The organism is Enterobacter pseudoroggenkampii (assembly GCF_026420145.1).
Lineage (GTDB): Bacteria > Pseudomonadota > Gammaproteobacteria > Enterobacterales > Enterobacteriaceae > Enterobacter > Enterobacter pseudoroggenkampii.
This window is the reverse complement of sequence record NZ_JAPMLV010000005.1, coordinates 171,777-227,451: the sequence shown is the minus strand read 5'-3', so window position 1 is coordinate 227,451 and position 55,675 is coordinate 171,777. Positions and strand designations below refer to the sequence as shown.

Here is a 55,675-nt window from a genome sequence, read left to right as displayed (position 1 = left end):
GTGGTCATGTGCAAAGTGAGCGTAGCCGAGAAACTCGAAAATTTGGAGCTATGGAGACGCGCTGCAACGCGCTGGCTTGAGGTGATGTATTTGCCAGACCAGACCGATAAAACGCGCGCAGCGGCAGCGGTACGCCGCAATAACTGCCAGAGAATGCTTAACAGCATAAAGCATGATTAAAATACCCCAAACGTATAAGAAGTGCGGAGAGCCGGCACCGGGTGATCGAGCGGGGTATTGCTATCGAGGGAGGCTACGTGCTGGCAGACCCAGGGGGCGAGAGAATTGGCACTAAAAACAATATAGGGCGGATTAACCGCCCCCTTTTTTTTACGCTGTTACACGCTCGTTCCATGCGTCTGAATATTGGACGTTCCCATCGCAATACTTCCAGGTGATCCGCTCATAGCGCAGCTGTACGCCCTCATTATGATTATGCATCTGTAAACCTGGCTCTTTGCAGTTATGCATAACTGGGTTAATGCTGACTACCCGCACATTCTCAAGCAGCATGTTGAAATACTCGACCTCTTGCCCCGCGTCGTTGATTCTGTACCACTTAATTTCAACGCTTTTAAGCGTCTGGCCGGTTGCTACCGCTTTATAGAGATACGGGCTGGAGCTATCAAATTCTTTCTCGATCATAAGCGGCGCATGTAAGCGTGTACCCGTGATTTTGCCCGTGTTGCTATCGGTTGGAACAAGCAAGCCGTGACTAAAAGAGAGAATTTCTACGCTACTTTCACGATCCTGAACATCTACAGACCCCCTGATCAGGTTGCCGCCATCGTCTTTAAGCCACATGTAAGCTGGAATAGCCATTTTTAAAACTCCATTTTATGAGGGTAAACCCTCATTAAACGGCTAAAACCGGATCGCAGGTGATACAAATTGTGTTATCGGTATGAGTGATTAAAACGCGTTAATTATTGATATTAATAATAAAAATGATTGATTGATCTCAAGCAGTACCGTGCAGCGCCGTTGCTCTTATGTTGCTGGTTTTGCCAGGCAAAAGGGAATAACGATGGCATGTATACCGATTTACCCGCCCCGCGGGCTGGAAATTTTGCGCGAACATTAGGCTCGCGCGGGCGCGTCACGGAGTCCAGGATATGGCTACCCCGCTTACGTATACGTGGTTTTATGAGCGAGTAAGAAACGGCGGGGTGTGGGATTACAAACAACAAAAACGGGCTTACGCTGACTTCGGGAATTTTCATTACGGCGCAGTGGGTTATGCAGCGTGCATACCTGCAAAGATTTTGCTTATTGCCGCCGGCGCGGCGCAGTGGAAAGCCGGCACATCAAGACCAGAGTGGGGGAATTTCACGGGGGCCCCGCCGTTTGGTGATGATCCGATGGACCAATTTTGGATAAAGCAAGGCATAGACTATGTTAAGCAGCACCACTATTAGGGCGTTTAAGGCGTTGCATTGGGTGGCTACAATTACGATGGCCATCGTGATCGCTGGGTACTGTTATTTCCAGCATATACAGCGTTTAACTGTTAGTGATCGGCTTTATGAAGTTCGCCAGCTCACGTCCCGGACCTGGTTATACATTACTGAGTATGACGGCTCGAACATGACCACGGGGGAAGTGTATCGTTATTTTTTAGCGAGCAAGATTGACGGCGATCCGCTGGTGGCTCTCGAAAAACAACATATCGCCCCAACGCTTACAGCGAACACCGCCCGTGTGAAAGTTGACGGTATAGGCAACAATATCTCATTTACTGTTTATGGCACCGTGTACAGCTTTACAACGTCCGCATTTTTTTATGATGCTGAGGGAATAGCGGCCGCGCCGTCAATCGACTTAACGGCCCGCGGCGAGGGCAGGGACAAGGGGAAATTTAGTCGATAGTAAAAATCCCTTGCAGTCGGGTCAATGACCCGATTAGCCGCGTGTAAGTTTTCACGGCGTACCCGTAGCGGTTCATGGATCAAAAGTACATTGTGATTGCCCGCCGGGCACAAATTGGGTTACCGGAAAACGAACGAGACTCGATGCTCGCAGAAAAAATAGAAGGGGAGCTGGCTGTAGTAATCTGCCATCTGCTTACACGTTTTGCAGATCAGGACGAAGCAAGACGGCTATTGTATGAACAGCAGAAATCCGAAGAGGCTCTGGCAATCAAACGTGAAGGTGATTCGCTGGTGGACTTCTGCGGCTACCTGCTGGCGTCGGTGGCTTGCGATGGGATGTTTATCGGCAATGCTGAGATAGTGCCCTTTAGCCCACGAAAGTATCTGTATCACGCCTACCTTGCATACATGCGTGCCAATGGTCTCAACAAGCCCGTATCGCTGATGCGATTCGGAACCGATATGCCTGGTGCAATGGCTGAGTATGGCAAGGCGTATCAGAAGAGAAAGACCAAGCACGGTATTAGGTCAAACGTTATGCTGCACGATGATTCAGACGAATGGATGCCATCCTGTGCAACAACTTCAAAGATTGAAGGGTAGAGTAAAGTTATAGATAAAGTGTTTACCAGCATTCACCATGTAAAAAATCTCATATATTACATTGTGTTAAGAGGTGAACACTTATTTATAAAGTATTCACCAGGTATTCACCTGTTCACCTTTTGATTGTCTTTTGGTCTAAAGGGTGAAGTGTAGGGTGAACACTAGTGAATACTTAAAAGTAAAGTGTACATCGATTAACAGTATGAATTTATTGTATAAATTCGCAATGGTGAAGGGGTGAACACTTAAATGCATATTTTTATATTTTATACGTGGAGCCATGGATATGCCTATAACTGAAACTGAGTGGAAGGAGCACCATCAGAAGTTCGGTACGCAAAGTATCGAAACTATGTCGATAAAAGACTATCGACGTGCTTTGTTGGAGGAGGCTTTTTCTGGGATGAACCACACGGTTTTATCGTTCATACCCTTTCCGGAGAACGGATCGTCGCAAACACTGAGCAACTTGACTCCTAATGGAGCACTTAGAAAGTTACAGAGATTTATTACCAGTACCTACCAGTGGATGAGGAGGGAGATTTCAGTCCTGTAGGGCTTAGGTACAGGCTATACCTTAGCTAATTTTTGTTATATGTTGAGGCAAACAGAACAAGAAAAATTGTTGTAAAAGCACAGCAGGCGGAAAAATGGACAAATTTAAGCAGATGGAACAATTTAACATCGCTTATGTACATGCTCTGGCATCACATGCAGGCTTCAAAATATCCAGGTGTGATGTTGATGATGATAGTGTTGATATTACTATTGAAGGAACTGGATTTACTGACGGAAAAATAAGAAATCCCAAAATCGATCTGCAATTAAAATCCACCTCAAATTTTGATGTTAAAGATGGAAAAATATCTTACGCATTAAAAAAGAAAAATTATATGGATCTTATTGGTGACAACGTTCTTTCACCACGCTATTTAGTATTGCTTCAATTACCAGAAGATGTTTCGGAATGGCTTTTAAATAGTGAAAGAGGAGTGTCGCTTCACAATTGCTGTTATTGGTGTTCGCTTCGAGATTATGAGCCTACTGAAAATACATCTTCTGTCACAATAAAAATGCCTGTCACCCAAGTATTGACATCCTCCTTTCTTAAGGACATGATGAAAGCTGCTAGCAACAGGGAAAGCGTATAATATGAAATTATACAATAAAAAATTTATAGTTACAGAAGACTTTGGGAAATATCTTGTTTCCAAAGGATGGTCTGTATCTTCTGAAATACCTGGACTAGCTAATGTCTGGCATTTAATAAATGATGTCGAATATGAAATTTTACAACCTTTGTCTACAGAGTTAAAAGATTTCGATAATAGGGTTGATGATTTAATAGCAACCCTGTGTGAAAGTGAAAATAAAAAGGAACAGGATATAATTAAAGAAATTGATAATATCAGTAGTGATGTTATCAGTTTAAGAGTAATACATGAAGATGTCTCCAGAGGAGAGATTCCATTTTCAGATGGAGTATTATTATTCAGTAAAACAAAAGAGCTAATGGTTTCTGCAGCTCGGTCAATTGTTAAACCCCAAAAAGGGAAATACACAGGGAAAAACCCAGATGTTGTTGAAAGGTTTTTAGCAAGTTTAAAACTGGGTCAGACCGAGGTTGGTAGTTATGTTCTAAATTTAGTTGCACCAATTTACAGTGATGAGGATAGTCAACAGGATCATTGCCAGGTCCCGTTTTCTCGTTCTGTGACCGAGAGATTGATGAGCAGCGTGTCAAAACTAAATGAAGCCATTGAAAAATATAAACAGACAGGTGATATTAAAATATTTGGCTCCATAGTGACTGACGGGGTTAATGCGACGTTGTGTTCCGCATTAATTGGTCTGAGTGGTGAGAATAAATCCAGAAGTATTGAACTTGGTGTACAACAGTCACCTTGCGCTGAGAGACTTATGTTTCAAGGAGGAAAAGTGATGATTTCTGCTGAGAAAATTAAATATATTGAAGAGGCAGAACGTTTCTATGCGGATGACTATTATATCAAAGATTATCATCTTATCGGTGTTGTCACACGCTTAAATAGAGATGTCAACTCAATCGGCGGAGTGATCACTATTGCAGAACCATCCGAGAGTAATCGGAAAGTTACTGTGGAATTGGATGAGGAGCATTATATACAGGCCATCAAGGCTCACGAGAGTAAATCAGAAAATGTTCATTTAATTGGTAAGTTGTTAGTAACTCCTCGTCGAACAAAACTTATCGATGTTATGGGTTTTCATATTTTATACCAGAAGATTAATTGATTTTGTAAATATTTCATGCTCAAATATACTTATTCATGCCCCCGTATTCTACGGGGCTTTTTTTATATTTTGCATGTATATCTTTAGGAGTGGCACTCAGACGTGAGCCGCCACTGGCCGTTTAACCAAGCTGTGCGAGACAGCCGGAGAGAGTCCGAAAAAGGTTAAACGGCCATCCTCTTTTCTGAGCTGGTTTCACGTCTCAACGTTAATTGTTACGGAAACCACTCCATGAAGAAATTACTCGAATTACGCCAGCAGAAAGCTGCACTTAAAACTCAGATGCGTTCCATGCTGGACAAAGCCGATACCGAAAAGCGCAGCCTGAACGAAGAAGAGGGAAAAAAGTTCGACGAACTCCGCGCCCAGGCAGATTCGCTTGAAGTTGAAATCACCCGCCTTGAAGCCGTTGCCGACGTTCAGCGAAATCTGCCTGGTACTTCCATTGAAGGTGAGCCGGTGAGCAATGACGAACTGCGCCACTACATTATGACGGGGGACATGCGCTCACTCTCCACACTGGTTCCTGCTGAGGGCGGCTATACCGTTATTCCTGAACTGGACAAAGAGATCATGCGCCAGTTGCTGGATGAGAGCGTTATGCGCTCTATTGCCACGGTGAAGACCACCAAAACCAACGAATACCAGAAACTGGTATCTGTGGGCGGTGCGACGGTCAAACGTGGAACCGGGCTGCGCTTCGAACTTACTCCACCGAATACCCAGCTTGGGAATGATGTGCTGGAGCTGGTAGAACGTGGGGATATTTCCGGCATGAGTTTTGGTTTCCGTGCGCTGAAAGAAGCGTGGGATATCGGCCGGTCTCCATACCTGCGCACTGTGACCGCCGCTGAACTGCGGGAAATCACAGTTACGTCTATGCCTGCTTATCCTGAGTCTGGTGTGGAAATCGCGCACCGTTCGCTTTTCTCCCAACATCCTGAACTGCGCCGCGCTGGCGATAACCGTCCCCGCTGGGCTGAATTAGCGGGGCTTTGATATGTGGAATATCTGGCCGTTTGGCCGTAAGTCTGAGCCCTTCGAGCAGCGCAGCATGACCATTGATGAGTTTCTGGCGATGGCAGGGATTCCAAATACCGGTTCAGGCGAGTATGTGTCTGCGGGTACAGCGGAATCTCTGCCGGCGGTGATGAATGCCGTGTCAGTTATCAGTGAAGCGGTGGCAACAATGCCCTGCTATCTCTACCGTGTGCGTAACGATAACGGGCGAGAGGCGCGGGAATGGCTGAGCAATCATCCGGTAGATTTTCTCCTGTTCTTGCTTGGGCGATTGGTAACGTGGTTATGGAATCTGACGCTAATGCCAATATTAAGCCCAACAAAAAGAAGTCCTTAGACCCCGCAGTATCCGCGCTTATGGCGTTCGGTACTTTCCAAGCCGAACATGAGGAGTTCGCTTTTGAAATGAGTCTTTCTCACAAAGAAAGATTGTTAAATCTCAATGGCATATAGCTCGATGTTGATGGTATTTTAAACGTAAAAGAAAGAATGCAATATCGTTGGCCATTCCTACATATGAGATCATTGAGGAAAAAAAATGTCATTTCCAGCCACTGTGTTGAATGTTCTGATTGCATCCCCATCAGATGTTCCTGAAGAAAGAGAAGCCATTACTGAGAGTCTTTACGAGTGGAATGCCCTCAATTCTCATGAAACTGGTTTTGTTTTATTACCAGTTAAATGGGAGTCGCATAGCGCTCCAACTATGGGAGATAGACCTCAGGGTATTATCAACAATCAAGTGGTTAGAAACTGCGACATGTTGATTGGTGCTTTTTGGACTCGATTAGGTTCACCTACTGGAGTTGAAGAAAGTGGCACTGTTGAAGAGATTAAGTGGTTTCTGAGGCAACAAAAACCGGTAATGCTTTATTATTCGAAAAAACAAGTTGACCTCGATGCTATTGATACACAACAACTTGAGAAACTCAAAGAGTTTAAAAAAAGTATTCGAGAGAAGGGGATACAAGAGCAATATACGAATGTCGATGAGCTTAAAATGAAGCTTTCTCGCCAATTAACAATCGTTTTGCGAGAAGTTTCAGTTAACACGGTGGTGGATGTGAAAGCTGTCAAGGCAGCGAAAAGTCACGAAGATAAGAAATTTGATGCTGATAGCTCTTCGCTTGCCGCTTCGATCCCAAAAGCTAAGGCAAAAAAAACTTCTAGCTCTAATGAGATCCGCTTAATCGATTACACCGAAAAGGCGTTTGTAGTGGTAGGGGACACAAATGATTATGCGGAACAACTCAAAGAACTGAGCGGAAAATGGATAGCAGTTCGTTGGGGTGGGAAAGCTTGGATGTTTTCTAAGAAGAGATTAAATGAAGTCTCTGAACTTTTAGATTTAGCGCCAGAAATGTTAAGTGAGGATGAAGCACTCTAAGAATGGGTGGCCCGGCTTTCGCCGGGCCGGGCTTGTTACGCTGCTACTTACGTAAAATATACACAAGAGCGATGCCGACAGGCACGGCAACAAATGGACTTAGACCAATGTTGCTTAGCGTTATCAGAAGGCCACTCAAGGCCACCATACGCTTTGACAGCAGGTCTGAGCCCTTTATAGAGTCAATCATATGACCTCCACAAAAGGTTCCTGCCGTCTCTTGATGAGTTGGGAGCAAGAAATTCAGACCCGTAGCGCTTAGGTTTTCAGTCGCCAAAAGGCTTTTCCAGTAAACATGGCCGCTACGACCCAACTGGCCGGTTAGGCATTTCAGCCAAATCGGTACTCCAGATTACTTACTTAAAGTATCCTATAGGTATCCTGGAGAAATTCTAAAAAACTTAATTAAACATAAGTCATTGATAAATTGGTGGCCCCTGCTGGACTTGAACCAGCGACCAAGCGATTATGAGTCGCCTGCTCTAACCACTGAGCTAAGGGGCCGTGGCGGTGAATTATAAAGTAACTCCCCGCAGCAATCCAGCCATTCACACCTGCCTGCTGTTTTTATAAACAACGCATAATCAATCCTTTATACTTCCCTGACGATGTATCGAGCGGGAGTAAAGATGATCAACGATATTCTGGCCCCGGGCCTGCGGGTGGTGTTCTGCGGAATCAACCCGGGCAAGTCCTCGGCGCACACCGGTTTTCACTTCGCCCATCCGGGGAATCGCTTCTGGAAGGTGATCTACCAGGCCGGGTTTACCGACAGGCTACTCAAGCCCGAAGAGGAGCAGCATCTGCTGGACACGCGCTGCGGGATCACCATGCTGGTCGAGCGGCCTACGGTGCAGGCGAGTGAGGTCAACCTGCATGAGCTGCGCAGCGGCGGGCGGGAGCTGATCAAGAAGATAGAGGATTATCAGCCGGCCGCGCTGGCGATCCTCGGCAAGCAGGCCTACGAGCAGGCGTTTAGCCAGCGCGGGGCTAAGTGGGGTAAGCAGAGCATCATGATTGGCGTGACGCAGGTGTGGGTGCTTCCAAACCCGAGCGGGCTCAACAGGGCGACGCTGGATAAGCTGGTAGAGGCTTATCGGGAGCTGGATGAGGCGCTGATGGTGCGGGGGCTTTAGGGGCCTCTGCGGGCTGATGCCCTCACCCTGGCCCTCTCCCACAGGGAGAGGGAATAAACAAAAAAAAAGCTCCCGATTGGGAGCTTTTTGCTGTTTACCTGGATTAATCGTCCAGGAAGCTACGCAGCACTTCAGAGCGGCTTGGATGACGCAGCTTACGCAGCGCCTTCGCTTCGATCTGACGGATACGTTCGCGGGTAACGTCGAACTGTTTACCCACTTCTTCCAGCGTGTGGTCGGTGTTCATATCAATACCGAAACGCATACGCAGGACTTTCGCTTCACGGGCGGTCAGGCCAGCCAGAACGTCGTGCGTTGCGGCACGCAGGCTCTCGGTGGTGGCAGAGTCCAGCGGCAGCTCGAGGGTGGTATCCTCGATGAAATCACCCAGATGCGAATCTTCATCATCACCGATTGGTGTTTCCATGGAGATTGGCTCTTTGGCGATCTTCAGCACTTTACGGATCTTGTCTTCCGGCATCAGCATGCGCTCGGCCAGCTCTTCCGGCGTCGGCTCGCGGCCCATCTCCTGCAGCATCTGGCGGGAAATACGGTTGAGCTTGTTGATGGTCTCAATCATATGCACCGGAATACGGATGGTGCGCGCCTGATCCGCGATAGAGCGGGTGATCGCCTGACGGATCCACCAGGTTGCGTAGGTGGAGAACTTGTAACCACGACGGTATTCAAACTTATCTACCGCTTTCATCAGACCGATGTTGCCTTCCTGAATCAGATCCAGGAACTGCAGACCACGGTTGGTGTATTTCTTGGCGATAGAGATAACCAGACGCAAGTTCGCTTCAACCATCTCTTTCTTCGCACGGCGGGCTTTCGCTTCACCGATGGACATACGACGGTTGATATCTTTAACCTGCTCGATGGTCAGGCCGGTCTCTTCTTCAATCTGATGCAGTTTCTGCAGGCCGCGATGCACATCGTCCTTCACGTCGTGCAGTTTTTCAGACCATGGCTTGTTCATCGCGATAGCCGCGTTGAACCAGGTTTCGCTGGTTTCGTTGCCGGTGAAGAGGGTGATGAAGTTCTTCTTCGGCATTTTGCACTGCTCAACACACAGCTTCATGATGATGCGTTCCTGGGTACGTACGCGATCCATCATCACGCGCATGCTGTTTACCAGGTAGTCGAACTGTTTTGGCACCAGGCGGAACTGTTTGAATACTTCAGACAGTTTCAGGATCTCTTCCTGTGCGGCAGCATGGCTGCGGCCTTTCGCTTTGATGGTGTCACGCGTCACTTCGTACTGGGTACGCAGCTCGGCAAACTTCTCACGCGCCAGCTCCGGGTCGATGCTGTTGTCATCATCCGCGGTGTCGTCGTCGCTCTCTTCCTCATCTTCGTCTTCGTCATCATCCATCTCTTCCTGAGACAGTTCAGAACCGACGTGAGTGGCGGTAGGCGCCATATCTTCTTCAGCGTTCGGGTCGACAAAACCGGTGATCAGGTCAGACAGGCGCGCTTCTTCCGCTTCAACGCGATCGTACTGCTCCAGCAGATAGGTAATCGCTTCCGGGTACTCGGCAACAGAGCACTGAACCTGGTTGATCCCGTCTTCGATGCGTTTTGCGATGTCAATTTCGCCTTCGCGGGTCAACAGTTCAACGGTACCCATTTCGCGCATGTACATGCGGACCGGGTCAGTGGTACGCCCGATTTCAGATTCCACGCTGGACAGTACCTGTGCAGCAGCTTCTTCCGCATCTTCGTCAGTGTTGTTGGAGGTTTCAGCCAGCAACAGATCATCGGCATCCGGTGCTTCTTCCATCACCTGAATGCCCATGTCATTGATCATTTGGATGATGTCTTCGATTTGATCTGAATCGACGATATCTTCCGGCAGATGGTCATTGACCTCGGCATAGGTCAGATAGCCTTGCTCCTTACCACGTTGGACAAGAAGTTTCAGCTGTGACTGCGGGTTTTGCTCCATAAGACGGTATCCACACTTAATTCGTTTGATTGGTGTCGGCGATGGGGCTGCCAACCTTTAAAGCGAGGGCGTACTTATATTTTTGCCGCTGCCTCTCAGTGCGGCTGCCGGGGGCTTCCCGATCGATATTCGGCACTTAAGCCGTTAAATTTCTTTATTTCTTCGCCAGTTCCTGGTTAATCATCCAGAGCTCCCGGCGTTCTTCGCTGCTTAAACCGTGTGTGCGCTCGCGAGCTATCAACTCTTCCTGGCGCAGCTCAAGCATCGAATCAAACATATGGTTGAGTGAGTCGGTGAACGTTTTTTCTGCAATGTCCTTATCTGCTATATCGTCCCACATCGACAATTTTTCAAGGGTAGCGGCCTCTTTTGTGCCGCGATAATGTTCTAAAAGTTGTCCGGTGGTCAGACCTGGCTGTGATAAACACGTGTTGACCAGTTCTGAAAATAAGCCAAGTCCGGGCAATTTTTCGTGGTTCAAACCCGCCAGCGACGGCACCTGTGGCGCCAGTTCGGGGTTTTGTACCAGTAACCCTATCAGTATACGCATGGTTGTGCGTTTTAGCTGAGGCGCGGGGCGAACCGCGCCGTTTTCAGCCTGTTTAGGCATTAAACGTTCAAGCTGGCTGTCATCCAGAATGCCGAGCTTGTTGCCTAACTCCTGACGCAGATAGATGCGCAGCGTTTCGCCGGGCACCTGGCTGATTAACGGCAGCGCCAGCGTGCTGAGCTGCGCGCGCCCGTCAGGGGTACTCAAATCGACCTGCGGCATCAGGCTGTTAAACAAAAACGTGGAGAGCGGCTGAGCTTGCTCCATCCGCGCTTCAAACGCCGCTTTGCCCTCTTTACGCACCAGCGTATCCGGGTCTTCACCGTCGGGCAGAAACATAAAGCGTAGCTGACGCCCGTCGGTCATATAGGGTAGCGCGGTTTCCAGCGCGCGCCAGGCGGCATCGCGTCCTGCGCGGTCACCGTCGTAACAGCAGATGACGTTGTTGGTCACCCTGAACAGCAGTTGAATATGATCGGCGGTGGTGGACGTTCCTAACGATGCAACCGCGTAGTTGATGTCGTACTGCGCCAGTGCAACGACGTCCATATAGCCTTCGACGACCAGAAGACGCGGAGGTTCCGCGTTATCCTGCTGCGCCTCATAAAGACCGTAAAGCTGGCGGCCTTTATGGAAAATATCGGTTTCCGGGGAGTTGAGGTACTTCGGCAGGGCATCACCCAGCACGCGACCACCAAAACCAATTACCCGGCCTCGCTTGTCGCGGATTGGGAACATCACCCGTTCGCGGAAGCGGTCGTAGCTTCGTCCCTGGTCGTTGGTGACCAGCATGCCTGCATCGATGAGAGACTTACGATCTTCGCTATTGCCGCCAAAACGCTTTAACACGTTGTCCCAGCCGGGCGGGGCGTAGCCAATAGCGAAACGCGCAATGACATCGTCGCTCAGTCCGCGCTTGTTCAGATACTGACGCGCAGGCTCAGCCGCAGAGTGCTTAAGAGACTGTTGGTAAAACGAATTCAGGCCATCCATCAGTTGATACAGCGTTTGCCGTTGATGGCGCTCGATCTGACTTGGCCCACTGCCTGCTTCATACGGCACTTCAAGGTTATGCATCGCCGCCAGCTCTTCGACGGTTTCAACGAACTCGAGCTTGTCGTAGTTCATCAAAAAATCGACGGCATTACCGTGTGCGCCACAGCCGAAGCAATGGTAGAACTGCTTTTCACCGTTTACGGTGAAGGAGGGGGTTTTTTCGTTATGGAACGGACAGCACGCATGGTAGTTCTTGCCCTGCTTTTTCAGCTTTACCCGCGCGTCGATGAGATCGACGATGTCGGTTCTGGCAAGCAGGTCATTGATGAAAACGCGTGGGATTCTTCCGGCCATATGCCCCAAAATTTTAAGCGACTTATAAACGAAAACAAGCCGCGCATTCCTTCCGGAAGCACGGCCTTACGACTATTACTCTGTCTGTCAATTGAGGGCTGAGGCCCTCAACCAATTAGTACAGACGAGTACGGCGTGCGTTTTCGCGAGCCAGTTTCTTCGCGTGACGTTTCACAGCGGAAGCTTTAGCGCGCTTACGTTCGGTCGTTGGTTTTTCATAAAACTCACGACGACGAACTTCAGCCAGAACACCTGCTTTCTCGCATGAACGTTTGAAGCGACGCAGTGCTACGTCGAACGGCTCGTTTTCACGTACTTTAATTACCGGCATGTAACTCTCACCTTTAATAAATTCGGTTTGCCGCTGGCATCAACGCCAGCTTATTTCAAAATGGTGCGGAATTTTACTGCAAATGCTGCTGCTTTGTAAAGCACCGATGCGATTTTGAAAGGGACTTTAATAAGGGTGAGGAGTATACACGAGCCTTCTTCCTGGGGCGAACAAAGTTTTACATCAACCCGCCCAGGCTCTACACTGCGCGGTATTGAAACGAGGTAAAACAAGTCATGCGTGTACTGGGTATTGAAACATCCTGCGATGAAACCGGCATCGCCATTTACGACGACGAAAAAGGGCTTCTGGCCAACCAGCTGTATAGTCAGGTGAAATTGCACGCTGACTACGGCGGCGTCGTGCCTGAACTGGCCTCTCGTGACCACGTGCGTAAAACGGTTCCCCTGATTCAGGCGGCGCTGAAAGAAGCAGGATTAACGGCAAAAGAAATTGATGCAGTGGCGTATACCGCAGGCCCGGGCCTGGTCGGCGCGCTGCTGGTCGGCGCAACGGTTGGCCGTTCGCTGGCCTTCGCGTGGGATGTGCCGGCGATCCCGGTTCACCATATGGAAGGGCACCTTCTGGCACCGATGCTGGAAGATAATCCGCCTGAATTTCCGTTTGTGGCGCTGCTGGTCTCCGGCGGTCACACGCAGCTGATTAGCGTAACGGGCATTGGCAAATACGAGCTGCTGGGCGAGTCGATCGACGATGCCGCCGGTGAAGCGTTCGACAAAACCGCCAAGCTGCTGGGACTCGATTACCCTGGTGGGCCGATGCTGTCGAAAATGGCGTCACAGGGAACGGAAGGGCGCTTTGTCTTCCCGCGCCCGATGACCGATCGTCCGGGGCTGGACTTCAGCTTCTCCGGGCTGAAAACCTTCGCGGCCAACACGATCCGCAATAACGATGATAGCGAGCAGACCCGCGCCGATATCGCCCGCGCGTTTGAAGATGCGGTGGTGGATACGCTGATGATCAAGTGCAAGCGCGCGCTGGATCAGACCGGCTTTAAGCGTCTGGTGATGGCGGGCGGCGTCAGCGCCAACCGCACGCTGCGCGCGAAGCTCGCCGAGATGATGCAAAAGCGTCGCGGAGAAGTGTTCTACGCGCGTCCGGAATTCTGCACCGATAACGGGGCGATGATCGCCTACGCGGGTATGGTGCGCCTGAACGCTGGCGCAACGTCTGACCTGAGCGTGTCCGTGCGTCCGCGCTGGCCGCTGGCGGAACTGCCTGAGGCGTGAGTTTTTTTGTCCGGTGGCGCTGCGCTTACCGAGCCTACGGTTTTGTAGGCCGGGTCAGGCGAAGCCGCCACCCGGCAACAAACCGCACTACACCCGCAGCATCCCTTTCTCTTCCAGAAACGCAATAATCGTCGCTAAACCGTCCCCCGCCTTCAGGTTGGTAAAGGTCCATGGACGCTCGCCGCGCATGCGGTTGGTGTCGCGCTCCATCACCTCCAGCGACGCACCGACGTACGGCGCGAGATCGGTTTTGTTGATCACCAGAAAATCGGATTTGGTGATCCCCGGCCCGCCCTTGCGCGGGATTTTTTCCCCTTCGGCCACGTCGATCACGTAAATAGTCAAATCCGCCAGCTCCGGGCTGAACGTCGCGCTCAGGTTATCCCCGCCGCTTTCAACGAAGATCAGATCCAGATTGCCGAACTTCTCACTGAGCGCTTCCACCGCCGCCAGGTTCATTGAGGCGTCTTCGCGGATGGCGGTATGCGGACAGCCGCCCGTCTCCACGCCCACGATGCGCTCCGGCGCCAGCGCGCCCGCCTCGGTCAGAATGCGCTGATCCTCTTTGGTGTAGATATCGTTGGTTACCACCGCAAGATGGTAGGTATCGCGCATCGCCTTGCAGAGCGCTTCCAGCAGCGCGGTTTTGCCCGATCCTACCGGGCCGCCTACGCCCACGCGCAGGGGATGTTTGTAATCAGCCATATTGACTCCTCAGGAACGGAATAGTCGTGAATATTGGGTTTCGTGGCGCGCGGAGGCGATGGCGGACAGCGGCGTTGCTGCCCCCAGCGCGTCGTCGCGACGTAAAAATGCCTGTTCAAAACCAGCGGCGTAGTGGTCGCTCAGTTCGATAATCAGCTGCTGTGCGGCCTGCTGCCCAAACGGCACCAGCTTGACGCCTGCCATCACCGCGCTCTCAATCCAGCTGTAGCCAAGGCTCAGCGCCAGCTCGCGCACGCTAATGCCCCAGCGTACGCCGAGCCAGGCCATGCCGCAGAGCTGGCTTTGCATAAACAGCGGTAGCCATTCGGGCGGACAGTCAGGTTCCCAGCTCTTAATCAGTCGCGTAAAGGCCGCCCCACGGTTGCGCTCCTCTTCGCGCAGCTCGCGCGTTTCACGGCAGGCGAGAAGGTATGCCGTCCAGCGTTTTGCATTTGTAAGAGAGGATTGCTCACAGGCCTGATAAAGACGGATAAACAGCGGCAGATCGACGCAGAAAAAGCTCTGCTCCATCTGCTGTATTTGCCAGCGTTTAAAGGCGTCGGCGTCCGTGACCCAGCCCGCCTCAACGGCCCACTCCAGCCCCTGCGACCAGGTAAACGACCCGACCGGCAGGCTGCTGCTGGAGAGCTGCATCAGGCGCAGCCTCTGACGGGCGTGCTCCATCAGCTCATCAGCGCCAGCAGGGCGGACACAATCAGCCCGCCGCCAAAGGTTTTACGCAGCCCGTCGTGACGGCGCAGCAGCAATCCTGCGGCGAAACTGGCGCACAGCACCGTGGCGCTGGCGAACATAAACCCGCTGGTGAAGAGCCAGAAGTTATGGCCGGACATCTCCACGCCGTGCGCCCAGCCGTGGAACATCGCCAGGGCAGGCACCGCCAGCAGCAGGCGATTTTCGGTTTTAAACATCATCACGCCGCTGACCGCCAGCGAGGCGATAATCAGCATCTCCATGCCGCTAAAGCCGCCGAGCAGACTGCCCGCAACGGCACCGACAAGCATCATCCCGAGGGTGGCAAACGGCAGCAGGAGCTTGCGGCCGCTCAGCGCCGACAGCACGCCTGCACCGGTCAGCATCAGGAGATGATCGAGCCCGGTCAGCGGATGGAAAAAACCGGCCTGAAAGCTGTCGGCGCCGTAGCCGGGATGCGCGAGCGCGGGAACGGAAAAGGCCAGCAGTAACAGGGGGAGTAACTTGCGCATGATGGATCCTTAATGTGAATGGGTATGAGCGTGGCTATGGCTGTGGGCATCGCTGGCGTACGCGCCCGCTTCCGGTTCAAACGGCAGGCTGGCGTAGGTTACCTCCAGCCCAAACTGGCGCAGCATGTCGTCGAGAACGTGATCGTGGTGATAGCGCAGCTCGCCGGGCATGACCTGCAGCGGCACGTGGCGGTTGCCCAGGTGGTAGCAGGCGCGGGCGAGCAGGAACGGATCGGCGCAGCGCACCACGGAGACCGACTCAGGTGCGGCGATCACTTCGATCACTTCGCTGCCGTCGTCGGTGGTCAGCAGGTCGCCCCCGCGCAGCAGCAGGCCGCGCGGCAGCATCAGCCCGGCTTCGCGGCCGTCGTTAAGCGCCACGCGGGCGCGGCTTTTCACCCGCACGTCAATCGGCAGCGTGACGCTGGCGGTAGTTTGATGCGCATGGTCCAGGCGTTGGGTCAGATAAATCATCATCACTCCTCAAAACAGGAAATAGCGTTGCGCCATCGGCAGAACGTCAGCCGGTTCGCTGGTAATCAGTTCGCCGTCGACGCGCACCTCGTAGGTTTGCGAATCGACGGTGATGTTCGGCTGCAGGCCGTTGTGGATCATGTCCGCCTTTTTCACCGTCCGGCAGCCTTTTACCACCGCGGTGGCGCTTTGCAGGTTGAGCTGCTGCGGGATACCGTTCGCACTGGCCGCCTGCGAGACAAACGTCAGTCGGGTGGCGTGGCGCGCGGCGCCCAGCGCACCAAACATCGGGCGGTAATGCACCGGCTGCGGCGTGGGGATCGAGGCGTTGATATCCCCCATCGGCGCGCAGGCGATCATCCCGCCCTTGACGATGGTGGCGGGTTTGACGCCGAAGAACGCCGGAGACCAGACGACCAGATCCGCCAGCTTGCCCGCCTCAATCGAACCCACTTCATGGGCGATACCGTGGGTCAACGCCGGGTTAATGGTGTACTTGGCGACATAGCGCTTCACGCGGAAGTTATCGTTCTCGCCTGTCTCTTCCGGCAGCGCGCCGCGCTGGACCTTCATGCGGTGCGCGACCTGCCAGGTGCGGATAATCACTTCCCCGACGCGGCCCATGGCCTGAGAGTCTGACGAGGTGAGCGAGAACGCGCCGATATCGTGCAGCACGTCTTCAGCGGCGATGGTCTCCCGGCGAATGCGGGATTCTGCAAACGCCACGTCCTCGGCGATATCCGGGTCGAGGTGATGGCAAACCATCAGCATGTCGAGATGCTCGTCGATGGTATTGACCGTGTAGGGCAGCGTTGGGTTGGTGGAAGAGGGCAGAATATTCGGGTGCGCGCAAGCGGTGATGATATCCGGCGCGTGGCCACCGCCCGCCCCTTCGGTGTGGAAGGTGTGAATGGTGCGCCCGCCAATGGCGGCCAGCGTGTCTTCGACAAACCCGGACTCGTTCAGCGTGTCGCTGTGCAGCGCCACCTGAATGTCCATCTCTTCGGCCACCTCCAGCGAGCAGTTGATCGCCGCAGGCGTCGCGCCCCAGTCTTCGTGGATTTTAAGCCCGATGGCGCCGGCGGCAATCTGCTCGCGCAGGGCATCCGGGCTGGAGCCGTTACCTTTGCCGAGCAGGCCGATATTCACCGGCAGCGTATCGGCAGCCTGCAGCATGCGGGCGATATACCACGGCCCCGGCGTGCAGGTGGTGGCGTTGGTGCCCGCCGCGGGTCCGGTGCCGCCGCCGATCATGGTGGTGACGCCGGAGACCAGCGCCTCTTCCGCCTGCTGCGGGCAGATCCAGTGGATGTGGGTGTCGATCCCGCCAGCGGTGACGATCTTTCCTTCGGCGGCAATCACTTCGGTTGCGGCACCAATCGGGATCGTCACACCGGGCTGAATGTCCGGGTTTCCGGCTTTACCGACGGCAAAGATCCGCCCGTCCTTGACGCCGATATCGGCTTTTACGATCCCCCAGTGATCGACGATCAGCGCGTTGGTCAGCACCAGATCCACGCAGCCGTCTGCGGTCATCTGCCCCTGACCCATGCCGTCGCGGATCACCTTCCCGCCGCCGAATTTAACCTCTTCGCCGTAGACCGTGAGATCGTCTTCCACTTCGATCCACAGCTCGCTGTCGGCCAGCCGCACTTTATCCCCGGTTGTGGGGCCGAACATATCGGCATAGGCCCGGCGTGAAATCTCAGCCATGTTTCACCTCGCCCATCACCTCGCCGCGAAAGCCGACAATGCGCTGCGCGCCGGCGACCTGAACCAGCGTGACTTCCCGCTTCTGGCCGGGCTCGAAGCGCACGGCGGTACCCGCCGGGATGTTCAGCCGGTAGCCTCGGGTCACCTCACGGTCAAACTTCAGCGCCGGGTTGACCTCGTAAAAGTGGTAGTGCGATCCGACCTGGATCGGCCTGTCGCCGTGGTTTTCAACAATCACGGCTTGGGTTTCGCGCCCGACGTTGATCGCAATCGCGCCGGGCTGGATCTGATATTCGCCAGGGATCATCATGCGCTCCTTAGACGATCGGGTTATGGACGGTGACGAGCTTCGATCCGTCCGGGAAGGTGGCTTCGACCTGAATATCCGGGATCATCTCCGGGACGCCCTCCATTACCTGGTCGCGCCTCAGGACGTGGCGGCCTGCCTCCATCAGCGAGGCGACGGTTTCGCCATCGCGCGCGCCTTCCATGATGAAGGCGCTGATCAGCGCGACCGATTCCGGGTAATTGAGCTTTACCCCGCGCGCAAGGCGGCGTTCGGCAACCAGCGCGGCGGTGAACAGCAACAGCTTGTCTTTTTCTCTGGGGGTCAGTTCCATAACGTTTCTCTTATGTCTGCCAGATACGCGGCGAACAGGCGGTTTTGGTGGTGAGAAGCGGGCGAAGCGACTGCCAGACGTCGCGCATCACCCGCTGACAAATCAGGTTATCGTGGGAGAGAAAACGCACCGACAGCAGGCCATCGGTGAGCGTTGCACCTGCATAATTTTCCAGCGGTGCGAGGCGTTCACGCACCGCGTCGAGATGTTCTTCCCGGGCAGGGTAGAACAGCAGCGTGCCAATCCACGGATGCCCGGCGACGGGCGTGAGATCGCCGTCGCTAAGGTGCTGACGCTCAATCAGGCGCGGCTCGTCATCTACCCACACCTCAAGACGGCTCTCCAGCGTGCCGTGGCTGAAGGTTTCGTTTATCACCGGGCGGCCCAGGCAGTACAGCTCCCACGCCAGCAGCGTGCTGGAGGCCTTCAGGTGGAAAACGGAGCGCAGCGCGGCATTCGCGCCGGGAAAAATAATCGTGTCCTGCGGCAGCCACTCCAGGGTGGAATCTTCCTCGAGATAAAAATGCTGGCTCAGACGAGCCTGCGGGCCGCTGCTGCGATAGAACTTGCTGGCGCCGGGCATGGTGATAAGCGCATGGCTTTTGGCGTCCAGCCGAACGGAAATGTCCAGCGTGTCACCGCCCACAATCCCGCCCGGCGGGTGCAGCAGGTAAAGGTGGCAGGTTTCCCCTTCGGGGTAAAACGGACGTTGAACGGTGAGCGGCCCGACGTGGTGGGCGGAGTGCAGGAGGGTTTTCTCAGAAGTGTGACAAAACTGCAGGGCAAGCGATGCCTGCCAGCCTTTGTACGAATTATCAGTGACCTGAGCTGCTAACATGCTGCATCCATTTCCACACCATCGGGATACGTTTCAGTATGCCCTGGCGGAAATGAAGGCTGTCATATGAGTCGCTTATGGATAAAAAAGCCGGCTCTTGTGAGCCGGTTTGCGGGACTAGCGGTAATCCTCCGCATCCACATCATACCCGGACGGCTCCCAGCGGATTGCCAGCAGCGATGCCAGGCCGATAAACGGCGCCAGCGCAATTACCCAGAACACGGCGGTATCCAGCGAGGCGACCAGCAGCGGGAACAGGAACAGCGACAGCGTCGAGCTGCTGCGCATCAGCGTCTGGTTAAGGCCGACGCCAACGCCGCGCAGCGAGGTCGGGTAGCTCAGCGAGGCGAACGTCATGGTATGCGCGCCCGGGCCAAAGCCTTGACCGAACAGGAATAGCGCCAGCATCGCCACGGCGAGAACGCCCACGGTGGCGCCTTCAGGGCGACCAATCAGCGCCAGTCCCAGCAGCGCGACCAGCTGGCAGGCATAACCCGCAAGCGACATCCGCCAGGCGCCGAAGCGCGGTACGTAGCGTACCGCCAGCAGTCCGCCAACGAAGGCAAACAGCAGGTTAAGCGCCAGAGATATCAGGATGGTGGTGAGCATCGACTGGACAAAGAAGCTGGAGATGATCACCGGCAGGCCAAACGCCACGGCGTTATAGGCAAACGAGGAGACGACGGACAGCAGCGTGGCGAGCGTCGTGCGGCGTAAGTAGATGCCGCGGAACAGGTTCAGATAGTTTGACCATTTCGCTTTATTCACGACAGGTGCGGGCTGGCTGAGCGCGTCCTGCGGCACGTGGGCATTGATGTTATACGACTGGCGTAAAATGGACGCCGCCTCTTTCAGGTTGCCCTGATTCGCCGCCCAGACCGGCGATTCGCTCATGTAGCGGCTGCGGATGGCGATAATCACCAGCGCGGGCACCGCGCCAAAGCCGAGAATCAAACGCCACAGCCAGTCGCTGTGGCTTTCCGGCAGCACGGCGTAGAAGAAAAGCACCAGCAGGTAGGAGATGCTGATGGCGGCATACCAGGTGGGGCACCACATCGCGACGCTGGAGGCCTTATTACCGGGCCCTTTCAGCCTGGCGAACTCGCTTAAAAACGCCATCGCTACGGGAAGATCGATCCCGACCCCGAGCCCCATCACAAAGCGGGCGCCCGCGAGCACATATTCGTTCGGGGCCAGCGCACAGGCGATGGCGGCCACCACGAAGAACACCATATCAGCCATAAACACGCGGTAGCGCCCGATTTTATCCGTGAGATAGCCGCCAAGCAGCGCCCCGACAATGGCGCCAAAGGTAATGGCCGAGGCCACCATACCGGTACCGGCGGGCGTCAGGTTAAATTCGCGGGTGATGTCTTTAATGCCGAATGCCAGCGCGCCCAGATCGTAGGCATCAAGGAAAATTCCGCCCAGCGCGATACCGACTACGATACGGGCGTTTGCCCGGCCCTGAGAACCGTCATTAACGAGACGTGATACATCCGATGCACTGCGCACCCACTGGATGTCGCCATCAGGGGGAATACCTGCCGTTGAAAGGGGAGTAGATTCTGTGATTTCAGCCATTTTCTTCTTATGTGGTTGTGTTGTGTCCCTAACAGTTACCACAGGCAGAAGGTGACCAAAATCACATTTGGCTATAAGGCATAACTAACCCTTCGGAGCGTCTTTTTTCTTTCTCTTGAGCTTCGTCCAGATTTTGGTCTCCTGACGACGCCACAGGCGCTGGATATTGTCGTGATGACGCAGCAGGATAAGACAGGAGAGCATCGACACCGGGAAGGTAAACTGGGGTTTGAACCACCAGACGTAGAACGGGGCGATCAGCGCGCTGACGATGGCGCCCAGCGACGAATAGCCGCTCAGCAGAATGGTCAGAAGCCAGGTCCCGGCCATGACGCCGGTTAAGTCCCAGCCGATGGGGGCAATGGCACCAAAGGCGGTCGCCACACCTTTGCCGCCTTTAAAGCCGAAGAATACGGGCCAGATGTGGCCGACGCAGGCAGCAATAGCAATGAGCCCCAGCCAGAACGGCGTGACGCCCAGCGCATACGCGCCCCAGACGGGTAGCATCCCTTTCAGAACATCAAAAATCAAAACCGCTACGGCTGCTCCCTTGCCGCCAATTCGTAGTACGTTGGTCGCCCCCGGATTCCCGGAACCATTTTCACGCGGGTCAGGTAACCCGGCAATGCGGCAGACCAGAATGGCGCTGGAGATTGAGCCGCAAAGATAGGCGAGGAGGATCATTCCAGGCGCGATTGCACTCATAACGCTGTTCCGTTTTGAAAATGTATCTGTATTCTCAGCATCTGTGGATAATACGCATAATTCGCCGGAAGTGGTATCCGGTTTAGCCAAAAAGCAGGCAGGTCGTGATGGATATTGTATTTATAGAGCAACTTTCGGTAATCACCACTATTGGTGTTTACGACTGGGAACAGACCATCGAGCAGAAACTGGTGTTCGATATCGAAATGGGCTGGGATAACCGCAAATCGGCAAAAAGCGATGACGTGAACGACTGTCTGAGCTATGCCGACATCAGTGAAATGGTCATCAACCATGTGGAAGGGCAACGTTTTGCGCTGGTCGAACGGGTGGCTGAAGAAGTCGCAGAATTGCTGCTGAAAAAATTTAACTCACCGTGGGTGCGCATCAAGCTGAGCAAGCCGGGCGCGGTGGCGCGCGCCGCCAACGTTGGCGTCATCATTGAGCGTGGCACAAATCTGAAAGGCAAGAATTAACGTCATAATTGCTAAACCAATTTAGGTTATACCGGTCTCAGGACTGTATCTTATCGGTTGTCCGTATGGGACACCGTTTTTTTATATCTTTTTAGGGGTTTATAGATGAGCGATATGCACTCGCTGCTGGTGGCGGCAATACTGGGTGTGGTCGAAGGATTGACGGAGTTTTTGCCGGTGTCCAGTACGGGCCATATGATTATCGTTGGCCATCTGCTGGGCTTTGAAGGGGATACCGCAAAAACGTTTGAAGTGGTGATCCAGCTGGGTTCGATTCTGGCGGTGGTCGTGATGTTCTGGCGCCGTCTGTTTGGTCTGATCGGCATCCATTTTGGCCGTCCGCCGCAGCACGAAGGGATGAGTAAAGGTCGCCTGTCGCTGATCCATATTCTGCTCGGGATGATCCCTGCGGTGGTGCTGGGCCTGGTTTTCCACGACGCCATCAAATCGCTGTTTAACCCAATTAACGTGATGTACGCGCTGGTGGTGGGGGGCTTCCTGCTGATCGCCGCGGAAGTGCTGAAGCCAAAAACGCCGCGCGCGGAAGGGCTGGACGATATGACGTATCGTCAGGCGTTTATCATTGGCTGCTTCCAGTGTCTGGCGCTGTGGCCGGGCTTCTCGCGTTCAGGCGCTACCATCTCCGGCGGGATGCTGATGGGCGTAAGCCGTTACGCCGCGTCAGAGTTCTCGTTCCTGCTGGCGGTGCCGATGATGATGGGCGCCACCGTACTCGACGTCTATAAGAGCTATCACTTCCTGACGGCAGGCGACATTCCGATGTTCGCCGTTGGCTTCATCACCGCGTTTATCGTGGCGCTGATTGCCATCAAAACCTTCCTGCAGTTGATTAAGCGTATCTCGTTTATTCCGTTCGCGATCTATCGCTTTATCGTCGCGGCTGCGGTGTACGTGGTCTTCTTCTGACCGATGGCCCTCAGTCTTTTGGCTGAGGGCAATGCTTTTCTTTCCAGTCAGACACCGCCTGAATTCGCCGTTTCGTGAGTTCTTCGCGAATTTCCGGTCCTTTGAATCCCGCCTCGACGACGTCCTTCGTGGGCACCGCTTTCGCCACCTCCCAGGCTTTACGCAGTAAACGTCCCTGCGGGTAATCGCACGCTTCAAACCCGGTACGCCCGCGCACGTCAGCTTCGCTGGTCAGCGCGATTTGCTCTACGCGCTGGGGTTTGCGCCAGGCGTCGATATTATCGAAAAGCTTAACGATGGTGGCCGGTTTCAGAATGGGGAAGGTGTGGATCAGATCGTGGAATTCGGCCACCAGCTTCGCCAGATCGCGGATCTCGTTCGGCACGCGCAGACGCTGGCACAGCCCCTCGACCAGCTTCACCCCTGCCGGACCGTGTCCGTGGTGCCGAGGCCAGAATTCTTTTGGCGTTAAGCCTTTGCCGAGATCGTGGCACAGGGTGGAAAAGCGCACGTCCACGTCAGGGCTGAGCATGGCCGCCATGCTCAGGGTCATCAGCGTATGTACGCCGGTATCAATTTCCGGGTGCCATTTTGCCGGGGCAGGTACGCCAAACAGCGCGTCTATTTCCGGGAACAGCACCTTCAGCGCGCCGCAGTCGCGCAGGACCTGGAAAAAGACCTGCGGGTTGCGCGTGGTGAGCGCATTTTCCGTCTCTTTCCAGACGCGCTCTGGCGTCAGGTGTTCCAGCTCGCCCGCCTCGGTCATGGCGGTCATCAGCGCCATTGTCTCATCGGCAATACGGAAACTGAGATGGGCGTAACGCGCGGCAAAGCGCGCCACGCGCAGCACGCGGAGCGGATCTTCAGAAAACGCCGGGGAGACGTGACGTAAAAGACGGTTGCGCAGATCGTCCTGACCGCCATAGGCGTCAACGATCTGCCCGTGCTCGTCCTGCGCCAGCGCGTTGATGGTGAGATCGCGGCGCAGGAGATCTTGCTCCAGCGTCACGTCCGGCGCGGCATAGCAGGTGAAGCCCGTATAGCCCGAGCCCGATTTCCGCTCGGTACGCGCCAGGGCATACTCTTCACGGCTTTTCGGGTGCAGGAACACGGGAAAATCGCGGCCTACCTGCTGGTAGCCCGCGTCGAGCATCTCTTCAGGGGTGGCGCCAACCACCACCCAGTCTTTATCTTTGACCGGCAGACCTAACAACGCATCACGTACCGCACCACCGACCAGATAACTCTTCACGCCCAACTCTCCCGTTTTCTCTTTTCCAGAATGATACGTAAGTCTGGCAGAGAAGACGAATTAGTTCATCCAGCGGTCTTTACGCTTACGGCTTGGGATCAGATGCGGCAGGACCAGACCCAGTACCAGACCCACGCCCAGCACGCCACCGCCATACATAAACCACTGCATGATAATGGTGCGCTGTTTGTCGTCGAGCTGCAGGTTGGCGGCATTCACTTTCTTCTGCGCGACAATCAGCTCGTTTTTCAGTTTCTGGTTCTCTTCTTTCAGGCCGTTAATCACACCGTCGCTTTGCGCCACTTTCTGCTGCATTTCAGCGGTGCGCTGGTTCCAGGTGCCGTCGATGTTGTTCAGCTTGTCGGTCAGGGTCTTCACCTGGTTTTCCAGATCCGGCACGCGCGTGCGCAGGCTTGGCACGGTGCTCAACTCTTTCAGCGGGATCCAGGAAGTACGACCGGTACTGTCGCGAACCTGACCGTAGTTGGTGTCCGCATTGGTTTGTAACAGGGTGACTTCCTCGCCGGCATTTACCGTGCCCACGAGGCGATAATTATCTCCGGGGCCACTGCGTACCCAGGTGTTCAGTTCGTCAGAAACGTAACGCTTTTCTTCAGCGTGCACGGCGGTTGCGGCGCTAAAAGCGAGTAAAGTAAGTCCAATCAGGCGTAATTTAAGCATCATTAGTCGTTATTTTCATAAATAGTGGAACGATAGTAGTGGCAACAGTGTCTCTACGCAAAGCATTCGTCAGCAATCAGAATCATCTGTGTCACGACTCTACACATTTACGCCCGACAAATTGCTCATTGCATGGCAATTTGGCGCAAAATACTATGTACTGACAAACAAATGGCGAGGAAGTTCGCCCTCATTGACGCGTCTGTGACGCACGCAAAAGTACAAGGCTATGGCACAAGAAATCGAATTAAAGTTTATCGTCGAAAAAGACAGCGTTGACGCACTCCGCCAGCATCTGCATACGCTTTCCGGCGAACACCATGCACCGGTACAACTGCTTAATATCTATTACGAAACGCCAGACAACTGGCTGCGCCGCCACGATATGGGGCTGCGTATCCGGGGCGCGGGCGGGCGCTACGAGATGACGATGAAAATTGCCGGCCGCGTGGTCGGCGGCTTGCATCAGCGCCCGGAATACAATATCGACATCAGCAAGCCAGAACTTGAGCTGGAACGTTTCCCGGCGGAGGTCTGGCCGGAAGGCGAACTGCCTTCCACGCTGGCGGAACAGGTACAGCCGCTGTTCAGCACCGATTTCTGGCGCGAAAAATGGCTGGTGACGGAAGGCAAAAGCCGCATCGAAATCGCCCTCGATCTGGGGGACGTGAAGGCGGGTGAGTTCCAGGAACCGATTTGCGAACTGGAGCTTGAGCTGCTGGAAGGTGACGCAAATGACGTGCTGAAGCTGGCGCGCAGGCTGGTAAACCAGTCCGGATTACGTCAGGGAAGCCTGAGTAAAGCCGCGCGAGGTTACCATCTGGCCGCCGGAAATGCGCCGCGCGTGCTGAAAGAGACGACCATTTTGCACGTTGCGCCGAAAGCCAGCGTTGAACAGGGTCTGGAAGCCGCGCTGGAGCTGGCGCTTTCTCAGTGGCAATACCATGAAGAGCTGTGGGTGCGGAATGTGAAAAACGCCAAATCCCACGTGCTGGCGGCGATTGCTCTGGTGCGCCATACCCTTGCGCTGTTCGGCGGTATTGTTCCTCGCAAAGCGAGCGCTCACTTACGTGACCTGCTGACGCAGACCGAAACGCTGATGCTCTCCGATGTCTCGGCGCAAACGGCGATCTACAGCCCGCAAACCGCCACGGCAAAACTGGCGCTGACCGAGTTTCTGGTGACGCGCGGCTGGCGCGCCTTCCTGGATGCGAAAGCAGAGGCCAAAATCGCGGAAAACTTTAAGCGTTTCGCGGATATTCATCTTTCCCGTCATGCCGCTGAACTGAAGAGCACCTTTGCCTATCCGCTCGGCGATAAGTATGGCGATCAGCTTCCCCGTCTGTCGCGCAACATCGACAGCATGCTGCTCCTTTCCGGTGCCTACGACGGGCCACAGGCGCAGGCGTGGCTGGAAAACTGGCAGGGGCTGAAGCATGCCATCGAAACCCGCCAGCATATTGAGATCGAGCATTTCCGTAACGAGGCCATTTCGCAGGAGCCGTTCTGGCTGCACAGCGGAAAACGTTAACTCTGGCAAGGAACCCCTAAAATGCCGCTTTCTTCACCGTTACAGCAGCAGTGGCAGACCGTGTGCGAACGTCTGCCTGAATCATTACCGGCGTCATCCTTAAGCGAGCAGGCGAAAAGCGTGCTCGCCTTCAGTGATTTTGTGCAGGAAAGCATCACCGCCTACCCGAACTGGCTGGTGGAGCTTGAGAACGCACCGCCGCAGGCGGACGAGTGGCGGCACTATGCCGGCTGGCTGCATGCCGCGCTTGAAGACGTAGCGGATGAGACGACGCTGATGCGCGTCCTGCGTCAGTTCCGCCGTCGGATGATGGTGCGCATTGCCTGGGCTCAGGCGCTGGAGCTTGTGAGCGAAGAGAGTACGCTGCAGCAGCTAAGCGAGCTGGCGCAAACGCTGATTGTCGCCGCGCGCGACTGGCTCTACGCCGCCTGCTGTAAAGAGTGGGGCACGCCGTGCAGCGAGGAAGGGGTTCCTCAGCCGCTGTTGATTCTGGGGATGGGCAAGCTGGGCGGCTGCGAGCTGAACTTCTCCTCCGATATCGACCTGATTTTTGCCTGGCCTGAGAACGGCTCCACGCGCGGCGGCCGTCGCGAGCTGGACAACGCCCAGTTCTTTACCCGCCTCGGTCAGCGTCTGATTAAGGCGCTGGATCAGCCCACGCAGGACGGTTTTGTTTACCGCGTGGACATGCGCCTGCGGCCGTTCGGTGACAGTGGCCCGCTGGTGCTGAGCTTTGCCGCGCTGGAAGATTATTACCAGGAGCAGGGGCGCGACTGGGAGCGTTATGCGATGGTTAAAGCGCGGATCATGGGCGACAGCGACGACGCCTACGCCAACGAGCTGCGCGCCATGCTGCGCCCGTTCGTGTTCCGTCGCTATATCGACTTCAGCGTCATCCAGTCCCTGCGTAATATGAAAGGGATGATCGCCCGTGAGGTTCGCCGTCGTGGGCTGAAGGACAACATCAAGCTTGGCGCGGGCGGCATTCGCGAAATCGAATTTATCGTCCAGGTCTTCCAGCTGATTCGCGGCGGGCGTGAGCCGTCGTTACAGTCCCGTTCACTGCTGCCGACGCTGAGCGCCATCGAGCAGCTGCACCTGCTGCCGGACGGCGACGCGCAAACCCTGCGCGAGGCCTATCTGTTCCTGCGTCGTCTGGAAAACCTGCTGCAAAGTATCAACGACGAACAGACTCAGACCCTGCCGGGGGATGACCTTAACCGGGCGCGTCTGGCCTGGGGGATGCGGGTGGACGACTGGTCAACGCTGACCGAACGGCTCGATGCCCATATGGCAGGCGTGCGCCGCATCTTTAACGAACTGATCGGTGATGACGAAAGCGAATCGCAGGACGATGCGCTTTCCGAGCACTGGCGCGAGCTGTGGCAGGATGCGCTCCAGGAAGATGACACGACCCCCGTGCTGGCGCACCTGAGTGACGATGCCCGGCATCGCGTGGTGGCGCTAATCGCCGATTTCCGTCTTGAGCTGAACAAACGCGCCATCGGCCCGCGCGGCCGTCAGGTGCTGGATCACCTGATGCCGCACCTGCTGAGCGAGGTCTGCTCGCGGGCGGATGCGCCGGTGCCGCTGTCGCGCATGATGCCGTTGCTGAGTGGGATCATCACGCGTACCACGTACCTTGAGCTTCTGAGCGAGTTTCCGGGGGCGCTGAAGCATCTGATTACGCTCTGCGCCGCCTCGCCGATGGTGGCCAACAAGCTGGCGCGCTATCCGCTGCTGCTGGATGAACTGCTCGACCCGAACACCCTGTATCAACCCACGGCGACGGATGCCTACCGGGACGAGCTGCGTCAGTATCTGCTGCGCGTGCCGGAAGAAGACGAAGAGCAGCAGCTGGAGGCGCTGCGCCAGTTTAAGCAGGCGCAGATGCTGCGCGTGGCGGCTGCGGATATCGCCGGAACGCTGCCGGTGATGAAAGTGAGCGATCACTTAACCTGGCTCGCGGAGGCGATCATCGACGCGGTAGTGCAGCAGGCGTGGGTGCAGATGGTGGCCCGCTACGGCCAGCCGAAGCACCTTGCTGACCGTGAGGGGCGAGGGTTTGCCGTGGTCGGTTACGGCAAGCTCGGCGGCTGGGAGCTGGGATACAGCTCCGATCTGGATTTAATCTTCCTGCACGACTGCCCGGTTGACGTGATGACCGACGGCGAGCGCGAGATTGACGGGCGTCAGTTCTACCTGCGCCTGGCGCAGCGCATCATGCACCTGTTCAGCACCCGCACCTCGTCGGGCATTTTGTATGAAGTCGATGCGCGCCTGCGTCCGTCCGGCGCGGCGGGCATGCTGGTGACCTCAACGGAATCCTTCGCCGATTACCAGAAGAATGAAGCCTGGACGTGGGAGCATCAGGCGCTGGTGCGCGCCCGCGTGGTGTATGGCGATCCGCAGCTCAAAACGCAGTTCGATGCCATCCGTAAGGACGTCATGACCACCTCACGCGAGGGCAGTACGCTGCAGACCGAAGTGCGCGAGATGCGCGAGAAAATGCGCGCGCATCTCGGCAATAAACACCGCGATCGTTTTGATATCAAAGCCGACGAGGGCGGGATCACCGATATTGAGTTCATTACCCAGTATCTGGTGCTGCTCCACGCCCACGACAAGCCGAAGCTGACCCGCTGGTCTGATAACGTGCGCATTCTGGAACTGCTGGCGCAAAACGACATCATGGACGAACAGGAGGCGCAGGCCTTAACCCGCGCCTACACGACGCTGCGCGACGAGCTTCATCACCTGGCGCTGCAGGAGGAACCGGGGCACGTGGCGCTGGACTGTTTCACTGCTGAACGCGCTCAGGTAACGGCCAGCTGGCAGAAGTGGCTGGTGGAACCGTGCGTAACAAATCAAGTGTGATATTATCGCGCGCAAATTGTGAATCTTTCTGGAGTCAGGAATGAAAGTAACACTGCCAGAGTTTGAACGTGCTGGAGTAATGGTTGTTGGGGATGTGATGCTGGATCGCTACTGGTATGGGCCGACCAGCCGCATCTCTCCGGAAGCACCGGTACCGGTGGTAAAGGTCGACACCATTGAAGAGCGTCCCGGCGGCGCGGCAAACGTGGCGATGAACATTGCCTCTCTGGGCGCGCACTCGCGTCTGGTTGGCCTGACCGGTATCGACGATGCGGCGCGCGCGCTGAGCAAGTCGCTGGCGGACGTGAACGTGAAGTGCGACTTCGTTTCGGTTCCGACCCACCCAACCATCACCAAGCTGCGCGTGCTGTCTCGCAACCAGCAGCTGATCCGCCTCGACTTTGAAGAAGGGTTCGAAGGCGTTGATCCCGAGCCGCTGCACGAGCGCATTAACCAGGCGCTGGGCAATATCGGCGCGCTGGTGCTGTCCGACTACGCGAAAGGCGCGCTGGCGAGCGTGCAGACGATGATCCAGCTGGCGCGTAAAGCCAGCGTGCCGGTGCTGATCGACCCGAAAGGCACCGACTTTGAGCGCTATCGCGGCGCGACGCTGCTGACGCCAAACCTCTCCGAGTTTGAGGCGGTGGCGGGCAAGTGCAAAACTGAGGAAGAACTGGTTGAGCGCGGCATGAAGATCATTGCTGACTTTGAGCTATCCGCGCTGCTGGTGACCCGCTCCGAGCAGGGGATGACGCTGTTGCAGCCGGGCAAGGCACCGCTGCATATGCCAACCCAGGCGCAGGAAGTGTACGATGTGACCGGTGCCGGTGATACGGTGATCGGCGTGCTGGCGGCGACGCTGGCCGCAGGAAACTCTCTGGAAGAGGCGTGCTACTTCGCTAACGCCGCGGCGGGTGTGGTCGTTGGTAAGCTCGGTACCTCAACCGTTTCCCCAATCGAGCTGGAAAACGCGGTGCGCGGCCGTGCGGACACCGGTTTTGGCGTTATGACCGAAGACGAGCTTAAAGTGGCCGTCGCCGCCGCGCGCAAGCGCGGTGAGAAAGTGGTGATGACCAACGGCGTGTTTGACATCCTGCACGCGGGCCACGTCTCCTATCTGGCGAATGCGCGCAAGCTGGGCGATCGCCTGATTGTGGCGGTCAACAGCGATGCGTCGACGAAACGCCTGAAGGGTGAAACGCGTCCGGTGAACCCGCTTGAGCAGCGGATGATCGTGCTCGGCGCGCTGGAAGCCGTGGACTGGGTGGTGTCGTTTGAAGAAGACACACCGCAGCGCCTGATTGCCGGTATTCTGCCGGATCTGCTGGTAAAAGGCGGGGATTACAAGCCGGAGCAAATCGCGGGCAGCGAAGAGGTCTGGGCCAACGGCGGCGAGGTGATGGTGCTCAACTTTGAGGACGGGTGTTCCACCACCAACATCATCAGGAAGATCCAGAAAGACAGTCAGTAAAAAAAACGGGCCAGCTGGCCCGTTTATTTTTTCACCCTCTCCCTGTGGGAGAGGGCTGGGGTGAGGGCATCAGGCCGCACTTACTCCTGGTTATCCACCGGCGGAATAGCCGGTGCCGGTTTCACTTCTTCCGGCGCATTGCGGTTTTCCAGCTCGGTCAGACGCTGTTCCAGCAGCGCCAGCTTCTCGCGGGTGCGCAGCAGAACCTGGGTCTGCACGTCAAACTCTTCGCGGCTGACTAGATCAAGGCGAACCAACTGCGCCTGCAGCGTCTGGCGGATTTTCTTCTCAACGTCATCACCAAATTCACGAATGCCTTTCGGCATGGATTCATGAACCTGACGCGCAATTTGCTCAATTTTCTTCGGGTTAATCATTGTCGTTTCCCTTGATGGAAAGGTGTTAGTGTCCATTGTAGCGCGTCATGCCCGGGGTAAACAAAATTGTTTGATGCTTATGCATTGCCCAGGATAATCAATAGCGTTATAGTTATCTCGCTTATTCTCAGGGCGGGGCGAAATTCCCCACCGGCGGTAAATCAGCGTGACGCTGAAAGCCCGCGAGCGCTTTGGGTGAAAACTCAAAGGTCAGCAGATCCGGTGTAATTCCGGAGCCGACGGTTAGAGTCCGGATGGGAGAGAGTAACGATCCAGTCGGGCATGGGCCCGCTCACGTTATCTTTTTGCCGCTTATACGGCGCTCCTAAGACTGCCCTGATTCTGGTAACCATAATGTTAATGAGGTTTTTTTACCATGAATCAGACGCTACTTTCCTCTTTTGGCACTTCAACTCAACGTGTTGAACATGCACTGGATGCACTGCGCGAAGGCCGCGGTGTGATGGTGCTTGACGATGAAAACCGTGAAAACGAAGGCGACATGATTTTCGCCGCCGAAAACATGACCGTTGAACAGATGGCGCTGACCATCCGTCACGGCAGCGGCATCGTATGCCTGTGTATTACCGAAGATCGTCGTAAGCAGCTCGAGCTGCCGATGATGGTCGAAAACAACACCAGCGCCTTTGGTACCGGTTTTACCGTGACTATTGAAGCGGCGCATGGCGTGACCACCGGTGTGTCTGCGGCTGACCGCCTGACCACCGTACGTGCCGCGATTGCTGACGGTGCGAAGCCATCCGATCTGCATCGTCCAGGCCACGTCTTCCCACTGCGCGCGCAGGCGGGCGGCGTCCTGACCCGCGGCGGTCACACCGAAGCGACCATCGACCTGGTGACGCTGGCGGGCTTCAAACCTGCGGGTGTGCTGTGTGAACTGACCAACGATGACGGCACTATGGCGCGCGCGCCGGAGTGCATCACCTTTGCGCGTCTGCACAACATGCCGGTGGTAACGATTGAAGATCTGGTGGAGTATCGCCAGGCGCACGAGCGCAAAGCCAGCTGATAATAAAAACGCCGGGATATCCCGGCGTTTTTTTACCCGATTCCTGCGGTCTGCAGCAGAACCAGGCTTAATCCCATCACCGACATTCCGCACAGCACGCCATAGCTGGGGTTGTTGTTAGGATCTATCTCCTTCGCCAGCGGCATCAGTTCATCCACCGAAAGTGCAACCATGATCCCGGCTACCGCTGCCATAATCGCCGCCATCACTACCGGAGAGACCAGGCTACCAAGGATCAGCCAGGCCAGCACGCCGCCAAGGATTTCGGCCATCCCGGAAATACCTGCCCAGAACACTGCGGTGCGTTTCGAGCCCGTGGCGGCATAGACCGGTCCGGCGACGGCCAGTCCTTCAGGAATATTGTGTAAGGCCACCGCCAGTGCGATGCCAAAGCCCATTTCCAGATTGCTGCTGGCCGTCACGTAGGTGGCGACCCCTTCCGGGAAATTATGCAGGCTGATGCCCAGCGTCAGCAGAACCGCCGTTCGCTTAATATTCCGCGGCATGGGCGTTACGTTTTTCTGCATTAAATCCTGCGGATGCGCGTGCGGCAGCATCCGGTCGAGGGCAAAGTACCCCAGCAGGCCAAAAACAAACATGCCGTAACCCAGCAGCGGAGACATGCCTTCTGTGCCCAGCGCGGCAGGCAGCATCTCCATCAGGGAGATGAGCAGCATGATCCCGGCAGCAAAGCCCAGCGAGAAGGCCAGTACGCGGTTAGAGGGCTTTTGACCAAGTACGCCGAGGATCGCACCGATAAAGGTCGCAGCGCCCGCGAGTATGGTCAGGATCAAGGGGACTGACATGCATAACTCCTTGTGATAATGATTCTCATTAATATAAATGATTCATTTCTGGCAAAGCGAGGGGCGAACCCCGGCTTTACACATTCCTTACATTCAAATTTCCTGATGATGATCTTCACGCTTATCTGCGTTCATCTTTGCCGGATTGCGCGTAATGTAGCACCATTAAATTGACACCTTCTGTAAGGATATCACCATGACTTCTTCCCGTATGCCAGCCCTGTTTTTAGGTCACGGCAGCCCTATGAACGTTCTGGAAGACAACGTCTATACCCGCGTATGGCGTAGCCTGGGCGAGACGTTGCCGCGTCCAAAAGCGATTGTGGTGGTATCCGCGCACTGGTTCACCCGTGGAACGGGCGTGACTGCCATGGAAGCGCCAAAAACCATTCATGATTTTGGCGGCTTCCCGCAGGCGCTGTATGACACGCATTATCCAGCCCCCGGCTCGCCTGAGCTGGCACAAAGGCTGGTGGATCTGCTGGCGCCTGTTCCTGTAACGCTGGATAAAGAAGCCTGGGGTTTTGACCATGGCTCCTGGGGCGTGCTGATTAAAATGTATCCTGATGCGGATATCCCGATGGTGCAGCTGAGCATCGACAGCACCAAACCGGCCGCCTGGCATCTGGAGATGGGCCGCAAGCTGGCAACGCTTCGTGATGAAGGCATCATGCTGGTGGCAAGCGGCAACGTGGTGCACAACCTGCGCACGGCGCGCTGGCACGGTGAGAATACGCCTTACCCGTGGGCGACCGCTTTTAACGACTACGTTAAAGCAAACCTGACGTGGCAGGGGCCGGCTGAGGAGCATCCGCTGGTGAACTATCTGGATCATGAGGGCGGTTCGCTTTCTAACCCGACGCCGGAACACTTCCTGCCGCTGCTGTACGTGCTTGGCGCGTGGGATGGTCAGGAGCCGGTTACGATCCCGGTTGACGGTATTGAGATGGGGAGTCTGAGTATGCTGTCGGTGCAGGTGGGGAAATAAAAGCAAAACGGCAACTTCAGGTTGCCGTTTTTAGTGTGTGCACCCTCTCCCTGTGGGAGAGGGCTGGGGTGAGGGCATCAGGCCGCAGTCTTACTCCACAAAAATATGCGGATAGAACCGCGACAGATCCTGCGTGATCAGCGCGCGATCTTCGCGAATGCCAATTCCGGCTGGCAGATCGTTGATGAGCCAGCTGCCAATCAGCGTATAGCTGTCGCCAAATTTCGGCAGTGGATAGAACTCCTGGACGATCATCCCTTCTTCGCCGTACGGCCCTTCAACCGCTTCCAGCGTCTTACCGTTTTCGATAATCGACACGTTCGCGCCTTCGCGGGAGAAGATCGGCTTAACGACGTATTTCTCCATCTGCGGGTAATCATCTTCCGCAAAATACGCCGGCAGCAGGTTCGGGTGATTCGGGAACATCTCCCAGAGCATCGGCAGCAGGGCTTTGTTAGAGATAATGCTCTTCCAGGCCGGTTCCAGCCAGCGCACGCCAGCATCTTCCAGCTTGGTGGAGAACATCTCGCGGAGCATGTACTCCCACGGGTAGAGCTTGAACAGGTTGCTGATCACCTGATCCTGCGTATCCGTAAACTGACCTTTTTCACCCAGTCCGATATCCTCGATATAGAGGAACTCGGTCGCCACTTCCGCTTCGGCAGCGCAGTCCTGCAGATACTGAACCGTGCCACGGTCTTCTTCCGTGTCGCGGCAGCAGGCGAGATGCAGCAGGTTGAAGCCAAACTGCTCGCGTAGCTCGGCGAAGCGCTCGATCAGCTTCTCCTGCAGGCTGTTGAACTGGTCGCTGCCTTCCGGCAGGTTTCCGGCATTGGCCTGGTCTTCCAGCCAGATCCACTGGAAGAACGCCGCTTCGTACAGGGAAGTTGGGGTATCGGCGTTGTTTTCCAGAAGCTTCGGTTCACCTTTGCCGTCCCACGCCAGATCCAGGCGAGAGTAAAGCGAAGGCTGATTTGTTTTCCACGACTGGCGGACAAAGCTCCAGGTGTGCTTCGGAATGCGGAACTTTGCCATCAGCTCGTCGCTGTCGATGACCTTTTCCACGACCTTCAGGCACATCTGATGCAGCTCTGCCGTCACCTCTTCCAGCTTCTCAACCTGGGCCAGCGTGAGCTTGTAGTAAGCGTCTTCACACCAGTACGGCTCGCCGTACATGGTGTGGAAGTTAAAACCGTACTCGGTGGCTTTTTCGCGCCAGTCCGGGCGCTCGGTGATACTGACTCGTTCCATGATCAGCCGCCCATTGAGCGAGTAGAGGAGGTGCCTGTCGCGCTGCGCTGCATGCTGGTCTGCTTCGCCACCGATTCACCAAACCCGCCGCGGGTAATGGTGCTGGTCGTCGCAGGTTTCGGCGCCATTGCCGTTTTCGGTACCGTCACGGTGCGGCCAGGCGTCGCTGCGCCGTAGCCTTTACCGCTGGCATCGGTATATTGGCCGTAAGCCGGACTGGCCGGGTTTTTCGAGCTAAACAGCGGCTGCTGCTGGTAGCCTGCACCGCCGCCCATCAGACGACCCATCATGTAGCCTGCCATCAGCGGCATCCAGAAGCTGCCGCTGGACTGCGCCTGCGCCTGATTTTCAGGTGCGGTGCCGGCCTGGACCGGTGTCTGCTGGCACTGACCTTCACCGAATTCCGCCACGCAGTCTTCGCGTGAGGCATATTTCGGCGCGGTACGTTCTGCTTCTTTCAGCGCACTCGTATAAGCCGTTTTACACTCGGCGGCTTTGCCGGTTGCGGCAGAGCAGTCGTCTGCGTTTTGATACAGCGAAACCGTTTCGTCATTTTTCTCACAGCCTGCCAGCATAAAGACAGCCGTAACCGCCAGCGCGACAGGGGTGAGGTGACGCGCGTTCCAGCTCTTGCGGAACGAAGCGTGATTGATAGATTTTGTCCGTTTCATCTTTGTCTTCCAGGACCCAGTGGTAATAACGCTCAGGATAGAGGATGAGTGGTTGAAAATGAAGCGAAGAGGGGCGGAATCAGGGGGATCTTTACGTTGGCTTACGTTCGGATGTGATTCAGATGCTCCCTCTCCCTGTGGGAGAGGGGCGGGGTGAGGGCATCAGGCCGCAGCAGGCCTGATGACACTCTTAATTACGGAACGGATTATTGCCCTTGCTGGCAGGCGCTGTGGTACGCGCGGCAGCGGGCTGTGCAGCAGGGGTGTTGCTGTTAGCGTTGAAGTTATCAACCGCGGCAACCTGGTCAGGATTCTCAGGTGCAACGCTCTCCGGAGAGGTGGAGACCGGTTTGCCCAGCGCGCTGTTCAGCATCTGCAGGTCTTGCTCGTTCAGCGTACCCAGAGCCTGCTTAATGTTCAGCTGGTTAATCAGGTACTGATAACGCGCGCTGGAGAGCTGCTGCTTCGCGTTGTACAGCGTGGTGGTCGCGTCGAGCACGTCAACGATAGTACGTGTACCGACCGAGTAACCCGCTTCCATCGCGTCCAGGGAGCTCTGTGCAGACACAACGGCCTGTTTATAGGCGTTGATGCTGCTGATCGAGGCGTTCACGTTGTTGAAGGAGGAACGCACGGTCTGCACCACGTTACGGTGGGCGCTTTCCAGCTGCTCGCTCGCGCCAACAAAGTTGTACTGCGCCTGTTTCACCTGGGAGTTGACCTGACCGCCCTGGTACAGCGGCAGAGAGAAGCTCAGGCCCACCTTGTTCTGGCCCATATTGCTGTCATTATAACCCTGCGAATTGGCACCATTCGTTTTAGAGCCACTGTAGGTGGTGTCAGAGATACCGGTAGAGGCGCTCAGGCTCAGGGTTGGCAGATGACCGTCCTGCGCCTGACGAATTTGCTCGCGGGCCAGGTCCTGGCTCAGACGCGCCTGCAGCAACGTCAGGTTGCGGTTTTCCGCCTCTTTCAGCAGGGCGTTAACGGCCTGCGGTTTATCCGTTTTAAAGCTGTCGACGTTCAGAGACGCCAGCTCAGGATAATAATTCCCGGTGACCTGACGCAGGGATTCCAGCGCGTTATCGAGGTTGTTACGCGCGGTCACTTCGTTGGCCAGCACGGTGTCGTACTGTGAACGGGCGTTCTGCACGTCGGTGATCGCCACCAGGCCCACGTTGAAGCGCTGGGTAGTTTGATCTAACTGGCGGTAAATCGCCTGTTTCTGCGCTTCGGTGTAGGAGAGTGCGTCAATCGCGCTCAGCACGTTGAAATACGCCGTGGCCGTGTTCAGGATCAGCGTCTGCTGGTCGGTCTGATAGGTCACATCCTGGATGCCTGCGCTTTTTTCCTGCAGGGTCAGGGCACGCCATTTGGACATATCAAACAGCGTCTGTGTTAATTGCAGTGAGGCGCTGGTAGCATTGGAGTTTACGCCGTTAGCGTCGCGGAAACCGTTGCTGTAGGTATAATCTGCACCTAACCCTAACTGTGGCAGCAAGGGGCTACGCGCTTCGTTAATCTTTTCAAACGCAGCATCACGATCGGCCGCTGATTTACGTAAATCAGGGTTGCCCAGACGTGCCTGCTGGTAGACCTGTAACAGGTTTTCCGCCTGGCTCATTGCACTGAAGCCCGTCAGGCTCAGGCCGATAAGGATGGGGAGCAATTTCTTCATTTGCATTCCTTGTTGTGAAGCAGTATTAGCGCTGATCTAATTAAAAAATAATTGCCGATTCTAACAGAATCTTCCATACCAAAAGGTTGGCGTTACGTGCCATCTGGCGGTAATTTGCACCAATCTACCATATAGCCTTACAAACGGCAGCCAAACAGCCTTGAAATTCATAATTTCATAACCATTGCTACCAGGACTCGACTCATGCAAAAACCAGATAAGTTGCCCGTGACTTTCGCCAAAAACGATGTAGAAATTATTGCACGAGAAACGCTTTATAGCGGTTTTTTTTCAATGGATCTTTACCGTTTCAGGCATCGCCTGTTTAACGGGGAAATGAGCGGCGAAATCAGACGCGAAATTTTTGAGCGCGGGCATGCGGCAGTCTTGCTACCCTTTGACCCAGTGCGTGACGAAGTTGTGCTGGTGGAGCAGATCCGCATCGCCGCTTATGACGTCAGTGAGAGCCCGTGGCTGCTGGAGATGGTGGCCGGGATGATCGAAGAAGGCGAGTCGGTCGAGGACGTCGCCCGGCGCGAGGCGCTGGAAGAGGCGGGGCTGGTGGTCGGCCGTACCAAACCGGTGCTGAGCTATCTGGCAAGCCCGGGAGGCACCAGCGAACGCTTATCCATAATGGTGGGCGAAGTGGACGCCACGACCGCAGAAGGCATTCACGGTCTGGCTGATGAAAACGAAGATATTCGTGTTCATGTGGTAAGCCGGGAGCAGGCTTATCAGTGGGTAGAAGAGGGGAAAATCGACAACGCAGCATCTGTCATCGCCCTGCAATGGCTACAGCTGCATTATCAGACATTACGAAACGAGTGGAAAAAATGAAGCGCTATACGCCTGACTTCCCAGAAATGATGCGCCTGTGCGAAACCAATTTCGCACAATTGCGCCGCCTGCTGCCAAAAAACGACGCACCCGGCGAAACGGTAAGCTATCAGGTGAGCAACGCGCAGTATCGATTAACGATAACAGAATCAACGCGCTACACTACGCTGGTGGAGATTGAGCAAACGGCACCCAGCATTAGCTACTGGAGCCTGCCGTCGATGACGGTACGCCTCTATCACGACGCGATGGTCGCTGAAGTGTGTTCAAGCCAGCAGATCTTTCGCTTCAAGGCGCGGTATGATTACCCGAATAAAAAGTTGCATCAACGCGACGAAAAGCATCAAATTAACCAGTTTTTAGCCGACTGGCTAAGATATTGTTTAGCACATGGAGCAATGGCGATTCCGGTTTGTTAGCGTCATAAACCTACCTAAGGACACCATTTGGAAAGCCTGTTGAACCTGACTGTTGCTGGTGGGGCGCCAGTCAGGATATTACAAATCACCGATACCCACCTTTTTGCCGAAAAGCATGAAACGCTGCTGGGGGTGAATACCTGGGAGAGTTATCAGGCGGTACTGAGTGCCATTCACGCTGAAAACCGTGCATGCGATCTGATTGTCGCAACGGGCGATCTGGCGCAGGACCAATCTTCCGCGGCCTACCAGCATTTTGCTGAAGGCATCGCGAGCTTTAGCGTGCCTTGCGTCTGGCTGCCGGGAAACCATGACTTCCAGCCTGCCATGTACAGTTCTCTTCAGGATGCGGGTATTTCTCCGGCGAAATGTGTTTTTGCGGGTGAACAGTGGCAGATCCTGCTGCTGGACAGTCAGGTGTTTGGCGTCCCGCACGGTGAGTTAAGCGAGTTTCAGCTCGACTGGCTTGAGACCAAACTGGCTGCTGAACCGGAACGCCACACGCTGCTGTTGCTTCATCATCACCCTCTGCCGGCGGGCTGCAGCTGGCTCGATCAGCACAGCCTGCGCAACTCCGCGGCGCTGGATCACGTGCTGGCGAAGTTCCCGCGGGTGAAAAATCTGCTGTGTGGGCATATTCACCAGGAACAGGATCTCGACTGGAACGGGCGCCGCATGCTGGCGACGCCGTCGACCTGCGTTCAGTTTAAGCCGCACTGCGCCAACTTTACGCTGGATACCATCGCGCCAGGCTGGCGCTGGCTGGAACTGCATGCCGACGGCACGCTGACCACGGAAGTCTGCCGTTTGACGGGTGCAAAATTCCGCCCGGATACCGCTTCAGAAGGCTATTGATGTCTACGCTCCTTTATCTGCACGGATTCAACAGCTCGCCACGCTCCGCAAAAGCGACACAGTTTCGCCAGTGGCTGAGCGAGCATCACCCCGACGTTGAGATGATTATCCCTCAGCTGCCGCCTTACCCGGCAGAGGCCGCGGAGATGCTGGAATCCATTGTGCTTGCGCACGGCGGCGAAACCTTTGGTGTGGTCGGTTCATCCCTGGGCGGGTATTACGCCACCTGGCTCTCGCAATGCTTTATGCTGCCCGCCGTTGTGGTTAATCCGGCGGTTCGGCCATTTGAGCTGCTGCGGGACTTTCTTGGCGAAAACGAGAACCCCTACACGGGCCAGCAATATGTGCTAGAGTCACGCCATATTTACGATCTCAAAGTTATGCAGGTCGACCCGCTCGAGGCGCCGGATCTCATCTGGCTGCTGCAGCAGACGGGAGATGAAGTGCTGGATTACCGCCAGGCAGTGGCGTATTACGCCTCCTGCCGCCAGACAATAGAAGAGGGCGGAAACCATGCTTTCACGGGCTTTGAGAATCATTTCACCCAGATTGTCGATTTTCTTGGACTGCACAGCCACTGACAATCAATGCGAATTGCTAGTTTAAATCATGACGCAAACCTATAACGCTGATGCCATTGAGGTCCTCACCGGGCTTGAGCCGGTTCGCCGCCGCCCGGGGATGTACACCGATACGACGCGCCCAAACCATCTGGGCCAGGAAGTTATTGATAACAGTGTGGACGAAGCGCTGGCGGGCCATGCCAAACGCGTTGACGTCATCCTGCACGCCGATCAATCGCTGGAAGTCATTGACGACGGGCGCGGCATGCCGGTGGATATCCACCCGGAAGAGGGCGTCCCGGCCGTTGAGCTGATCCTCTGTCGTCTGCACGCGGGCGGTAAGTTCTCCAACAAAAACTACCAGTTCTCCGGCGGCCTGCACGGCGTGGGGATTTCCGTCGTCAACGCCCTGTCAAAACGCGTGGAAGTGAACGTCCGTCGCGACGGTCAGGTGTACAACATCGCGTTTGAAAACGGCGAGAAGGTGCAGGATCTGCAGGTTGTCGGGACGTGCGGCAAACGCAACACCGGCACCAGCGTTCACTTCTGGCCTGACGAAAGTTTCTTCGACAGCCCGCGCTTTTCCGTTTCCCGCCTGACGCACCTGCTGAAAGCCAAAGCGGTGCTGTGCCCGGGCGTGGAAATTACCTTTAAGGATAACGTCAACAACACCGAGCAGACCTGGCGCTACGAAGATGGCCTTAATGACTATCTGTGCGAAGCGGTAAACGGCCTGCCGACGCTGCCGGAAAAACCGTTCGTCGGCAATTTCACCGGCGATACCGAAGCGGTGGACTGGGCGCTGCTGTGGCTACCGGAAGGCGGCGAGCTGCTGACCGAAAGCTACGTTAACCTGATCCCGACCATGCTGGGCGGTACCCACGTCAACGGCCTGCGTCAGGGCCTGCTGGACGCGATGCGCGAATTCTGCGAATACCGTAACATCCTGCCGCGCGGCGTGAAGCTGTCGGCGGAAGATATCTGGGACCGCTGTGCCTACGTGCTCTCCGTGAAGATGCAGGATCCGCAGTTTGCCGGTCAGACCAAAGAGCGCCTGTCGTCACGTCAGTGCGCGGCGTTCGTTTCCGGCGTGGTGAAAGATGCATTTACCCTGTGGCTGAACCAGAACGTTCAGGCGGCAGAGATGCTGGCTGAAATGGCCATTTCCAGCGCCCAGCGTCGTCTGCGCGCCGCCAAGAAAGTGGTGCGTAAAAAGCTGACCAGCGGCCCTGCGCTGCCGGGCAAGCTGGCGGACTGTACCGCGCAGGATCTCAACCGTACCGAGCTGTTCCTCGTGGAAGGGGACTCGGCGGGCGGGTCGGCCAAGCAGGCGCGCGATCGTGAATATCAGGCGATCATGCCGCTCAAGGGTAAGATCCTGAACACCTGGGAAGTCTCGTCTGATGAAGTGCTGGCCTCGCAGGAAGTCCACGATATCTCGGTCGCGATCGGCATCGATCCGGACAGCGACGATCTGAGCCAGCTGCGCTACGGCAAGATCTGTATCCTCGCGGATGCGGACTCCGATGGTCTGCACATCGCCACGCTGCTATGCGCGCTGTTTGTGAAGCACTTCAAAACGCTGGTGAAAAACGGTCACGTCCACGTGGCGCTGCCGCCGCTGTACCGGATCGACCTCGGCAAAGAGGTTTACTACGCGCTGACGGAAGAAGAGAAAGCGGGCGTGCTGGAACAGCTGAAGCGTAAGAAGGGCAAGCCTAACGTGCAGCGCTTTAAAGGGCTGGGCGAGATGAACCCGATGCAGCTGCGCGAAACGACGCTGGATCCGAACACGCGCCGCCTGGTGCAGCTGACGATCAGCGACGAAGACGAACAGCAGACCAACGCTATGATGGATATGCTCCTTGCCAAGAAACGTTCGGAAGACCGTCGTAACTGGCTGCAGGAGAAAGGCGATATGGCGGATATTGAGGCCTGATGCCCTCACCCTAACCCTCTCCCTGTGGGAGAGGGAATGGATCGTAGGCCCGGTAAGCGTTAGCGCCACCGGGCTTTTTTACGTCAAAACTCCATCTTCACCGTCAGCTGCACTTCGCGCGGGTCGCCAATCTGGTTACCCAGATTGTTGGTTGCGATAGATGAGGTGTAGTAAGTCTTATCAAACAGGTTCTTCACGTTCACCTGCAGCGTCACCGGATACTGCAGCTTCATCTTATACGCCGCAAACGCATCCGCCACGAAATAGCCCGGCAGATAGTAATCCGCACCGTTGGTTGCGGAACGACGGCTTACGCCGTGCCCGCCGCCGCCCAGCGTCAGGGTATTCCCGGCAAACGCATTGTGAATATCGTAGGTCAGGAACAGGGAGCCGGTATGGCGCGGCACGTTCGGCAGCGGTTTGCCCGCATAGTCCGGGTCTTCCAGCACCTTAGCGTCGGTATAGCCATAGCTGGCGATGATATTGGTGTTCTCGGTCAGCGATCCGGCTAGATCCACCTCCACGCCCTGGGAGCGCACGCGGCCCGCCGTTTTGGCGATGGTTTCACCCCCCACGCTTTCGTTGTACAGCACGTTGCGTTTATGAATATCAAACAGCGCGATATTGGCGGTAACCCCGTCGAACAGGTCGAACTTCGCGCCCACTTCGTAAGCATTCGACGTTTCCGGCGGCAGGTCGCCGATGTAGCTCGCAATGGACGACTGCGGCATAAACGTCTGCGAGTAGTTGGCAAACAGCGAGACCGCTGGCGTGAGCTTATAGACCAGCCCCAGCTTCGGCGTCCACTGTTCGTCACGGCTGTCGGTGTTGACGTTGAACGGGCGGCCTTTGCCCGCGTACTGGGTGTAATACTGATAGCGCATCCCGGCGACGGCGATCCACTTATCGGTCAGGTACAGGGCATCCTGCGCGTACGCAGAGTAGCTTTCCTGCTTGAGCGTCTGGTCGCTGTCGGACGCCGACACGGTGGTGCATTTGCCGAGATTGCCATACGTCGGGTGATAGATATTGAAATCCTTCACGTTTTTACAGCGCATCATGTCCGTGCGCAGCAGGTCGTAATTCTCATACGACACGCCGGTGAGGATCTCATTGTAAAAGCCTGCGATATCCACGTTCCCCTGAAGATCTGCGCGGGTGCTGTGCATGCGCTGGGTCGAGCCCTGGGTCGCATCCACGCGGCGGGTCAGGTTGCCGGTTTTTGAATCGTAGGCCATCACGCGGGCCTGGTTATCGCTGTATTTGTCCTGGCTGTAGCTGTAGTCAAACTTCGCGGTCCACTGGCTGTTGAGGCGATATTCCGCGTTGAGCTGAGCGAGGTCGGACTGGCCGTCGGTGATGTTAAACGGCTCGTCAAAGCGGGTTTTGCGATCGACATCGACGGCCTTTTTAGTGTTGAGATCGAAGATCGTTCCGCGATCGAACGGCGTCTTATAGTCACGATGCGAATAGAGCACGGTCACGGTGGCATCGTCGCCGAACCAGGTGAGCGACGGAGCGATAAAGGTGCTGCGTTCGGTGCCGAAATTGCGCCAGTAATCCTCGTCCTGATACTCACCCGTGAGGCGATACGCCAGGCGCGTGCCGTCAATCGGGCCGGTAACATCGACCTGTCCGGTGCCGCCGCCAAAGCTGGAAGAGGTGGCAGAAATCGAGCCGCCGAAGGTCTTCTCCGGGCGTTTAGTGACGACGTTAATCAGGCCGCCCGGATCGAGAATGCCATAGAGCGTTGAGGCCGGGCCTTTCAGCACCTCCACGCGCTCGGTTGCAGCATTAAAGCTGCGCGGCAGCACGGTGCGCAGGCCGTTGGTCATGATCGAGCCGTCGCGGTTCGCGCCAAACCCGCGGCGCACGAAGGCATCCTGCGTACCGCCCAGGGTGTTGGTCTGCACCACGTTGCTGACGTTATAGAGCGCTTCGTCCAGCGTGGTGGCGTGCTGATCCTCCAGCACTTTATCGCTGACGGTATTGACCACCTGCGGGATATCCAGCATCGGCATGTTGCTTAACGTCGCGGTGGAGGTATTCAGCGGCTGATAGCCGTTGGTGGCTTCCGCCGCAGTATTTGGATCGGCGGTGACGGTAAGCGTTTCGCCGTCTTTAGCCGCGGTGGTGTCTGCTGCCTGCGCCAGCGGCGCCATAAACAGCAGTGAAAAGAGCGCGCGCCCTTTTACCCCAGAGAGTGAAGGTGTGAACGTAGCCATTACATCTGTTATCCCGAAATATACCGCGAATGCGTTCGCGGCAAACTGTGTGAGTCATTGCTCTTTACGGTCTGTCCGTTAGCCGGAAGTGGCATCGGACATGTAATTGAGAATCATTCAATCATGCGGGGATGTAGTAGTAAATCGAAAAAAGAAAAAATCGACTACAGCGTTTAAATGTGCAGATAAGCGCATAGGGATGTGAATTAACTTATTGAAATTAATGTTCTTATAAACCTTAATGCGTTCATCTTTACTCTGGGTTACCCCTGATTTATTCAGGGTGTTTCTTCGCTTGACTACTACATGGCGCAGCGTCAAACTCTCAAAAGAGAATGAGTTTTATTTTTATTTGTTGGTTTTTCATTACGTTGGCGTTCACGTGGCTCACAACACACACAAACCGGGTCTGGTTCTGGAGAACCTCTCTGCGGGCTATCAGAAAAAAATCATCGTTGATGATATCTCCCTTGCCATCCCGCAGCAGAAAATGACGGTGCTGGTAGGGGCGAACGGCTGTGGGAAATCCACGCTGTTGAGCACTATCGCGCGGCTGCTGCAGCCGCTGGGGGGAACCGCGCTGCTGGACGGTAAAGCCATTCATGAGCAGCCCACCAAAGCGGTCGCCCGTCAGCTTGGCATTCTCCCGCAGTCTCCACTGCTGCCGGAAGGGTTAACCGTTTTTGAGCTGGTCTCGCGCGGGCGTTTTCCCTGGCAGAACTTTATGCGCCAGTGGAGCGACGAGGACGAGCGGGCGGTGGAAGAGGCCCTGCGTCTGACCGGCACGGCAGAGTTTGCCCATATGCTGGTGGAAAGCTTATCCGGCGGGCAGCGTCAGCGCTGCTGGATCGCCATGGCGCTGGCGCAGCAAACGCCGTATATCCTGCTTGACGAGCCGACGACGTATCTCGATCTCCGCTACCAGGTGGAGATCCTGGAGCTGCTGCACGCCCTGACCCGCCAGCACGGGCGTACGGTGGTGGTGGTGCTGCACGATCTCAACTTCGCCGTGAACTACGGCGATTCGCTGGTCTTTTTACGCCAGGGAAAAGTTGAGGGCGTATTGCATGAGGGCGATGCCTGCACGCCGGAGCTGATCAAAGCGGTGTTTGATGTAGACGTGCATATGTCCCTAAACCCGTTGACCGGCAAGCCGTTCTTTATGCCGTTTCGGCAGGGCGCTGTTCAACCATGATGCGCTCCTCTCTGGCCTTCCTGATTTTTACATTGCTGCTGGTGCTGGGCGCGATTGTGCATCTTGGCATCGGGGCGCGGTTTATTCCTCCCCTAACGGTGGTGGAGGCATTCTTCCATTTCGATCCGCGCAATTTCGACCATAACGTCATCATCAGACTACGACTGCTGCGCCTCTGCGCCGCGATAGTGACGGGCGCCGCGCTCGGCGTGGCGGGCGTGCTGCTGCAGTCCGTGATCCGCAACCCGCTCGGCGAGCCGCATATTCTGGGACTCAACGCCGGGGCTGCGCTGGCGGTGGTGATTACCAGCGCACTTGGGCTGTCGCTGCCGTTTGGTCGCCCGCTCGTTGCCGCCGCCGGTGCCGCCGCGCTATTTTTGCTGGTGCTGATGTTTTCCTCGTCCGGTCGCACCGGGCTTACGCCGATGAAGGTCACGCTGTGCGGCGTGGCGATGTCGGCGTTTGCCTCGTCGATTACCGCCGCGGTGTTACTCCTCGATGAACAGACGCTGCTCGCCATGCGCACCTGGCTGGCGGGTGATATCGCCGGAGTCAATGCGCAGATGCTCCAGAGCGCCCTGTGGGCGGCATCCGCCGGTTTTGTTCTCGCTATCGGGCTGTCGCCCTCGCTCAACATGCTGGCGCTGGGAGACCGGATGGCCCAGGGGCTTGGCGTGTCGCTGCTGAAAACCCGCCTGCTCGCCCTGCTGGCCATCGCGCTGCTCTGCGGCGCGGCCGTCTCTGTCGCCGGGCCGATTGGCTTTATCGGCCTTGTGGTGCCGCAGCTCATCCGCCGTCTGGTGTCGGTCGATTTACGCGTCATGGTGCCGCTGTCGGCCCTGTGCGGCGCGCTGGTGCTGCTGCTGGCGGACATCGCTGCCCGCACGCTGTTTACTCCCTGGGAGCTGGCAACCGGCATCATGACGGCCCTGGTCGGCGCGCCCGTGTTCATCTTTATGGCGTCGAGGATGTTCAAATGAACCGGGCCGGACTCCGCGCGATCCGCGTTGGCTACCTGTCGGCGCTGGTTCGTCCGAAGGCGCTGGCGTACCTGTCGCTTTTCGCGCTGGCGGCGCTAAGTCTGCTGGGCTTTGGCCTGACGCACGGTTCTCTACCCATTCCCGCCTCTGCCATCGGGCGCGCGCTTTTTTCGCCTGAAAGTCTGACGGCCGAGACGCGCTACGTCGTGTTGGACATCCGCCTGCCGCGCCTGCTGATGGCGATACTGTGCGGCGCCATGCTCGGCATGGCAGGGGCGGCAATGCAGTCCATCACCCGCAACGGTCTGGCTGACCCCGGGCTTATCGGCGTAAAGGAGGGCTGTAGCGCGGCGGTACTGCTGTTGATTTTTCAGTTCCCGGCGCTGGGCCTGGCCTGGCGTCCGCTGGTCGGCATGGCCGGTGGGCTGCTCACCGCGCTGCTGGTTATCGCCCTGGCGCGCGATATCTCGCGCCCGCGGTTCATCCTGATCGGCATCGGCGTGTCGTGGGCGTTTGCCGCGGCAATGGGCGTCTTTATCACCACCGCCGACGTGCGCGACGTGCAGACGGCGATGCTGTGGCTGGCGGGAAGCCTGCACGCGGCCAACTGGACGCTGGTAGGGCTGGCCGCGCTCTGGACGGCTCCCGCGTTTGCGCTGCTGCTGTTTACCGCCCGGGCCGCGGACGTGGCGTTGCTCGGCAATCAGGCCGCCGCAGGTCTTGGCGTGCGCACAACCCGGCTGGCGCTGCTGCGGGTTCTCGCCCCGGTGGTGCTGACGGCGGCCTGCGTCTCCTGCGTGGGCAGTATTGGCTTCGTGGGGCTGATTGCTCCGCACATGGCGCGCCTGCTGCTGCGCGGTGGGCAAACCGCGCTCCTGACGGGAAGCGCCGTGCTGGGCGCGCTGCTGGTGCTGCTGGCGGATAACGTCGGACGTCTGGCATTCCTCCCGCTGCAGCTGCCGGCGGGGATTGTAATTTCATTGATTGGCGGACCGTTTTTCCTGCTGCTGCTCTGGCAGCGTCGGGACAGATTTTAGGGGACTATGATGCGCATACTGTTTTCGATGCTGTTGCTGGTGGGGTTCGCGGTGAGCGCGGCGGAGCCGACGCAGGTATTTACCGACGATTTGGGACGCAAAGTCGTTGTGCCGGTTCATCCGAAGCGGATTGTTTCATTACACGATCTGGATATCACCATTCCGCTGATTGAGCTTGGCGTGCCGCCGGTGGCGAGCCATGGCCGCACGCGGCCGGACGGCAGCCACTTTCTGCGCTCCAGCGGCATGTTGACCGGCGTCGACTTCGATAATTCCGATATCAAATTTATCGGCACGGCCGATATCGACATAGAGGCCATCGCCGCCGCAAAGCCTGACCTGATTATCACCGAGCCGACGCGCAACACCCCGGTGGAACAGCTGGAAAAAATTGCCCCGACGGTGAGCATCGATCATCTCGACGGCGGCGCGCCGGAAATCTACCGCAAGCTGGCGCAGCTCACGGGCACGCAGGCAAGGCTAAACACTCTGGAACGCCGCTATCAGGAACAAATCAAGGCGCTGAAGGCGACCATCGACACGCGCAAAATCACTGTGTCGGTGATTCAGGCTAATCAGGGGAAAATCAACGCCATGCACAGCTACCACTCGCTGGGTCGCGTGCTGCGCGACGCCGGATTCAAATTCCCGCCACTGATTGAGTCCATCCCGGAAGGGGGGCGGATTGACGTCAGCGCCGAGCGCCTGCCGGAGCTGGATGCCGATTTCGTCTTCGCCACCTGGCGCGGGGATACGGGCGGTAAACCGCAGGACGAGCTGGCGGCGATGGATGCGGTCATGCCGGGCTGGTGTCAGTTCCTGAATGCCTGCCGAACCGGGCGCTACGTGCTGATCTCGCGTGAAGAGGCCATCTCGAATTCGTTCGCGTCATTAGGGCTGATGGCCGCGCAGGTGCAGTCGCAGATTGCCGGGCGTCCGCTGCCGGAGGCGTCACGATGATCCGAAGAGTCGATGTTTACGGTGAGCGATTCCGCTCGCGGGCGCATCAGCTGACGCCGCGTCTGCTGCAGGTCGCACGCTATATCCATGACAACCGCGAAGCGGTGATGGAGCAGACCGCCATGGAGATTGCCGCCGTATTGAAAACCTCGGATGCCACGGTAGTCCGCGCCATTCAGGCGCTGGGTTTCGCCGGGCTGCGCGATCTCAAGCAGACGCTGGAGCAGTGGTTTGGCCCAGTGGTCACCTCCAGCGAAAAGATGTCCACCACGGTGAACACGCTCGCCAGCGACGTCAACGCGAGCATTGATTTCGTGCTGGAGGGGCATCAACACACCTGTGAGGTGTTATCCGAGCCCCATAACCGCTACGCGATGGCGCAGGCGGTCTCTCTGCTGGCGCAGGCAAGGCAGGTCGCCATATTTGGCATTGGTGCATCCGGCATTCTGGCCGAGTACACCGCCAGGCTTTTCAGCCGTATGGGGTTACCCGCCACGCCGCTCAACCGTACCGGGATCGGGCTTGCCGAACAGCTGATTGCGCTTCAGCGCGGCGACGTGCTGGTAATGATGGCGCAGAAATCCGCGCACCGGGAGGGGCAAACCACCCTGCGTGAAGCAAAACGTCTGGGCATTCCCACCATCCTGCTGACCAACGCCCTTGATTCGCGTTTCAGTAAGGAGGCCAGCGTGGTGATCCACGTTCCGCGCGGCGGCGAAAAGGGCAAAATCCCGCTCCACGGCACGGTGCTGCTGTGTCTGGAGATGATCATTTTATCCGTCGCCTCCACCGAGCCGCAGCGCACCATTAAGTCAATGAAGCGCATCAATGAGCTCTATCGCGGGTTAAAGCCGGGGAAGAAAAGCAGCTAAAAACAACAAAGCCCGGTGGCGCTAGCGCTTACCGGGCCTGGATCTGTTCTCCCTCTCCCTTGGGGAGAGGGCCGGGGTGAGGGGAAACTTAAACCCCTTGCTCCAGAATACGGATGTGGGTTTCCAGCACGTCACCCTTCACCGCGTCGCTCCACGCTTTCATGTGCGCGGTCTGCAGATGCGCTTCAAGATGTGCGACGGTTTCCCACTGCTCAACCATGATGATCGAGTCCGGCGCGGTCGCCTGGAAGCTGGCATCAGTGGCGGCATCCACCATCGGCGCGTAGCCGTGGCAGCCTTCTTCTTTCAGTACGGTCGGGATAATTTTCGCGAACTGATCCAGCACCGCCTGGCGGTGATGTTGACCTGGACGAGTACGGATTTCTGCGATAACGGTAAGCATGTTTACTACTCCTTTAATTCCAGGCTACCAGTTAAGCAAAAATTTTCGCGAGATGCTTGCGATATTCTGCGATATAGCTCGGGACATCAGGCATTTTAATCACGTCGTTGACGATAAAGGTCGGCAGCGGATCCATGCCCAGGAACTGATTCGCCTTGTGGAACGGCAGATACGCACCGTCCACGCCCACGCCTTCGAAGAACTGATCTTTCTCGGTGAAGGCTTCCAGCGGCGCGTTCCAGGTCAGTGACAGCATATATTTTTTGCCCTGAATCAGACCGCCTGAACCGTATTTTTTGGACGCGTCAGAGCGGGTGCGGCCATCGCTGGCATACAGTGAGCCGTGACCTTCGGTGAACACGTCGTCCATGTATTTTTTCACGGTCCACGGCGCGCCCATCCACCAGCCTGGCATCTGCCAGATCACCACGTCAGCCCACAGGAAGTTCTGCACTTCTGCTTTCACATCGTAGTTGCTGTCTGCACGCACGACCTTAACATCATGCCCGGCGTCGCGCAGGAAACCGTCCGCGACCTCGGTCAGGGTGTCATTCAGCTGGCCTTTAGAGTGCGCAAATTCTTTTGCACCGTTGATAATCAGAATGTTGCTCATTATTTGTCCTCGATGATGTGAGTATGGCGAGTATTCTACGCGCGAGGACGGAGCGGAAAAATGAGCAAAATGTGCAAAGTCTTTTGCATTAAACGCAATAATTCCTTACCAGATGACCTTCGCTTCAAAACCACCTTCAGGGGCATTGCTCAGCGAGACGCGCATCCCGTGCAGGGCGGCGATGCGTTTTACGATGGATAATCCCAACCCGCTGCCCGTGGCATCCTGACCCGGCGGACGATAAAAGCGCTCGCCGATGCGCGCCAGCGCGTCCGGTGAAATGCCGGGACCATTGTCGCGCACGCTAAAGCTACGCGCGTCAAGCGTCACGTCCACCACGCTGCCGTGCGGGCTGTAGCGAATCGCGTTATCCAGCAGGTTGCGCACCAGCAGGCTCAGGAGCAGCGGCTGGCCCGTACGTGTAACCTCTGGTGCATGGATATTCAGGCGAACATCAATGCCCGCCTGCTGCGCCGGATGCCAGATATCCAGCACCGCCGACTGCAGTAGATCGGCAAGCGTTATAGGTTCGACATCGTCCAGGTTGTCCAGCGTATCCAGACGCGACAGCGTGAGGAGCTGGTCCACCAGCCGGGAAGCGCGGTCGATTCCCGCATGCAGCTGCATCAGCGCCTTTTCCCGCGCCTGCGGATCGTCATGAGAGAGCTGCGCCACGTCAGTTTGTACCTTCAGGGCCGCCAGCGGGCTGCGCAGCTCGTGGGCCGCATCGGACGTAAAGCGGCGCTCGCGGGTCATCATCTCCTGGGTGCGCGCGAAGAGATGATTCAGCGCGTCGAGCAGGGGGCGTACTTCTGTTGGTACGCCCTCCGTCGGCAGGTTATCTGTGGCGTCCGGCGAGCGGGAGCGCAGGGTCTGTGCCAGCTTTTTCAGTGGCTTCAGCTCCCGACTGAGGAGGAGAACCAGCAGCAGCAACATCACGGGCAGCGCCACCAGCCAGGGGGTCAGTTGTGAGCTGACCACGTCCAGCGCCATATCCTGGCGGTACTCCCACTCCTGACCGACCACCACGCGGTACTTCCCGTCGGGTGAGGTCAGCCACAGGAAACGCCATTCGTCGTTGTCGTCCTGGAGCTGCCCGTTATCAAACCCGTCGCGGCGATAGTGGTACGGAATATCGCGCCCGTTCTCGCCGTCGTTCAGCAGCATTTTGCCCTCGACGCTGTAAATGGCGAAAGCCAGCGCGTCGTCATCCAGACGACCATGCTTCACTTTTTTGGGGATCTCACGCATGCGTTCGGGGGCGCGGATCTCGTCAAGATCCATCGTCAGCAGCCGTTTGGCAAACAGCATCTGCTGCGTGTCGAAGAGCTTATCCAGCTTGTGGGTGGTCTGCTGCCAGGCCACCAGGCTGGCGGCAAACCATGCCGTCAGGGAAAGCGCTAAAAAAAGGAGCGTCAGGCGCAGCTTCAGGCTCAGGCGTTGCGTCAGCTTCATGCGTCACCCAGGATATAGCCGATGCCGTGCACGGTGCGGATAAACTCGCTGCCAAGCTTGCGGCGCAGATGATGAACGTGCACTTCGATGGCGTTGCTGGAGACGTCGTCGTCCCAGGTATACAGTTTTTCCTCGATAAGCTTTCGCGGCAGCACCCGACCCGCGTTACGCATTAACAGCTCCAGCAGCGCGAACTCTTTCGGCTTGAGCGTCAGCGGCTCACCGTCCAGCGTGGCGACGAGTCGGGTCGGATCGAGCGTGACCTTGCCGTGGCGTAGCTCGCTATGCGTCTGGCCGTGACTGCGGCGGACCAGCGCCTCGAGGCGGGCACCCACTTCAATCAGCGCGAACGGCTTGCAGAGATAATCATCCGCGCCAAGACGCAGCCCTTCCACGCGCTGGTTAAGCGCATCCCGCGCGGTCAGGATCAATACCGGCTCGCTGCGCCCGCTTTCGCGCCACGCGCGCAGGATGTCCAGACCGTCGATTTCCGGCAGCGTCAGATCCAGCACCACGGCATCATAGGGCGCAGACGCGAGCGCGGCCTGACCGGTTTTACCGTCGGTAAACCAGTCCACGCTAAAGCCCATTTTGCTTAACCCCGCTTTGATACCGTCACCGATTAACCTGTCGTCTTCTACCAGTAAAATGCGCATGTTCCCTCCTTGATGCCGTCAGTAAACCCTCTGTAAGCGCCTGCTGTACAGCAATAATAAATAAATTTTTCCCTTAAGAAGTTGTTAAGGATTACCCTGTTTAATGGACTGCGAAACCAGATTAAAGGGAGAGTTAATATGAAAAAATTCGCTGCTATTGCCGCCATCATGATGATGACCACTGCCCCCGTTTTTGCCGCGCAGGGCGGATTTAACGGCCCGTCTGCCGCACAGACCCAGACCCAAACGCAGGCAGGCGGTTTTGTCGATAATGACGCCAACCTCACTACCGCGGTGAAGGTGAAAGAGATGAAGGACGACAGTTGGGTGAAGCTGCGCGGGAACATCACCCAGCGCCTGTCCGATGACCGCTACACCTTCCGCGATGAGACCGGCACGGTGAACGTGGAAATTGACCACAAGCGCTGGAACGGCGTGACCGTCACCCCTCAGGATAAAGTGGAAATCCAGGGCAAGGTCGATAAAGAGTGGAACGATTTTGAAATCGACGTGAAGCAGGTCATTAAGCTGAACAAATAACCCTGAAAGGGCCGCATAAGCGGCCCTTTTTCTTTGTGACTCAACTCGCCAGATAAGGTAGTATCTGCGGCAATATTGCCTGAAACCCTTCGGTTTCTGAGTTGAGGAATCACACGTAATGAGCGATATGGCAGAGCGCCTCGCGCTACATGAATTCACGGAAAACGCCTACCTGAACTACTCCATGTACGTCATCATGGACAGGGCGTTGCCGTTTATCGGGGATGGCCTGAAGCCCGTTCAGCGCCGCATCGTCTATGCGATGTCCGAGCTGGGGCTGAACGCCACCGCCAAGTTCAAGAAATCCGCCCGTACCGTCGGTGACGTGCTGGGTAAATATCATCCGCACGGCGACAGCGCCTGCTATGAAGCGATGGTGCTGATGGCCCAGCCGTTCTCTTACCGCTACCCGCTGGTGGATGGCCAGGGGAACTGGGGTGCGCCGGACGATCCAAAATCCTTCGCGGCGATGCGTTATACCGAATCCCGTCTGTCTAAATATGCCGAAGTGCTGCTGGGCGAGCTGGGTCAGGGGACCGTTGACTGGGTACCGAACTTCGACGGTACGCTGCAGGAGCCGAAGATGCTGCCTGCGCGTCTGCCGAATATCCTGCTGAACGGCACCACCGGTATTGCGGTCGGTATGGCGACGGACATTCCGCCGCACAACCTGCGTGAAGTGGCGAAAGCCGCTATCACCCTGATTGAGCAGCCGAAAGCCTCGCTCGACGATCTGCTGGATATCGTTCAGGGTCCGGATTTCCCGACCGAAGCCGAAATCATTACCTCGCGTGCGGAAATTCGCAAAATCTACCAGAACGGTCGCGGCTCCGTGCGCATGCGCGCGGTGTGGAATAAAGAAGACGGCGCCGTGGTGATCACCGCGCTGCCGCATCAGGTTTCCGGTGCCAAAGTGCTGGAGCAGATCGCCTCCCAGATGCGCAATAAAAAGCTGCCGATGGTGGACGACCTGCGCGACGAGTCTGACCACGAGAACCCGACCCGTCTGGTGATTGTGCCGCGCTCCAACCGCGTGGACATGGAGCAGGTGATGAACCACCTGTTTGCCACCACCGATCTGGAAAAAAGCTACCGCATCAACCTGAACATGATCGGCCTCGACGGACGCCCGGCGGTGAAAAACCTGCTGGAGATCCTCACCGAATGGCTGACGTTCCGCCGCGATACGGTACGCCGTCGTCTGAACCATCGTCTGGAGAAAGTGCTTAAGCGCCTGCATATCCTTGAAGGTTTGCTGGTGGCGTTCCTCAATATCGACGAGGTGATTGAGATCATCCGTACCGAGGACGAGCCGAAGCCGGCCCTGATGTCGCGCTTTGGCATCAGCGAAACCCAGGCCGAAGCGATCCTCGAGCTGAAGCTGCGCCATCTCGCCAAACTGGAAGAGATGAAGATCCGCGGCGAGCAGAACGAGCTGGAAAAAGAGCGCGATCAGCTGCAGGCGATCCTCGCGTCCGAACGCAAGATGAACACCCTGCTGAAGAAAGAGCTGCAGGCCGATGCCGACGCGTTTGGCGACGACCGTCGTTCTCCGCTGCACGAGCGCGAAGAAGCGAAGGCGATGAACGAGCACGACATGCAACCGTCCGAGCCGGTGACCATTGTCCTGTCGCAGAGCGGCTGGGTGCGCAGCGCCAAAGGCCACGATATCGACGCGCCGGGGCTCAGCTACAAAGCGGGCGACAGCTTCAAAGCGGCGGTGAAAGGGAAGAGCAACCAGCCGGTGGCGTTTATCGACTCCACCGGCCGCAGCTACGCCATCGACCCGATCACGCTGCCTTCCGCGCGCGGGCAGGGCGAGCCGCTCACCGGCAAGCTGACGCTGCCGCCGGGGGCGACGGTTGACCATATGCTGATGGAAGCCGATGAGCAGAAGCTGCTGCTGGCGTCCGATGCGGGCTACGGCTTTATCTGTACCTTTAACGACCTGGTTTCCCGCAACCGTGCCGGTAAGGCGCTGATTAGCCTGCCGGACAACGCTCACGTGATGGCGCCGCTGGTGATTGAGAACGAAAGCGACATGCTGCTGGCGATCACTACCGCCGGACGTATGCTGATGTTCCCGGTCAGCGATCTGCCGGAGCTGTCGAAAGGCAAGGGCAACAAGATTATCAACATCCCGTCGGCGGAGGCCGCGAAAGGCGAAGATGGCCTGGCGCACCTCTTCCTTCTGCCGCCGCAGAGCACGCTGACCATTCACGTCGGCAAGCGCAAAATCAAGCTTCGTCCGGAAGAGCTGCAGAAGGTGGTGGGTGAGCGCGGTCGCCGTGGCTCGCTGATGCGCGGTCTGCAGCGTATTGACCGCGTGGAGATTGACTCTCCTGCACGCAGCACCGCGGGTGACAGCGAAGAGTAATGTCGTGATATCCCCCTCTGTCCGGAGGGGGAATTTCAATAAAATTTCCCGTAAAATCGTTGTTAATTCGTGCGTTGCGATTAACAATACGCGCTCGTAATAAAGTCCTTACCTGGCCACAGGTGAAGTATAATTGTCAGCTGTT

The 55,675-nt window shown here is 56.5% G+C and carries 54 protein-coding genes, 1 tRNA gene, 3 pseudogenes and 1 riboswitch; of the genes and pseudogenes, 31 read left to right on the top strand and 27 right to left on the bottom strand.

Annotation, left to right across the window (positions count from 1 at the left end; all coding sequences use genetic code 11):
- Window positions 1-6 precede the first annotated feature (6 nt).
- Window positions 7-180 carry a PerC family transcriptional regulator gene (locus OTG14_RS19435; protein WP_081112021.1) on the top strand — a complete coding sequence of 58 codons (174 nt, stop codon included), beginning with the start codon at window positions 7-9 and terminating at the stop codon, window positions 178-180.
- A gap of 150 nt (window positions 181-330) precedes the next feature.
- Here OTG14_RS19435 and OTG14_RS19430 read toward each other — a convergent pair whose 3' ends face one another.
- A complete protein-coding gene (locus OTG14_RS19430; RefSeq protein ID WP_024906453.1) occupies window positions 331-822 on the bottom strand; it encodes an Hcp family type VI secretion system effector in 492 nt (163 codons plus the stop codon).
- Between the two features lie 293 nt (window positions 823-1,115).
- Between OTG14_RS19430 and OTG14_RS19425 the strand changes: the two genes are divergently transcribed.
- The 9 genes and pseudogenes from OTG14_RS19425 (at window position 1,116) to OTG14_RS19385 (ending at window position 7,158) form a co-directional block, all read left to right on the top strand.
- Window positions 1,116-1,418 carry a polymorphic toxin type 44 domain-containing protein gene (locus tag OTG14_RS19425; protein WP_228117504.1) on the top strand — a complete coding sequence of 101 codons (303 nt, stop codon included), beginning with the start codon at window positions 1,116-1,118 and terminating at the stop codon, window positions 1,416-1,418.
- On the top strand, window positions 1,396-1,869 hold the full coding sequence (locus OTG14_RS19420) for a hypothetical protein (RefSeq protein ID WP_267215629.1): 474 nt from the start codon (window positions 1,396-1,398) through the stop codon (window positions 1,867-1,869). Before OTG14_RS19425 ends, OTG14_RS19420 begins: the two co-directional genes overlap by 23 nt.
- Window positions 1,870-1,988: 119 nt before the next feature.
- Window positions 1,989-2,474: pseudogene (locus tag OTG14_RS19415) on the top strand (primase-like DNA-binding domain-containing protein); the annotation flags it as partial.
- 653 nt (window positions 2,475-3,127) lie between these two features.
- Window positions 3,128-3,628 carry a DUF4365 domain-containing protein gene (locus tag OTG14_RS19410; protein WP_267215628.1) on the top strand — a complete coding sequence of 167 codons (501 nt, stop codon included), beginning with the start codon at window positions 3,128-3,130 and terminating at the stop codon, window positions 3,626-3,628.
- A gap of 1 nt (window position 3,629) precedes the next feature.
- Window positions 3,630-4,751 (top strand): hypothetical protein, encoded by a 1,122-nt coding sequence (locus OTG14_RS19405; RefSeq protein WP_267215627.1) that lies wholly within the window; start codon window positions 3,630-3,632, stop codon window positions 4,749-4,751.
- Between the two features lie 231 nt (window positions 4,752-4,982).
- Window positions 4,983-5,750, top strand: a complete 768-nt coding sequence (locus OTG14_RS19400; protein WP_267215626.1) for a phage major capsid protein — start codon at window positions 4,983-4,985, stop codon at window positions 5,748-5,750.
- Between the two features lies 1 nt (window position 5,751).
- Window positions 5,752-6,027, top strand: a pseudogene (locus OTG14_RS19395) (phage portal protein); the annotation flags it as partial.
- Window positions 6,015-6,224: pseudogene (locus OTG14_RS19390) on the top strand (terminase TerL endonuclease subunit); the annotation flags it as partial. The pseudogenes OTG14_RS19395 and OTG14_RS19390, both read left to right, overlap by 13 nt.
- Window positions 6,225-6,309: 85 nt before the next feature.
- Window positions 6,310-7,158: a hypothetical protein gene (locus OTG14_RS19385; protein WP_267215625.1), complete on the top strand. Its 849-nt coding sequence runs from the start codon at window positions 6,310-6,312 to the stop codon at window positions 7,156-7,158.
- A 428-nt stretch (window positions 7,159-7,586) separates the two neighbouring features.
- Here the strand turns inward: OTG14_RS19385 and OTG14_RS19380 are convergent.
- Window positions 7,587-7,662: transfer RNA gene (locus tag OTG14_RS19380), tRNA-Ile, on the bottom strand.
- A gap of 125 nt (window positions 7,663-7,787) precedes the next feature.
- On the opposite strand from OTG14_RS19380, the gene mug reads away from it, so the two are divergent.
- Entirely contained in the window at window positions 7,788-8,294 is a 507-nt protein-coding gene (gene mug / locus OTG14_RS19375; RefSeq protein WP_024906471.1) for a G/U mismatch-specific DNA glycosylase, read from the top strand.
- Window positions 8,295-8,397: 103 nt separating this feature from the next.
- Here the strand turns inward: mug and rpoD are convergent, their stop codons facing one another.
- The 3 genes from rpoD to rpsU all read right to left on the bottom strand — a co-directional run bounded on the left by rpoD (window position 8,398) and on the right by rpsU (window position 12,476).
- A complete protein-coding gene (rpoD, locus tag OTG14_RS19370; RefSeq protein WP_023309228.1) occupies window positions 8,398-10,245 on the bottom strand; it encodes an RNA polymerase sigma factor RpoD in 1,848 nt (615 codons plus the stop codon).
- A gap of 154 nt (window positions 10,246-10,399) precedes the next feature.
- Window positions 10,400-12,145 carry a DNA primase gene (gene dnaG, locus OTG14_RS19365; protein ID WP_023294585.1) on the bottom strand — a complete coding sequence of 582 codons (1,746 nt, stop codon included), beginning with the start codon at window positions 12,143-12,145 and terminating at the stop codon, window positions 10,400-10,402.
- A gap of 115 nt (window positions 12,146-12,260) precedes the next feature.
- The gene (gene rpsU / locus OTG14_RS19360) at window positions 12,261-12,476 is read right to left on the bottom strand and encodes a 30S ribosomal protein S21 (protein ID WP_001144069.1); all 216 of its coding nucleotides are present in this window, start codon (window positions 12,474-12,476) and stop codon (window positions 12,261-12,263) included.
- 236 nt (window positions 12,477-12,712) lie between these two features.
- Between rpsU and tsaD the strand changes: the two genes are divergently transcribed.
- A complete protein-coding gene (tsaD, locus tag OTG14_RS19355; protein ID WP_267215624.1) occupies window positions 12,713-13,726 on the top strand; it encodes a tRNA (adenosine(37)-N6)-threonylcarbamoyltransferase complex transferase subunit TsaD in 1,014 nt (337 codons plus the stop codon).
- Window positions 13,727-13,813: 87 nt separating this feature from the next.
- On the opposite strand, the gene ureG is transcribed toward tsaD, so the two are convergent.
- The 10 genes from ureG to plsY all read right to left on the bottom strand — a co-directional run bounded on the left by ureG (window position 13,814) and on the right by plsY (window position 21,588).
- Window positions 13,814-14,431, bottom strand: coding sequence for an urease accessory protein UreG (ureG, locus tag OTG14_RS19350; protein ID WP_024906473.1), 618 nt, complete (start codon window positions 14,429-14,431; stop codon window positions 13,814-13,816).
- A gap of 9 nt (window positions 14,432-14,440) precedes the next feature.
- Window positions 14,441-15,115 (bottom strand): urease accessory protein UreF, encoded by a 675-nt coding sequence (locus tag OTG14_RS19345; protein WP_267215623.1) that lies wholly within the window; start codon window positions 15,113-15,115, stop codon window positions 14,441-14,443.
- A complete protein-coding gene (locus tag OTG14_RS19340; RefSeq protein WP_267215622.1) occupies window positions 15,115-15,654 on the bottom strand; it encodes a HupE/UreJ family protein in 540 nt (179 codons plus the stop codon). The genes OTG14_RS19345 and OTG14_RS19340 overlap by 1 nt, the downstream gene beginning before the upstream one ends.
- A 9-nt stretch (window positions 15,655-15,663) precedes the next feature.
- Entirely contained in the window at window positions 15,664-16,128 is a 465-nt protein-coding gene (gene ureE / locus OTG14_RS19335; RefSeq protein WP_045909994.1) for an urease accessory protein UreE, read from the bottom strand.
- Window positions 16,129-16,137: 9 nt separating this feature from the next.
- Window positions 16,138-17,841 (bottom strand): urease subunit alpha, encoded by a 1,704-nt coding sequence (gene ureC / locus OTG14_RS19330; protein WP_267215621.1) that lies wholly within the window; start codon window positions 17,839-17,841, stop codon window positions 16,138-16,140.
- Window positions 17,834-18,148, bottom strand: coding sequence for an urease subunit beta (locus OTG14_RS19325; protein ID WP_267215636.1), 315 nt, complete (start codon window positions 18,146-18,148; stop codon window positions 17,834-17,836). The genes ureC and OTG14_RS19325 overlap by 8 nt, the downstream gene beginning before the upstream one ends.
- Before the next feature lie 10 nt (window positions 18,149-18,158).
- Window positions 18,159-18,461 (bottom strand): urease subunit gamma, encoded by a 303-nt coding sequence (locus tag OTG14_RS19320; RefSeq protein WP_006811999.1) that lies wholly within the window; start codon window positions 18,459-18,461, stop codon window positions 18,159-18,161.
- Between the two features lie 10 nt (window positions 18,462-18,471).
- Window positions 18,472-19,299: an urease accessory protein UreD gene (locus tag OTG14_RS19315; protein WP_267215620.1), complete on the bottom strand. Its 828-nt coding sequence runs from the start codon at window positions 19,297-19,299 to the stop codon at window positions 18,472-18,474.
- A 117-nt stretch (window positions 19,300-19,416) separates the two neighbouring features.
- Window positions 19,417-20,883, bottom strand: coding sequence for an MFS transporter (locus tag OTG14_RS19310; RefSeq protein ID WP_267215619.1), 1,467 nt, complete (start codon window positions 20,881-20,883; stop codon window positions 19,417-19,419).
- Between the two features lie 84 nt (window positions 20,884-20,967).
- The gene (gene plsY / locus OTG14_RS19305) at window positions 20,968-21,588 is read right to left on the bottom strand and encodes a glycerol-3-phosphate 1-O-acyltransferase PlsY (RefSeq protein WP_023309216.1); all 621 of its coding nucleotides are present in this window, start codon (window positions 21,586-21,588) and stop codon (window positions 20,968-20,970) included.
- Window positions 21,589-21,695: 107 nt separating this feature from the next.
- Here plsY and folB point away from each other — a divergent pair, with 107 nt between their 5' ends.
- Together folB and bacA are read left to right on the top strand one after the other, a co-directional pair.
- Window positions 21,696-22,064, top strand: a complete 369-nt coding sequence (gene folB, locus OTG14_RS19300; protein ID WP_267215618.1) for a bifunctional dihydroneopterin aldolase/7,8-dihydroneopterin epimerase — start codon at window positions 21,696-21,698, stop codon at window positions 22,062-22,064.
- 105 nt (window positions 22,065-22,169) lie between these two features.
- Window positions 22,170-22,991: an undecaprenyl-diphosphate phosphatase gene (gene bacA / locus OTG14_RS19295; protein ID WP_024906482.1), complete on the top strand. Its 822-nt coding sequence runs from the start codon at window positions 22,170-22,172 to the stop codon at window positions 22,989-22,991.
- 10 nt (window positions 22,992-23,001) lie between these two features.
- Here the strand turns inward: bacA and OTG14_RS19290 are convergent, their stop codons facing one another.
- Both OTG14_RS19290 and OTG14_RS19285 read right to left on the bottom strand, forming a co-directional pair.
- The gene (locus tag OTG14_RS19290) at window positions 23,002-24,243 is read right to left on the bottom strand and encodes a multifunctional CCA addition/repair protein (protein WP_032650479.1); all 1,242 of its coding nucleotides are present in this window, start codon (window positions 24,241-24,243) and stop codon (window positions 23,002-23,004) included.
- A gap of 60 nt (window positions 24,244-24,303) precedes the next feature.
- On the bottom strand, window positions 24,304-24,924 hold the full coding sequence (locus OTG14_RS19285; RefSeq protein ID WP_024906484.1) for a TIGR04211 family SH3 domain-containing protein: 621 nt from the start codon (window positions 24,922-24,924) through the stop codon (window positions 24,304-24,306).
- Window positions 24,925-25,153: 229 nt separating this feature from the next.
- Here OTG14_RS19285 and OTG14_RS19280 point away from each other — a divergent pair, with 229 nt between their 5' ends.
- The 3 genes from OTG14_RS19280 to hldE are packed head-to-tail and all read left to right on the top strand — an operon-like array spanning window position 25,154 to window position 30,803.
- A complete protein-coding gene (locus tag OTG14_RS19280) occupies window positions 25,154-26,455 on the top strand; it encodes a CYTH domain-containing protein (protein WP_024906485.1) in 1,302 nt (433 codons plus the stop codon).
- 21 nt (window positions 26,456-26,476) lie between these two features.
- Window positions 26,477-29,332 carry a bifunctional [glutamate--ammonia ligase]-adenylyl-L-tyrosine phosphorylase/[glutamate--ammonia-ligase] adenylyltransferase gene (gene glnE / locus OTG14_RS19275; protein WP_267215617.1) on the top strand — a complete coding sequence of 952 codons (2,856 nt, stop codon included), beginning with the start codon at window positions 26,477-26,479 and terminating at the stop codon, window positions 29,330-29,332.
- Window positions 29,333-29,372: 40 nt separating this feature from the next.
- A complete protein-coding gene (gene hldE, locus OTG14_RS19270; RefSeq protein ID WP_061714460.1) occupies window positions 29,373-30,803 on the top strand; it encodes a bifunctional D-glycero-beta-D-manno-heptose-7-phosphate kinase/D-glycero-beta-D-manno-heptose 1-phosphate adenylyltransferase HldE in 1,431 nt (476 codons plus the stop codon).
- Window positions 30,804-30,883: 80 nt separating this feature from the next.
- On the opposite strand, the gene ubiK is transcribed toward hldE, so the two are convergent.
- Window positions 30,884-31,180: a ubiquinone biosynthesis accessory factor UbiK gene (gene ubiK, locus OTG14_RS19265; protein ID WP_267215616.1), complete on the bottom strand. Its 297-nt coding sequence runs from the start codon at window positions 31,178-31,180 to the stop codon at window positions 30,884-30,886.
- 119 nt (window positions 31,181-31,299) lie between these two features.
- A riboswitch (FMN riboswitch) is annotated at window positions 31,300-31,450 on the top strand.
- Window positions 31,451-31,556: 106 nt separating this feature from the next.
- Here ubiK and ribB point away from each other — a divergent pair.
- Entirely contained in the window at window positions 31,557-32,210 is a 654-nt protein-coding gene (gene ribB / locus OTG14_RS19260; RefSeq protein WP_010435670.1) for a 3,4-dihydroxy-2-butanone-4-phosphate synthase, read from the top strand.
- A 32-nt stretch (window positions 32,211-32,242) separates the two neighbouring features.
- On the opposite strand, the gene zupT is transcribed toward ribB, so the two are convergent.
- Window positions 32,243-33,016, bottom strand: a complete 774-nt coding sequence (gene zupT / locus OTG14_RS19255; protein WP_024906487.1) for a zinc transporter ZupT — start codon at window positions 33,014-33,016, stop codon at window positions 32,243-32,245.
- 196 nt (window positions 33,017-33,212) lie between these two features.
- Between zupT and ygiD the strand changes: the two genes are divergently transcribed.
- Window positions 33,213-34,004, top strand: coding sequence for a 4,5-DOPA-extradiol-dioxygenase (gene ygiD / locus OTG14_RS19250; protein WP_267215615.1), 792 nt, complete (start codon window positions 33,213-33,215; stop codon window positions 34,002-34,004).
- A 90-nt stretch (window positions 34,005-34,094) separates the two neighbouring features.
- Here the strand turns inward: ygiD and OTG14_RS19245 are convergent, their stop codons facing one another.
- The 3 genes from OTG14_RS19245 to tolC form a co-directional block, all read right to left on the bottom strand.
- Window positions 34,095-35,255 (bottom strand): glutathionylspermidine synthase family protein, encoded by a 1,161-nt coding sequence (locus OTG14_RS19245; protein WP_267215614.1) that lies wholly within the window; start codon window positions 35,253-35,255, stop codon window positions 34,095-34,097.
- Between the two features lie 2 nt (window positions 35,256-35,257).
- A complete protein-coding gene (locus tag OTG14_RS19240) occupies window positions 35,258-35,926 on the bottom strand; it encodes a DUF1190 family protein (protein WP_267215613.1) in 669 nt (222 codons plus the stop codon).
- A gap of 190 nt (window positions 35,927-36,116) precedes the next feature.
- Window positions 36,117-37,604 (bottom strand): outer membrane channel protein TolC, encoded by a 1,488-nt coding sequence (tolC, locus tag OTG14_RS19235; protein ID WP_024906491.1) that lies wholly within the window; start codon window positions 37,602-37,604, stop codon window positions 36,117-36,119.
- Between the two features lie 204 nt (window positions 37,605-37,808).
- On the opposite strand from tolC, the gene nudF reads away from it, so the two are divergent.
- From nudF to parE, 5 genes are read left to right on the top strand one after another with little or no spacing between them, the layout of a single operon-like run.
- Window positions 37,809-38,441 carry an ADP-ribose diphosphatase gene (gene nudF / locus OTG14_RS19230; protein ID WP_024906492.1) on the top strand — a complete coding sequence of 211 codons (633 nt, stop codon included), beginning with the start codon at window positions 37,809-37,811 and terminating at the stop codon, window positions 38,439-38,441.
- Window positions 38,438-38,860 (top strand): DUF1249 family protein, encoded by a 423-nt coding sequence (locus OTG14_RS19225; RefSeq protein ID WP_014833293.1) that lies wholly within the window; start codon window positions 38,438-38,440, stop codon window positions 38,858-38,860. Before nudF ends, OTG14_RS19225 begins: the two co-directional genes overlap by 4 nt.
- A 27-nt stretch (window positions 38,861-38,887) precedes the next feature.
- A complete protein-coding gene (gene cpdA, locus OTG14_RS19220; protein ID WP_061714462.1) occupies window positions 38,888-39,715 on the top strand; it encodes a 3',5'-cyclic-AMP phosphodiesterase in 828 nt (275 codons plus the stop codon).
- Window positions 39,715-40,296, top strand: coding sequence for an esterase YqiA (yqiA, locus tag OTG14_RS19215; RefSeq protein WP_008502976.1), 582 nt, complete (start codon window positions 39,715-39,717; stop codon window positions 40,294-40,296). Before cpdA ends, yqiA begins: the two co-directional genes overlap by 1 nt.
- 28 nt (window positions 40,297-40,324) lie before the next feature.
- A complete protein-coding gene (gene parE, locus OTG14_RS19210) occupies window positions 40,325-42,217 on the top strand; it encodes a DNA topoisomerase IV subunit B (RefSeq protein WP_157189732.1) in 1,893 nt (630 codons plus the stop codon).
- 83 nt (window positions 42,218-42,300) lie between these two features.
- On the opposite strand, the gene OTG14_RS19205 is transcribed toward parE, so the two are convergent.
- The gene (locus OTG14_RS19205) at window positions 42,301-44,442 is read right to left on the bottom strand and encodes a TonB-dependent siderophore receptor (protein ID WP_267215612.1); all 2,142 of its coding nucleotides are present in this window, start codon (window positions 44,440-44,442) and stop codon (window positions 42,301-42,303) included.
- Between the two features lie 382 nt (window positions 44,443-44,824).
- Between OTG14_RS19205 and OTG14_RS19200 the strand changes: the two genes are divergently transcribed.
- From OTG14_RS19200 to OTG14_RS19180, 5 genes are read left to right on the top strand one after another with little or no spacing between them, the layout of a single operon-like run.
- Window positions 44,825-45,637 carry an ABC transporter ATP-binding protein gene (locus OTG14_RS19200; protein ID WP_267215611.1) on the top strand — a complete coding sequence of 271 codons (813 nt, stop codon included), beginning with the start codon at window positions 44,825-44,827 and terminating at the stop codon, window positions 45,635-45,637.
- Window positions 45,634-46,617 (top strand): FecCD family ABC transporter permease, encoded by a 984-nt coding sequence (locus OTG14_RS19195; protein WP_267215610.1) that lies wholly within the window; start codon window positions 45,634-45,636, stop codon window positions 46,615-46,617. The genes OTG14_RS19200 and OTG14_RS19195 overlap by 4 nt, the downstream gene beginning before the upstream one ends.
- Window positions 46,614-47,654, top strand: coding sequence for a FecCD family ABC transporter permease (locus tag OTG14_RS19190; RefSeq protein WP_048990497.1), 1,041 nt, complete (start codon window positions 46,614-46,616; stop codon window positions 47,652-47,654). Before OTG14_RS19195 ends, OTG14_RS19190 begins: the two co-directional genes overlap by 4 nt.
- A 9-nt stretch (window positions 47,655-47,663) precedes the next feature.
- A complete protein-coding gene (locus OTG14_RS19185; RefSeq protein ID WP_048990541.1) occupies window positions 47,664-48,614 on the top strand; it encodes an iron-siderophore ABC transporter substrate-binding protein in 951 nt (316 codons plus the stop codon).
- Window positions 48,611-49,486: a MurR/RpiR family transcriptional regulator gene (locus tag OTG14_RS19180; RefSeq protein ID WP_267215609.1), complete on the top strand. Its 876-nt coding sequence runs from the start codon at window positions 48,611-48,613 to the stop codon at window positions 49,484-49,486. The genes OTG14_RS19185 and OTG14_RS19180 overlap by 4 nt, the downstream gene beginning before the upstream one ends.
- A gap of 88 nt (window positions 49,487-49,574) precedes the next feature.
- Here the strand turns inward: OTG14_RS19180 and OTG14_RS19175 are convergent, their stop codons facing one another.
- From OTG14_RS19175 to qseB, 4 genes are all read right to left on the bottom strand, one after another.
- Complete coding sequence (locus OTG14_RS19175) at window positions 49,575-49,889, bottom strand: putative quinol monooxygenase (protein ID WP_008502984.1); 315 nt, start codon at window positions 49,887-49,889, stop codon at window positions 49,575-49,577.
- 31 nt (window positions 49,890-49,920) lie between these two features.
- Entirely contained in the window at window positions 49,921-50,502 is a 582-nt protein-coding gene (locus OTG14_RS19170; protein ID WP_024906501.1) for an NAD(P)H-dependent oxidoreductase, read from the bottom strand.
- Window positions 50,503-50,607: 105 nt separating this feature from the next.
- Complete coding sequence (gene qseC / locus OTG14_RS19165) at window positions 50,608-51,957, bottom strand: quorum sensing histidine kinase QseC (RefSeq protein ID WP_048990489.1); 1,350 nt, start codon at window positions 51,955-51,957, stop codon at window positions 50,608-50,610.
- Window positions 51,954-52,613 carry a quorum sensing response regulator transcription factor QseB gene (gene qseB, locus OTG14_RS19160; RefSeq protein ID WP_032650248.1) on the bottom strand — a complete coding sequence of 220 codons (660 nt, stop codon included), beginning with the start codon at window positions 52,611-52,613 and terminating at the stop codon, window positions 51,954-51,956. The genes qseC and qseB overlap by 4 nt, the downstream gene beginning before the upstream one ends.
- Window positions 52,614-52,751: 138 nt before the next feature.
- On the opposite strand from qseB, the gene OTG14_RS19155 reads away from it, so the two are divergent.
- Together OTG14_RS19155 and parC are read left to right on the top strand one after the other, a co-directional pair.
- On the top strand, window positions 52,752-53,153 hold the full coding sequence (locus OTG14_RS19155) for a YgiW/YdeI family stress tolerance OB fold protein (RefSeq protein ID WP_023344926.1): 402 nt from the start codon (window positions 52,752-52,754) through the stop codon (window positions 53,151-53,153).
- A gap of 118 nt (window positions 53,154-53,271) precedes the next feature.
- Window positions 53,272-55,530, top strand: coding sequence for a DNA topoisomerase IV subunit A (gene parC / locus OTG14_RS19150; protein WP_032650247.1), 2,259 nt, complete (start codon window positions 53,272-53,274; stop codon window positions 55,528-55,530).
- Window positions 55,531-55,675: the final 145 nt, after the last annotated feature.

Excerpts from the sequence above, each read along its gene's own strand:
- OTG14_RS19190 (WP_048990497.1), top strand. The coding sequence starts at position 46,614 with ATGAACCGGGCCGGACTCCGCGCGATCCGCGTTGGCTACCTGTCGGCG.
- OTG14_RS19180 (WP_267215609.1), top strand. The coding sequence starts at position 48,611 with ATGATCCGAAGAGTCGATGTTTACGGTGAGCGATTCCGCTCGCGGGCG.
- rpoD (WP_023309228.1), bottom strand. The coding sequence starts at position 10,245 with ATGGAGCAAAACCCGCAGTCACAGCTGAAACTTCTTGTCCAACGTGGT.
- OTG14_RS19225 (WP_014833293.1), top strand. The coding sequence starts at position 38,438 with ATGAAGCGCTATACGCCTGACTTCCCAGAAATGATGCGCCTGTGCGAA.
- OTG14_RS19175 (WP_008502984.1), bottom strand. The coding sequence starts at position 49,889 with ATGCTTACCGTTATCGCAGAAATCCGTACTCGTCCAGGTCAACATCAC.
- OTG14_RS19385 (WP_267215625.1), top strand. The coding sequence starts at position 6,310 with ATGTCATTTCCAGCCACTGTGTTGAATGTTCTGATTGCATCCCCATCA.
- plsY (WP_023309216.1), bottom strand. The coding sequence starts at position 21,588 with ATGAGTGCAATCGCGCCTGGAATGATCCTCCTCGCCTATCTTTGCGGC.
- OTG14_RS19400 (WP_267215626.1), top strand. The coding sequence starts at position 4,983 with ATGAAGAAATTACTCGAATTACGCCAGCAGAAAGCTGCACTTAAAACT.
- yqiA (WP_008502976.1), top strand. The coding sequence starts at position 39,715 with ATGTCTACGCTCCTTTATCTGCACGGATTCAACAGCTCGCCACGCTCC.
- tolC (WP_024906491.1), bottom strand. The coding sequence starts at position 37,604 with ATGAAGAAATTGCTCCCCATCCTTATCGGCCTGAGCCTGACGGGCTTC.
- OTG14_RS19405 (WP_267215627.1), top strand. The coding sequence starts at position 3,630 with ATGAAATTATACAATAAAAAATTTATAGTTACAGAAGACTTTGGGAAA.
- OTG14_RS19420 (WP_267215629.1), top strand. The coding sequence starts at position 1,396 with ATGTTAAGCAGCACCACTATTAGGGCGTTTAAGGCGTTGCATTGGGTG.
- OTG14_RS19345 (WP_267215623.1), bottom strand. The coding sequence starts at position 15,115 with ATGGAGCACGCCCGTCAGAGGCTGCGCCTGATGCAGCTCTCCAGCAGC.
- ureE (WP_045909994.1), bottom strand. The coding sequence starts at position 16,128 with ATGATTTATCTGACCCAACGCCTGGACCATGCGCATCAAACTACCGCC.
- OTG14_RS19320 (WP_006811999.1), bottom strand. The coding sequence starts at position 18,461 with ATGGAACTGACCCCCAGAGAAAAAGACAAGCTGTTGCTGTTCACCGCC.
- zupT (WP_024906487.1), bottom strand. The coding sequence starts at position 33,016 with ATGTCAGTCCCCTTGATCCTGACCATACTCGCGGGCGCTGCGACCTTT.
- ribB (WP_010435670.1), top strand. The coding sequence starts at position 31,557 with ATGAATCAGACGCTACTTTCCTCTTTTGGCACTTCAACTCAACGTGTT.
- ureC (WP_267215621.1), bottom strand. The coding sequence starts at position 17,841 with ATGGCTGAGATTTCACGCCGGGCCTATGCCGATATGTTCGGCCCCACA.
- OTG14_RS19170 (WP_024906501.1), bottom strand. The coding sequence starts at position 50,502 with ATGAGCAACATTCTGATTATCAACGGTGCAAAAGAATTTGCGCACTCT.
- OTG14_RS19240 (WP_267215613.1), bottom strand. The coding sequence starts at position 35,926 with ATGAAACGGACAAAATCTATCAATCACGCTTCGTTCCGCAAGAGCTGG.
- rpsU (WP_001144069.1), bottom strand. The coding sequence starts at position 12,476 with ATGCCGGTAATTAAAGTACGTGAAAACGAGCCGTTCGACGTAGCACTG.
- tsaD (WP_267215624.1), top strand. The coding sequence starts at position 12,713 with ATGCGTGTACTGGGTATTGAAACATCCTGCGATGAAACCGGCATCGCC.
- parC (WP_032650247.1), top strand. The coding sequence starts at position 53,272 with ATGAGCGATATGGCAGAGCGCCTCGCGCTACATGAATTCACGGAAAAC.
- OTG14_RS19315 (WP_267215620.1), bottom strand. The coding sequence starts at position 19,299 with ATGTTAGCAGCTCAGGTCACTGATAATTCGTACAAAGGCTGGCAGGCA.
- mug (WP_024906471.1), top strand. The coding sequence starts at position 7,788 with ATGATCAACGATATTCTGGCCCCGGGCCTGCGGGTGGTGTTCTGCGGA.
- bacA (WP_024906482.1), top strand. The coding sequence starts at position 22,170 with ATGAGCGATATGCACTCGCTGCTGGTGGCGGCAATACTGGGTGTGGTC.
- OTG14_RS19430 (WP_024906453.1), bottom strand. The coding sequence starts at position 822 with ATGGCTATTCCAGCTTACATGTGGCTTAAAGACGATGGCGGCAACCTG.
- hldE (WP_061714460.1), top strand. The coding sequence starts at position 29,373 with ATGAAAGTAACACTGCCAGAGTTTGAACGTGCTGGAGTAATGGTTGTT.
- OTG14_RS19205 (WP_267215612.1), bottom strand. The coding sequence starts at position 44,442 with ATGGCTACGTTCACACCTTCACTCTCTGGGGTAAAAGGGCGCGCGCTC.
- OTG14_RS19340 (WP_267215622.1), bottom strand. The coding sequence starts at position 15,654 with ATGCGCAAGTTACTCCCCCTGTTACTGCTGGCCTTTTCCGTTCCCGCG.
- folB (WP_267215618.1), top strand. The coding sequence starts at position 21,696 with ATGGATATTGTATTTATAGAGCAACTTTCGGTAATCACCACTATTGGT.
- OTG14_RS19195 (WP_267215610.1), top strand. The coding sequence starts at position 45,634 with ATGATGCGCTCCTCTCTGGCCTTCCTGATTTTTACATTGCTGCTGGTG.
- ygiD (WP_267215615.1), top strand. The coding sequence starts at position 33,213 with ATGACTTCTTCCCGTATGCCAGCCCTGTTTTTAGGTCACGGCAGCCCT.
- OTG14_RS19285 (WP_024906484.1), bottom strand. The coding sequence starts at position 24,924 with ATGCTTAAATTACGCCTGATTGGACTTACTTTACTCGCTTTTAGCGCC.
- glnE (WP_267215617.1), top strand. The coding sequence starts at position 26,477 with ATGCCGCTTTCTTCACCGTTACAGCAGCAGTGGCAGACCGTGTGCGAA.
- OTG14_RS19425 (WP_228117504.1), top strand. The coding sequence starts at position 1,116 with ATGGCTACCCCGCTTACGTATACGTGGTTTTATGAGCGAGTAAGAAAC.
- OTG14_RS19185 (WP_048990541.1), top strand. The coding sequence starts at position 47,664 with ATGCGCATACTGTTTTCGATGCTGTTGCTGGTGGGGTTCGCGGTGAGC.
- OTG14_RS19435 (WP_081112021.1), top strand. The coding sequence starts at position 7 with ATGTGCAAAGTGAGCGTAGCCGAGAAACTCGAAAATTTGGAGCTATGG.
- OTG14_RS19280 (WP_024906485.1), top strand. The coding sequence starts at position 25,154 with ATGGCACAAGAAATCGAATTAAAGTTTATCGTCGAAAAAGACAGCGTT.
- qseB (WP_032650248.1), bottom strand. The coding sequence starts at position 52,613 with ATGCGCATTTTACTGGTAGAAGACGACAGGTTAATCGGTGACGGTATC.
- ubiK (WP_267215616.1), bottom strand. The coding sequence starts at position 31,180 with ATGATTAACCCGAAGAAAATTGAGCAAATTGCGCGTCAGGTTCATGAA.
- OTG14_RS19245 (WP_267215614.1), bottom strand. The coding sequence starts at position 35,255 with ATGGAACGAGTCAGTATCACCGAGCGCCCGGACTGGCGCGAAAAAGCC.
- OTG14_RS19155 (WP_023344926.1), top strand. The coding sequence starts at position 52,752 with ATGAAAAAATTCGCTGCTATTGCCGCCATCATGATGATGACCACTGCC.
- OTG14_RS19410 (WP_267215628.1), top strand. The coding sequence starts at position 3,128 with ATGGACAAATTTAAGCAGATGGAACAATTTAACATCGCTTATGTACAT.
- OTG14_RS19310 (WP_267215619.1), bottom strand. The coding sequence starts at position 20,883 with ATGGCTGAAATCACAGAATCTACTCCCCTTTCAACGGCAGGTATTCCC.
- ureG (WP_024906473.1), bottom strand. The coding sequence starts at position 14,431 with ATGGCTGATTACAAACATCCCCTGCGCGTGGGCGTAGGCGGCCCGGTA.
- OTG14_RS19325 (WP_267215636.1), bottom strand. The coding sequence starts at position 18,148 with ATGATCCCTGGCGAATATCAGATCCAGCCCGGCGCGATTGCGATCAAC.
- dnaG (WP_023294585.1), bottom strand. The coding sequence starts at position 12,145 with ATGGCCGGAAGAATCCCACGCGTTTTCATCAATGACCTGCTTGCCAGA.
- nudF (WP_024906492.1), top strand. The coding sequence starts at position 37,809 with ATGCAAAAACCAGATAAGTTGCCCGTGACTTTCGCCAAAAACGATGTA.
- parE (WP_157189732.1), top strand. The coding sequence starts at position 40,325 with ATGACGCAAACCTATAACGCTGATGCCATTGAGGTCCTCACCGGGCTT.
- qseC (WP_048990489.1), bottom strand. The coding sequence starts at position 51,957 with ATGAAGCTGACGCAACGCCTGAGCCTGAAGCTGCGCCTGACGCTCCTT.